At 44.9% G+C, this 57671-nt stretch carries 57 protein-coding genes, 2 rRNA genes, 1 other RNA gene and 1 other annotated feature (2 of these 61 only partly in view); of the genes, 1 reads left to right on the forward strand and 59 read right to left on the reverse strand.

Features of this window, described 5'->3' with window-relative positions; translation table 11 throughout:
- Positions 1 to 4 (reverse strand) — a binding site (T-box leader) (it extends 215 nt beyond the left edge of the window).
- A 57-nt stretch (positions 5 to 61) separates the two neighbouring features.
- The 53 genes from MFMK1_RS15350 to MFMK1_RS15610 form a co-directional block, all read right to left on the reverse strand.
- Positions 62 to 1105, reverse strand: a complete 1044-nt coding sequence (locus tag MFMK1_RS15350; RefSeq protein WP_366922562.1) for an AI-2E family transporter — start codon at positions 1103 to 1105, stop codon at positions 62 to 64.
- A gap of 38 nt (positions 1106 to 1143) precedes the next feature.
- Positions 1144 to 1335: a hypothetical protein gene (locus MFMK1_RS15355; RefSeq protein WP_366922563.1), complete on the reverse strand. Its 192-nt coding sequence runs from the start codon at positions 1333 to 1335 to the stop codon at positions 1144 to 1146.
- 12 nt (positions 1336 to 1347) lie between these two features.
- Positions 1348 to 1509, reverse strand: a complete 162-nt coding sequence (locus tag MFMK1_RS15360; RefSeq protein WP_366922564.1) for a hypothetical protein — start codon at positions 1507 to 1509, stop codon at positions 1348 to 1350.
- 103 nt (positions 1510 to 1612) lie between these two features.
- A complete protein-coding gene (locus MFMK1_RS15365) occupies positions 1613 to 2578 on the reverse strand; it encodes an electron transfer flavoprotein subunit alpha/FixB family protein (protein ID WP_366922565.1) in 966 nt (321 codons plus the stop codon).
- Between the two features lie 61 nt (positions 2579 to 2639).
- Positions 2640 to 3392 (reverse strand): electron transfer flavoprotein subunit beta/FixA family protein, encoded by a 753-nt coding sequence (locus MFMK1_RS15370; protein WP_366922566.1) that lies wholly within the window; start codon positions 3390 to 3392, stop codon positions 2640 to 2642.
- 87 nt (positions 3393 to 3479) lie between these two features.
- Positions 3480 to 4067, reverse strand: a complete 588-nt coding sequence (gene fadR / locus MFMK1_RS15375; protein ID WP_366922567.1) for a fatty acid metabolism transcriptional regulator FadR — start codon at positions 4065 to 4067, stop codon at positions 3480 to 3482.
- A 125-nt stretch (positions 4068 to 4192) separates the two neighbouring features.
- On the reverse strand, positions 4193 to 4972 hold the full coding sequence (gene codY, locus MFMK1_RS15380) for a GTP-sensing pleiotropic transcriptional regulator CodY (RefSeq protein WP_366922568.1): 780 nt from the start codon (positions 4970 to 4972) through the stop codon (positions 4193 to 4195).
- A 29-nt stretch (positions 4973 to 5001) separates the two neighbouring features.
- A complete protein-coding gene (locus MFMK1_RS15385) occupies positions 5002 to 6846 on the reverse strand; it encodes an AMP-dependent synthetase/ligase (RefSeq protein WP_366922569.1) in 1845 nt (614 codons plus the stop codon).
- Between the two features lie 273 nt (positions 6847 to 7119).
- Positions 7120 to 8205, reverse strand: a complete 1086-nt coding sequence (gene mnmA / locus MFMK1_RS15390) for a tRNA 2-thiouridine(34) synthase MnmA (RefSeq protein WP_366922570.1) — start codon at positions 8203 to 8205, stop codon at positions 7120 to 7122.
- A gap of 38 nt (positions 8206 to 8243) precedes the next feature.
- A complete protein-coding gene (nifU, locus tag MFMK1_RS15395; protein ID WP_366922571.1) occupies positions 8244 to 8615 on the reverse strand; it encodes a Fe-S cluster assembly scaffold protein NifU in 372 nt (123 codons plus the stop codon).
- Positions 8605 to 9807 (reverse strand): cysteine desulfurase NifS, encoded by a 1203-nt coding sequence (nifS, locus tag MFMK1_RS15400; RefSeq protein ID WP_366922572.1) that lies wholly within the window; start codon positions 9805 to 9807, stop codon positions 8605 to 8607. The genes nifU and nifS overlap by 11 nt, the downstream gene beginning before the upstream one ends.
- Positions 9808 to 9822: 15 nt before the next feature.
- Positions 9823 to 10275 (reverse strand): RrF2 family transcriptional regulator, encoded by a 453-nt coding sequence (locus MFMK1_RS15405; RefSeq protein WP_366922573.1) that lies wholly within the window; start codon positions 10273 to 10275, stop codon positions 9823 to 9825.
- A gap of 221 nt (positions 10276 to 10496) precedes the next feature.
- Positions 10497 to 11771, reverse strand: coding sequence for a replication-associated recombination protein A (locus tag MFMK1_RS15410; RefSeq protein WP_366922574.1), 1275 nt, complete (start codon positions 11769 to 11771; stop codon positions 10497 to 10499).
- A gap of 30 nt (positions 11772 to 11801) precedes the next feature.
- Entirely contained in the window at positions 11802 to 12830 is a 1029-nt protein-coding gene (ltaE, locus tag MFMK1_RS15415; protein WP_366922575.1) for a low-specificity L-threonine aldolase, read from the reverse strand.
- Positions 12831 to 13042: 212 nt separating this feature from the next.
- Positions 13043 to 13363 (reverse strand): thioredoxin, encoded by a 321-nt coding sequence (gene trxA / locus MFMK1_RS15420; RefSeq protein WP_366922576.1) that lies wholly within the window; start codon positions 13361 to 13363, stop codon positions 13043 to 13045.
- Positions 13364 to 13367: 4 nt separating this feature from the next.
- Positions 13368 to 13655: a metal-sensitive transcriptional regulator gene (locus MFMK1_RS15425; RefSeq protein ID WP_366922577.1), complete on the reverse strand. Its 288-nt coding sequence runs from the start codon at positions 13653 to 13655 to the stop codon at positions 13368 to 13370.
- A 237-nt stretch (positions 13656 to 13892) separates the two neighbouring features.
- Positions 13893 to 14669, reverse strand: a complete 777-nt coding sequence (locus tag MFMK1_RS15430) for a tRNA threonylcarbamoyladenosine dehydratase (protein WP_366922578.1) — start codon at positions 14667 to 14669, stop codon at positions 13893 to 13895.
- A gap of 22 nt (positions 14670 to 14691) precedes the next feature.
- A non-coding RNA gene (ssrS, locus tag MFMK1_RS15435) (6S RNA) lies at positions 14692 to 14872 on the reverse strand.
- A gap of 104 nt (positions 14873 to 14976) precedes the next feature.
- Positions 14977 to 16767 (reverse strand): aspartate--tRNA ligase, encoded by a 1791-nt coding sequence (gene aspS / locus MFMK1_RS15440; protein ID WP_366922579.1) that lies wholly within the window; start codon positions 16765 to 16767, stop codon positions 14977 to 14979.
- The gene (gene hisS, locus MFMK1_RS15445; RefSeq protein ID WP_366922580.1) at positions 16760 to 18040 is read right to left on the reverse strand and encodes a histidine--tRNA ligase; all 1281 of its coding nucleotides are present in this window, start codon (positions 18038 to 18040) and stop codon (positions 16760 to 16762) included. Before hisS ends, aspS begins: the two co-directional genes overlap by 8 nt.
- Positions 18021 to 19508, reverse strand: a complete 1488-nt coding sequence (gene hemZ, locus MFMK1_RS15450) for a coproporphyrinogen dehydrogenase HemZ (protein ID WP_366922581.1) — start codon at positions 19506 to 19508, stop codon at positions 18021 to 18023. Before hemZ ends, hisS begins: the two co-directional genes overlap by 20 nt.
- Before the next feature lie 48 nt (positions 19509 to 19556).
- Positions 19557 to 20180 carry an MBL fold metallo-hydrolase gene (locus tag MFMK1_RS15455; protein ID WP_366922582.1) on the reverse strand — a complete coding sequence of 208 codons (624 nt, stop codon included), beginning with the start codon at positions 20178 to 20180 and terminating at the stop codon, positions 19557 to 19559.
- Positions 20181 to 20199: 19 nt separating this feature from the next.
- On the reverse strand, positions 20200 to 20649 hold the full coding sequence (gene dtd, locus MFMK1_RS15460) for a D-aminoacyl-tRNA deacylase (protein ID WP_366922583.1): 450 nt from the start codon (positions 20647 to 20649) through the stop codon (positions 20200 to 20202).
- Between the two features lie 21 nt (positions 20650 to 20670).
- Positions 20671 to 22836 carry a RelA/SpoT family protein gene (locus MFMK1_RS15465; RefSeq protein WP_366922584.1) on the reverse strand — a complete coding sequence of 722 codons (2166 nt, stop codon included), beginning with the start codon at positions 22834 to 22836 and terminating at the stop codon, positions 20671 to 20673.
- Positions 22837 to 22875: 39 nt separating this feature from the next.
- Complete coding sequence (locus MFMK1_RS15470; protein WP_366922585.1) at positions 22876 to 23388, reverse strand: adenine phosphoribosyltransferase; 513 nt, start codon at positions 23386 to 23388, stop codon at positions 22876 to 22878.
- A 60-nt stretch (positions 23389 to 23448) separates the two neighbouring features.
- Entirely contained in the window at positions 23449 to 26355 is a 2907-nt protein-coding gene (gene recJ / locus MFMK1_RS15475) for a single-stranded-DNA-specific exonuclease RecJ (protein ID WP_366922586.1), read from the reverse strand.
- A 45-nt stretch (positions 26356 to 26400) separates the two neighbouring features.
- Positions 26401 to 26736: a LapA family protein gene (locus MFMK1_RS15480; RefSeq protein ID WP_366924964.1), complete on the reverse strand. Its 336-nt coding sequence runs from the start codon at positions 26734 to 26736 to the stop codon at positions 26401 to 26403.
- 69 nt (positions 26737 to 26805) lie between these two features.
- Entirely contained in the window at positions 26806 to 27714 is a 909-nt protein-coding gene (locus MFMK1_RS15485; RefSeq protein ID WP_428846312.1) for a cation diffusion facilitator family transporter, read from the reverse strand.
- Between the two features lie 155 nt (positions 27715 to 27869).
- Complete coding sequence (gene secF, locus MFMK1_RS15490; protein WP_366922588.1) at positions 27870 to 28727, reverse strand: protein translocase subunit SecF; 858 nt, start codon at positions 28725 to 28727, stop codon at positions 27870 to 27872.
- A gap of 12 nt (positions 28728 to 28739) precedes the next feature.
- A complete protein-coding gene (gene secD / locus MFMK1_RS15495) occupies positions 28740 to 29969 on the reverse strand; it encodes a protein translocase subunit SecD (RefSeq protein ID WP_366922589.1) in 1230 nt (409 codons plus the stop codon).
- A gap of 124 nt (positions 29970 to 30093) precedes the next feature.
- Positions 30094 to 30753, reverse strand: a complete 660-nt coding sequence (locus tag MFMK1_RS15500; protein WP_366922590.1) for an HD domain-containing protein — start codon at positions 30751 to 30753, stop codon at positions 30094 to 30096.
- 626 nt (positions 30754 to 31379) lie between these two features.
- A complete protein-coding gene (locus MFMK1_RS15505; RefSeq protein WP_366922591.1) occupies positions 31380 to 31787 on the reverse strand; it encodes a type II toxin-antitoxin system PemK/MazF family toxin in 408 nt (135 codons plus the stop codon).
- Positions 31788 to 31793: 6 nt separating this feature from the next.
- A complete protein-coding gene (locus tag MFMK1_RS15510; RefSeq protein WP_366922592.1) occupies positions 31794 to 31982 on the reverse strand; it encodes a hypothetical protein in 189 nt (62 codons plus the stop codon).
- Positions 31983 to 32135: 153 nt separating this feature from the next.
- Positions 32136 to 32408, reverse strand: coding sequence for a preprotein translocase subunit YajC (yajC, locus tag MFMK1_RS15515; protein ID WP_366922593.1), 273 nt, complete (start codon positions 32406 to 32408; stop codon positions 32136 to 32138).
- A 69-nt stretch (positions 32409 to 32477) separates the two neighbouring features.
- Positions 32478 to 33596: a tRNA guanosine(34) transglycosylase Tgt gene (tgt, locus tag MFMK1_RS15520; protein ID WP_366922594.1), complete on the reverse strand. Its 1119-nt coding sequence runs from the start codon at positions 33594 to 33596 to the stop codon at positions 32478 to 32480.
- A 29-nt stretch (positions 33597 to 33625) separates the two neighbouring features.
- Positions 33626 to 34648 (reverse strand): tRNA preQ1(34) S-adenosylmethionine ribosyltransferase-isomerase QueA, encoded by a 1023-nt coding sequence (gene queA / locus MFMK1_RS15525; RefSeq protein WP_366922595.1) that lies wholly within the window; start codon positions 34646 to 34648, stop codon positions 33626 to 33628.
- A 10-nt stretch (positions 34649 to 34658) separates the two neighbouring features.
- Positions 34659 to 36098 carry a SpoIID/LytB domain-containing protein gene (locus MFMK1_RS15530; protein ID WP_366922596.1) on the reverse strand — a complete coding sequence of 480 codons (1440 nt, stop codon included), beginning with the start codon at positions 36096 to 36098 and terminating at the stop codon, positions 34659 to 34661.
- 117 nt (positions 36099 to 36215) lie between these two features.
- On the reverse strand, positions 36216 to 37499 hold the full coding sequence (locus MFMK1_RS15535) for an anti-sigma factor domain-containing protein (RefSeq protein ID WP_366922597.1): 1284 nt from the start codon (positions 37497 to 37499) through the stop codon (positions 36216 to 36218).
- Between the two features lie 36 nt (positions 37500 to 37535).
- Positions 37536 to 38246, reverse strand: a complete 711-nt coding sequence (sigI, locus tag MFMK1_RS15540; protein ID WP_366922598.1) for an RNA polymerase sigma-I factor — start codon at positions 38244 to 38246, stop codon at positions 37536 to 37538.
- 80 nt (positions 38247 to 38326) lie between these two features.
- Positions 38327 to 38551 (reverse strand): DUF2905 domain-containing protein, encoded by a 225-nt coding sequence (locus tag MFMK1_RS15545; protein ID WP_366922599.1) that lies wholly within the window; start codon positions 38549 to 38551, stop codon positions 38327 to 38329.
- Positions 38552 to 38567: 16 nt separating this feature from the next.
- A complete protein-coding gene (gene ruvB / locus MFMK1_RS15550; RefSeq protein ID WP_366922600.1) occupies positions 38568 to 39599 on the reverse strand; it encodes a Holliday junction branch migration DNA helicase RuvB in 1032 nt (343 codons plus the stop codon).
- A gap of 11 nt (positions 39600 to 39610) precedes the next feature.
- A complete protein-coding gene (gene ruvA, locus MFMK1_RS15555) occupies positions 39611 to 40216 on the reverse strand; it encodes a Holliday junction branch migration protein RuvA (protein WP_366922601.1) in 606 nt (201 codons plus the stop codon).
- Positions 40213 to 40719, reverse strand: a complete 507-nt coding sequence (ruvC, locus tag MFMK1_RS15560) for a crossover junction endodeoxyribonuclease RuvC (protein ID WP_366922602.1) — start codon at positions 40717 to 40719, stop codon at positions 40213 to 40215. The genes ruvA and ruvC overlap by 4 nt, the downstream gene beginning before the upstream one ends.
- 133 nt (positions 40720 to 40852) lie before the next feature.
- The gene (locus MFMK1_RS15565; protein WP_366922603.1) at positions 40853 to 41437 is read right to left on the reverse strand and encodes a hypothetical protein; all 585 of its coding nucleotides are present in this window, start codon (positions 41435 to 41437) and stop codon (positions 40853 to 40855) included.
- Positions 41438 to 41566: 129 nt separating this feature from the next.
- Complete coding sequence (locus MFMK1_RS15570) at positions 41567 to 42322, reverse strand: YebC/PmpR family DNA-binding transcriptional regulator (protein ID WP_366922604.1); 756 nt, start codon at positions 42320 to 42322, stop codon at positions 41567 to 41569.
- A 154-nt stretch (positions 42323 to 42476) separates the two neighbouring features.
- Positions 42477 to 43193, reverse strand: coding sequence for an NAD(+) synthase (gene nadE, locus MFMK1_RS15575; RefSeq protein ID WP_366922605.1), 717 nt, complete (start codon positions 43191 to 43193; stop codon positions 42477 to 42479).
- Between the two features lie 189 nt (positions 43194 to 43382).
- A complete protein-coding gene (gene cysK / locus MFMK1_RS15580) occupies positions 43383 to 44306 on the reverse strand; it encodes a cysteine synthase A (protein ID WP_366922606.1) in 924 nt (307 codons plus the stop codon).
- 100 nt (positions 44307 to 44406) lie between these two features.
- Positions 44407 to 45162 carry an energy-coupling factor ABC transporter ATP-binding protein gene (locus MFMK1_RS15585; RefSeq protein WP_366922607.1) on the reverse strand — a complete coding sequence of 252 codons (756 nt, stop codon included), beginning with the start codon at positions 45160 to 45162 and terminating at the stop codon, positions 44407 to 44409.
- Between the two features lies 1 nt (position 45163).
- On the reverse strand, positions 45164 to 45976 hold the full coding sequence (cbiQ, locus tag MFMK1_RS15590) for a cobalt ECF transporter T component CbiQ (protein WP_366922608.1): 813 nt from the start codon (positions 45974 to 45976) through the stop codon (positions 45164 to 45166).
- Between the two features lie 57 nt (positions 45977 to 46033).
- Entirely contained in the window at positions 46034 to 47092 is a 1059-nt protein-coding gene (locus MFMK1_RS15595) for an energy-coupling factor ABC transporter permease (protein ID WP_366924965.1), read from the reverse strand.
- 153 nt (positions 47093 to 47245) lie between these two features.
- A complete protein-coding gene (locus tag MFMK1_RS15600; RefSeq protein ID WP_366922609.1) occupies positions 47246 to 47431 on the reverse strand; it encodes a CooT family nickel-binding protein in 186 nt (61 codons plus the stop codon).
- Positions 47432 to 47851 (reverse strand): DUF3842 family protein, encoded by a 420-nt coding sequence (locus MFMK1_RS15605; protein WP_366922610.1) that lies wholly within the window; start codon positions 47849 to 47851, stop codon positions 47432 to 47434. It abuts the gene before it with no gap.
- Positions 47852 to 48098: 247 nt separating this feature from the next.
- Positions 48099 to 49256, reverse strand: coding sequence for a glycerate kinase (locus tag MFMK1_RS15610; protein WP_366922611.1), 1158 nt, complete (start codon positions 49254 to 49256; stop codon positions 48099 to 48101).
- Between the two features lie 279 nt (positions 49257 to 49535).
- Between MFMK1_RS15610 and MFMK1_RS15615 the strand changes: the two genes are divergently transcribed.
- The gene (locus tag MFMK1_RS15615; protein ID WP_366922067.1) at positions 49536 to 51026 is read left to right on the forward strand and encodes a transposase; all 1491 of its coding nucleotides are present in this window, start codon (positions 49536 to 49538) and stop codon (positions 51024 to 51026) included.
- Positions 51027 to 51356: 330 nt separating this feature from the next.
- Here MFMK1_RS15615 and MFMK1_RS15620 read toward each other — a convergent pair whose 3' ends face one another.
- The 6 genes from MFMK1_RS15620 to MFMK1_RS15645 all read right to left on the reverse strand — a co-directional run.
- Entirely contained in the window at positions 51357 to 52343 is a 987-nt protein-coding gene (locus MFMK1_RS15620; protein ID WP_366922612.1) for a radical SAM protein, read from the reverse strand.
- Positions 52340 to 53398 (reverse strand): radical SAM protein, encoded by a 1059-nt coding sequence (locus MFMK1_RS15625; protein WP_366922613.1) that lies wholly within the window; start codon positions 53396 to 53398, stop codon positions 52340 to 52342. The genes MFMK1_RS15620 and MFMK1_RS15625 overlap by 4 nt, the downstream gene beginning before the upstream one ends.
- A 1-nt stretch (position 53399) precedes the next feature.
- Positions 53400 to 54476, reverse strand: coding sequence for an NAD(P)/FAD-dependent oxidoreductase (locus MFMK1_RS15630; protein WP_366922614.1), 1077 nt, complete (start codon positions 54474 to 54476; stop codon positions 53400 to 53402).
- Positions 54473 to 56062, reverse strand: coding sequence for a lipoyl protein ligase domain-containing protein (locus tag MFMK1_RS15635; protein WP_366922615.1), 1590 nt, complete (start codon positions 56060 to 56062; stop codon positions 54473 to 54475). Before MFMK1_RS15635 ends, MFMK1_RS15630 begins: the two co-directional genes overlap by 4 nt.
- 311 nt (positions 56063 to 56373) lie before the next feature.
- Positions 56374 to 56488 (reverse strand): 5S ribosomal RNA (gene rrf / locus MFMK1_RS15640).
- Positions 56489 to 56564: 76 nt separating this feature from the next.
- Positions 56565 to 57671, reverse strand: a 23S ribosomal RNA gene (locus MFMK1_RS15645); it runs 2399 nt beyond the window's last position.

Consider the following 57671-nt stretch of genomic DNA (forward strand, 5'->3'; position numbering starts at 1 on the left):
TATATGTAACAAAATTTGCATTAATTATACAAAAGAGCAGCATTTTTGTCAATTCAAACAATTACCCTGCCGCAGCATTCCAACGATTAAAGAAATAACTTAACAGGATTCTGGATACAGCCGTAACCGGCACCGCCAGGAGCATCCCAACTATACCAAATAATTCTCCACCCGCTAAAAGAACAAAAATTATCACCAATGGATGCAGTCCTAAACTATCCCCGAGAATTTTGGGGGAAATGATATTACTTTCTAACTGCTGTACTATTACCATCACGCCAACTGCATAAAATGCTTGATATTTAGATTGCAATAGAGCAAGGGCCACCGCGGGAACCGCACCAATAATCGGACCGAAATAGGGAATAATATCTGCTATTCCAGCCACGATACCTAACAGCAAAGCAAATTTCATCCTAATTGAGGCTAATCCTAAGGCTGTCAGGGTTCCTACGGTAAAGGCCACCAACAAATGCCCACGGATAAACTTGGTCAGCACCACATCTATTTCATGGAATAAAAAAGCCGCCTCCTCCCGCCACCCTGTGGGCAGCAAGCTAAAGGTATAGCGCCCCAATGTCTCCCAATCCTTTAGCATGTAAAAGGCCAATACCGGCGCAATTATCACACTCAACACCTGCGAAAACAAACCGATAATACTATCCGCCACGGATTGAACTGCAGCAATCAGCATATCTTCCGCGTCGGCAAGTGTTTCGTCAGTGACCTGCTTGATACTCTCAGGAATGTTACTGCGGCTATAGTCACCACGCACTGACCTGAGATATTCCTGTACCTGTTGGGTATAATAAGGAATAGCATCAGCAAACCGGTTTAATTCACGGACGACTTTCGGTACACCGTAGAGAGCCAATATCACAACCACAGTGATTACAGCTGAGTATACAAGAATAATTGCTAACACTCGGGGTACCTTTAAATCCCCAAGTTTTTTTACCACCGGATTTAAAAGATATGCAATCACCAAAGCGATAATAAAAGGCGGCAGGATAGCTCGAATCAGATAAAGCATGTACCCTGCCACCGAAACCACTATTAATATAGCAACGATAAACAATAATCTCTTGGAAATTCGCACCAGCATAGTTTACACCTGCTTACAATGATAAAGCCAGGTTAATCTCATTTTTTCCATAATCCAGAAATGCCATCTGTTACTTCATCCATCAAGTCGTCGCCATCATCCTCCATGCGCCGCATCTTGCTGCGCATCCGGTTGCCCAGTGGTTTCCGGTCCGGACCCATAAACATATTAGTCATCATCCCAAGTATGCTTCCTGTGACCAATCCTTTAAAAAAGCCGCGTTTAAACAATGTACTCACCCCCTAATTACTATATACAGGTGTTTCAGTACCCACTAATGACCCGTCTTCTTCCACCATAAATGTTTCATTTTTATCATTAAATTCTATGAAGCATTCCCAGCAATAAAATTGGTTTACACCAACTTTACCGGTGTTCTTGCTGCCACATCCCGGGCATAACATCGTAAAACCCCTTTCTAAAAAACTTTCTCCTCTATTATGACCTGAAAGGGGATAAAAAATGCGTGCCCCACAATTAAGGCACGCATTAAATTTTTTTTTATTTTTATAAAACCTTTTTAAACTCCTCGGTAAGTACCGGTACAACCTTAAACAAATCATTTACAATGCCGTAATCTGCCATATTAAAGATGTTTGCTTCTTCATCCTTGTTAATGGCGGCAATGTATTTTGAAGAACTCATGCCTGCTAGGTGCTGGATAGCACCGCTGATACCGCAGGCAATATAAAGTGTTGGTGATACGGTCTTTCCTGTCTGTCCCACCTGATACTGATGCTCACGCCATCCGGCGTCTACTGCTGCCCGGGATGCACCTACTGCTGCTCCGAGTACGTCTGCCATCTGTTCCAAAATATCAAAGTTCTCCGGTCCTTTCATGCCCCGACCGCCGCTGACGATGATGTCTGCCTCGGTCAGCAGTACTCTGCCGCCGCTTTGCTGCTTTACTTCTTTTACTTTGGCGCGGATGTCTGCTAGGTCCACATCTACTGTTTCTATGTTGGCGCTTGTTTCAGCTGCTTCGCCGAGGTCTTGGACGTTGGGCCGGAAGGTTGCTACTACCGGTTTGGATAATACTTTGCTCTTAGTGAATGCTTTGCCGGCGTAAATGGGGCGGGTAAATACTAACTGGTCCGCTTCTACTTCTACGGCGGTTATGTCGCTGACCATGCCGGCTCCTGCTTTTTGGGCTACCCGCGGTGCTAGGTCTTTACCAAATGCGGTGTGCCCAAAAAATACTGCATCGGGTTCATTTTCTTCTATCAGCTCACTGATTACTTGACTGTATCCCTCGCTTGAATAGGTGCCTAGCTCTTCGTCTTCTGCTACGTATACTTTTGCTGCTCCGTAGGCTGCCAGGCTATCTGCCAGTCCTTCTATTTCGTCACCTATCAGTACTGCTTCTAATTCTGTTCCCAATTCTTCGGCTAATTCTTGTCCCTTACTCAACATTTCTAAGCTTACTTTCTTTAATTCGCCGTCACGCTGCTCGGCGATTACCCATATAGCCATGTTTCTCCCTCCACTTTTGTTTTGATTTGGTCTTCTGTTGCTTTTTTTATCTTTCTTTATCTTAGATTACTTTGGCTTCTTCTTTTAACAGCCGCACTAATTCTTTCCCGGCTTCTTCGGCTTCGCCTTCGATGATTTTCCCTGCTTCTTTCTTGGGCGGCAGGAATATTTCTAATATTTCTACTTGCTTTTCTACTTCGACTCCCAGCTCTTCGGGTGTTACCTGCTTTAGTTCTTTTTTCTTGGCCTGCATAATGCCTTTCAGGCTGGGGTAGCGGGGTTCGTTTAATCCTTTTTGACAGGTGACTACTGCGGGCAGTGGTGTTTCTACTATTTCACTGCCTCCTTCGATTTCTCGAGTACATTCGGCTTGACCGTCTTTTAGCTCTAATTTGGTTACTACGTTTACCTGGGGCAGGTCTAATTCCTGTGCCAGTCGGGTTGCTACCTGGCCTGAGCCGTCATCGATGGCTACATGGCCGCCTAATATTAGGTCGTATTCCATCCCTGCCACTGCTTTGGCCAGTACTTTCGCTACGGCGTATTCGTCTCCCTGGGGGTTTTTCACCAGCATGGCTTTGTCTGCACCCATCGCTAATGCTTGACGCAGTGCTTCCTGGGCTTGGTCATCTCCTACGCTGATTACTGTTACTTCTCCTCCCTGGGCTTCCTTGATCTTCAGGGCTTCTTCCACGGCAAATTCGTCGTAGGGATTGATGATATGCTTGATCCCCTGGGTTGCGATTTCACCGTCTTTTAGTTCGATCTTTGCTTCGGTGTCGAAGGTTTGCTTAAGACACACTATGATGTTCATTGTTTTGACCTCCTTTGGTTATTTAGTATTTTTAATATATTTAAGTGCCTAGGTGAATGACACATCATTCACCTAGGCACTTAAAAACTATTTAGCAACAATCCCACTACTTAATATCTTCAGTACCGGTTCGACCAAGGATAGCAGTGAATATTCTTTTTGAGATAATACCCAGCACGTAACAACCTCGTCCATCGTACCGAAAATCATTTTTCTTGCTGTCTTGACATCTATCCAGTCATTAAATTGCCCTGTTAGTTTCCCGTTCTCCACTACTTTTTCTATTGCTTCAAAATATTTCTTTAACGGCTGTGAAATGCCCTGGCGAATTTGCGGATCAGATTGACGGAGTTCAATCTGGGTTACCACCGCCAAATCCGCGTCGGCAGCTAGATGTGAAAAATGCCGTCTGACCAGTGTATGCAGCTGTTCAACCGCATCCTCTTGGCTAGAAAGTTCTTGGGACACAGCAGCAATAAATCTACCCATTTTTTCCGTAAACAAGGAGATTAAAATATCCTCCTTATTTTCAAAATAAAGATAGATGGTCCCATCAGCCACACCGGCCTCTTTAGCAATTTTAGTTACCTGCGCCCCATAATATCCGTGTCTGGCAAAGATTTTGACCGCTGCGTCAATGATGGCCTCATATTTCTCTCCCTTACGCTTAGGCATTCCTGCACCTCTTCCCTAAATGCTGCTCCTGGCTCTTTATGACCAATAATTTCTTGTATATCATATTACACCGCCTATTTACTGTCAAGAAATAGGAAATTATCCATAGTTCCTTTGTCTAGGCATCAAGAAACGGGTTTACGCACACCCTGGAGTTTTCCTGAAAGGTATTTGTTAAGTATCCGTATATATGTGCCCTTAACGCCCAATGATCTTGCCTCAAGCACTCCTGCGCTTTCCAATTTCCGTAATGCGTTGACTATTACCGACTGGGTGTAGCCGATTCGATTTGCCACACGAGCAGCCACAAACACACCTTCACCATCTTGCAACTGATTAAGAATATACTGCACTGCCTCATTTTCAGAATGTGACAAACATTGAAAAGCATGTTCAACCGCAGCCTTTTTACGAATTTCTTCTTCAACCAAGTCTGATTGATTGTAAACTATTTCCATACCGATCACCGCTGCACTATACTCTCCCAATATCATGTCTTCCTCATTTTGGGCAGTCGAATATTTAACCAACAACAAGGTTCCCAACCTCCTGACACCAGAAAGTACCGGGGCGATTACCAGAGATCGGTACGAGAGCGAACAGGTAGCCTGTGGTTGAAAAATACAATTATTATCTCGATATACTTTTACACAACTGCTCCTTTCCTGCATCAGCATGGCATTAAAACTGGCAGGCAGCCTCCCCCAACTTGCACTGATACCTTCTTCACAGGAAAAGTCGCTGGCTGCCGCGCCAAGAATGGTCCCATGCTGGTCGGCGAGATAACAATTGGCAGCGGTTACCTCAGAAATCACAGATACCATCCTTGAATAGTTAATACTGCCAAAACCTTTTTCCTGAAGCAGTGTATTCACCCGTCTTGTTTGAGTCAGTAAGTCATGCATACTTTCACCTCTTTAGGTCTTTAGGTCGGCTAACCGGAAACGGTCTTGCCGCCAGATACATTTTCCACGCCCGAACTGACGGAACCAATAACGTCCTGGGGACCGTACATACTATTAAGCAGATGACTATATTTTTTACTGATTACTTTTCGCTTAATCTTTAATGTCGGTGTCAATTCCCCCTCTTCCTGGGTAAGTTCCTGGGTTAATAGACGAAACTTTTTCACCTGCTCAAAATTGGGCAGGTCTTGCTGCAGCTTATCCAAATGCCGCTGTAATTTTTCAATTATTTGTTCATTCTCTACCAATTGTTCAGTGGAAGTATAATCAATGTTCCTTTTCTTCGCATATCGTTCTAAGTTCTCAAAATTAGGTACTATTAAGGCAGCGAGATATTTTCTTTGGTCGCCAAAGACCACTACCTGGCTGATATATTTATCTGACTTTAGCAGGCTTTCGATATTTTGTGGGGCAACATTCTTCCCACCGGAGGTTACAATAATATCTTTTTTTCGATCAGTAATTCTCAGCATTCCCTGCCGGTCTATCTCCCCGATATCACCGGTATAAAACCACCCGTTTTGAAAGCTTTCCGCAGTTTCTTCCGGCCGGCGGAAGTAACCACTGGAAACATTTGGTCCTTGGGCGAGTATCTCACCATCTTCGGCAATCTTAATGCTAACACTGGGCAGCGGCGGCCCTACAGTACCAAACTTAAGTTGGCGGGAATTGTTAACTGAGAGCACCGGAGCTGTCTCAGTCAATCCATATCCCTCATAAATGGTTATCCCCAAGGCATAAAAAAATTCTCCAATTTCCTTAGTGAGTGGTGCTCCCCCTGACACAAAGTAGCGCAGCTTACCACCAACCTGTTGCTGTATTTTTCCAAAAACCAGCGCCTCGGCTGCTTGATGCTTCAGCTTCAACAGCAGACTCTTTTGACTGTCGCTAAATTTATACCGTTGGCCAACTGCCAACGCCCAATCGAACAGTTTACGCTTTAACCATGACCCTTGGCTGACGGACTGTTTTACCGCTACGTACATTTTCTCATAAAGCCTCGGTACGCTGATGACCAGTTCCGGTCGCACCAGCTTTAGTTCTTCGGGAACTGTCTGGAAACTCTCAGCGTATGTAATGCGCACGCCGGCATATAACATCAAATAGTAACCAATGGTTCTTTCAAGCACATGACTTAATGGCAGAAATGACAGACAAGTATCAGTGGGCCTTATATCCATAATCTCGAAACAATCTTCTAAATTCGCAAGAAAGTTTCTATGGGACAGCATTACTCCTTTTGGATCTCCGGTGGTACCAGATGTGTACACCAGTGACATCAAGTCATCTGGCTTTAAAGACTTAGTCCTTTTATCCAGCTCATCGGACCTGGCGTGGTTTTCCTTACCCAATTCCAATAACTCATCAAATGTCATGATATCCTCATCGCTGCTGCCCTGCCAACCATTAATGACCATAATCTTTTTCAGACGGGGCATTTTATGTCTCATGGATATTACTTCCTGTAACTTCTCCTTACAACCCAAAATAATGATTTCCGCTTCGCAATGATTAAATATGTAGCTAATCTGCGTCCCCTTGTTAGTGTGATAAATTGGTACGTTGACGGCGCCTGCGGCAATAATCCCCAGGTCTGCCATGGCCCATTCAGGGCAATTGCCTGACATCAGACAGACTCGGTCCTTTGGCCTAACTCCCAAAGCGATTAATCCCAAGGCCGCATCAGTAACTTTATCCCCCAATTGCTTCCAACTGATGTCACGATATACCCCATCCACTCTTTGAGATAAAGCCGCTTTATCCCCAAACCTTTCTACCCTTTCAAAAAACATATTGACAATGGTCTTACCCATTCATAAGAACCCCCCACCCGCTAATTTCTCGCTCTTCGAAATATTCTCTTAATTAAGGCCAAGCAGTGACTGAATGTTCATTCACTTACCTAAAAAATAATATAAATTGCCCTGAAAGTCAAGTATTTTTTGAAAATTCGCATATGGATAAACTTGTGCTTTCTGGCATTAGCTTGAGAAACTTAACTCCTTTTTGATGGACGTTACAACCAAATACTTTTTCCTAAACATAAAAAAAGACAACTCCCACTTTCGAGAGCTGCTAATTTTTTGTTACCGTAATGGTTTTTCAATAGTTCCGCCACCCATTACCAGATCATCCTGATAATATACAACCGCTTGACCGGGAGTTACTGCTCGCTGAGGTTGTTTAAATTCCACCTTTACTCGGCCTTCTTCCCCGGGAGAGACCAGTGCCGGTACCGGAGGAGCTTTGTAGCGAATTTTTACCTTTACCTCCACCGGGCTTTCCAAGTGGTCAAAAAGAATAAAATTATTTTTATTTGCCGTCAACCCTGGACTAAAGGTTTCTTCATGGCTGCCAACAATAACCGCATTACGCCGTACGTCAATGTCAACTACATAGATGGGTTTTCCCATAGCGAGGCCCAAACCATGACGCTGACCGATGGTATAGTAGGCTATCCCTTGATGCTCACCAATTTTATTGCCCTTGGTGTCCAAAAACGGACCAGGTTTAATCCGTTGACCGACCTTATCCTTCAAAAAATTACGATAGTTGTTATCGGGAACAAAGCAAATCTCCTGGCTTTCCGGTTTGTGAGCAACCACCAACCCCATTTCTTCCGCCATCTGACGAATTTCCGGCTTGGTGAATTCTCCCAGCGGCATCAGTGTACGCGAAAGTTGCTCCTGATTGAAGCCATAAAGCACATAGGTTTGATCTTTATTGCTGTCCTTTGCTTTTGCCAATACATAACGCTGCCTGTCGTCATCAAAGTATATACGGGCATAATGCCCGGTGGCAATCAAGTCCGTGCCTATCGCCAGGGCCTTTTGCAGCAATGCTTCAAACTTAACGTGTTGGTTGCAGGCGATACATGGGTTTGGTGTTCTGCCTGACAAATAGTCTTCGATAAAATAATCAATAACTTTTTCCTTGAAGTAATCCCTAAAGTTCATTACGTAATAGGGAATCCCCAGCTTGTCGGCCACAGACCGGGCGTCATCCACCGCAGACAGCGAACAACATGACCCTTCTATCTCGGGATGCGGTTGATCAGCAGGCCAAATTTGCATGGTTACTCCCACAAGATCGTAGTCGCTTTCTTTTAAGAGAGCAGCGGCAACAGAACTATCCACGCCTCCACTCATGGCCACCAATATTTGTTTTGTCATATGTCCCACCTCAAAAAATCAGGGGGCTTAAAGCCCCCCTAGCTTGCCTGCTTCTGCTTGTAATCTTCAATAGCTTTGTGCAGTGCATCCGCTGCCAAATTTGAACAGTGCATTTTGGCCGGCGGTAATCCATCTAATTCCTCTGCAACATTTTTATTACTTATTTTCAATGCCTCTTCAATAGTTTTCCCTTTCACCATCTCAGTTACCATACTGCTGGTTGCAATTGCTGCTCCGCAGCCAAAAGTTTTAAACTTTACATCGGTAATAATATTATTCTCTACCTTAATGGAAATTTTCATGATATCTCCGCAGGTAGGGTTCCCCACTTCGCCGCTGCCGTCAGCATTATCAAGTTCCCCAACATTGCGCGGGTTGGTGAAATGATCCATTACTTTTTCACTGTACATGCTCATAACACTCCTTCTGCTTGCAAGCTTCCTTGCGTTGATATAAGGGAGACATAGACCGCAGCCGCTCCACTATCTCCGGTAATACTTCCAAAACATAATCAATATCTTCTTGTGTGTTGGAACCGCCCAGTGTCATGCGCAGTGAACCATGAGCAATTTCATGAGAAAGCCCGATGGCTAGCAAGACATGGGACGGGTCCAAAGAGCCTGAAGTACAGGCCGACCCGCTGGATGCGGCTATTCCCTTCATATCCAGACTTAATAATAATGATTCACCTTCAATGAAGCGAAAGCTGATGTTGGCGTTACCGGGAAGACGTTTGGTACGGTGTCCGTTGATACGAATATCAGGAATTCTTTCTTCAATGCCCGTTACCAACTTGTCCCTTAATCCGGAGAGACGCTTCATTTCCCCTTCATAATCCCTAGCCGCTATTTCCGCCGCTTTCCCAAAACCCACAATACCCGGCATATTCTCGGTACCCGGGCGCCGCTTTTTTTCCTGTCCGCCACCCAGTGTAAAGGAAGGTACTTTAACGCCTTTTCTGATATATAAACAACCGGCACCTTTGGGGCCATATATTTTATGAGAGGATGCAGTCAATAAATCAACATTCATCTGCTTGACATCTACGGGTATTTTACCATAGCTTTGTACCGCATCTACATGAAAGATAATTCCCTTTTCTCGGGTTATGGCACCTATTTCCTCCACCGGTTGAATAGTACCGATTTCGTTATTAACATGCATAATGCTGATAAAAGTGGTATCTTCTCTAATAGCTCGCTCCACCTCAGCCACGCTGACCAAACCCTCTTCATCAACCGGCAGGTAAGTGACCTCAAAGCCGTTCTTTTCCAAATGCTTAAAAGCATCTAATACAGCATGATGTTCAACCTGGGAGGTAATGATATGCTTGCCTTTTTTCTCGTTGGCATGAGCACTGCCAATAATGGCCATATTGTCCGCCTCAGTCCCACCGCTGGTAAAAATAATTTCCTTTGGGTCAGCTCCCATCAAAGACGCGACCTTTTCCCGTGCTTCCTCTAGTCCTTTTTTAGCTTCCCTGCCGAAACTGTGAATACTGGAGGGATTACCCCAAACATCAGTTAGGTATTTGTTAATAACGTCAACCACTTCCGGATGTACCGGCGTGGTGGCACTATGATCCAGATATACTTTACGCACTGCTATGACGCCTCCTTAAATGTAATACATGTAATAATCGTTTTCTTGACGCGCCTTTGCCGCATCATCGCACATATCCTGCAGTGTGATAGAATCCAACACTTCAGTAATACTGTCCCGTACTCTTTTCCAGATAGTTTTGGTAATACAGCTCTCCCCCCGGGAACATTCTTCCGGGTCCTCTTCACTGACGCAATCCATGGGGGCGATCGGGCCTTCCAAAACTCTGATAATGTCCCCTACTCTAATTTCTTTCGGTTCCCGGGCCAACAGATACCCGCCCTGGGCACCGCGAATACTTTTGACTAAACCCGCCTTACGCAGTCCCGCGATCAACTGCTCAAGATAGTGCTCAGATATCTCCTGTCGCTCCGCAACGCTCTTCAGCGAGATGGGACCTTCTCCGTAGCGCTGCGACAAGTCAAACATGGCTCTGAGGCCGTATTCTCCTTTGGTGGAAAGCTTCATATCCTCACCTCTTTTGTAAACCCTACTAATTTCCTCGGTATTAATATCATAGCAAATCCCTTATGGTTTTGTCAATGGTAAAACCCGACTCAATCACTCTGATTTATTATTAATTTTCCTTATGCCAACATATTTATACAAGCAAAGCTTATCTGTGGTGTTTGAGCAAGCAGCATTATCAGGATTTCCGTTATTAAAAAGCGATAGAAAAAACGGCCGGGTTAACTTTCTTCACCCTGGCCGTCTGGCTTATAAAATTTTTGCCCCACCAAGTTATCGGGCAAATACTGTTGTTCTACATAATGCCCAGGAAACTGATGTGGGTATTGATAGTCCCTGCCATGACCCAGCACCTTGGCTCCCGAGTAATGACTATCCCGAAGATGTAACGGAACCGGTTGGGCCCGCTGGTCATTCACCGCTAAAAATGCCCTGTCCACAGCTTCAATTACCGAATTGCTTTTGGGTGCCTTGGCAATATAAATAATTGCTTGGGCAATAGGTATCCGTGCCTCTGGCATACCTAGCCATTCCAAAGCATTGGCGGCAGCATGAGCTAAAAGCATGGCTCTTGAGTCCGCTAAACCCACATCTTCTGACGCATGGACAATCAGACGACGAACCAAGAAACGTGGTTCCTCACCAGCTTGCACCGCCCTGGCAAACCAGTAAAGAGCAGCATCAGGGTCACTTCCCCGGAGGGATTTAATAAAAGCGGAGATAACATCATAATGATTATCCCCATCTTTATCATATCTTAATATTCGTTGTTGAATTGATTCGGCGGCAATATCTTCATTGATACGCCGTATCCCTTCTTCGGGCGGCGTAGTAAGCACAGCCAATTCCAGGGCGTTTAAAGCATTGCGGGCATCACCGTTAGCCATCCTAACGAGGTGCTGCAAAGCAGTCTCTTCTAGTTCAACCTGATAGCTACCCAGGCCCCTCTCCTGATTTCCAAGTGCCTGGCGAAGTATTCGTTCCACCTGTTGGTCTGAAAGCTCTTTTAAGGTAAATATCCTTGAACGACTTAAAAGAGGTGAATTAACCTCAAAATATGGGTTCTCCGTAGTGGCACCAATAAGCACCACCGTCCCTTCCTCAACTGCGGGCAGCAGGGCATCTTGCTGCGCTTTATTAAAACGGTGAATTTCATCCAAGAAAAGAATGGTTTTTTTCTGATAATATTTAAGGTTCTCCCTAGCCTCATCAATTACATTACGTAAATCCTTTACACCTGCGGTAACCGCATTCAGACGCACAAACTTAGACTTGGTCATGCCGGAAATAACCATAGCCAGGGTGGTCTTTCCGGTACCCGGCGGTCCATAAAAGATCACTGACGTTAATTGGTCCGCTTCTATAGCTCTACGCAGAAGCTTACCCCGGCCAACGATATGTTCCTGACCGATAAAATCATCCAAACTGCGGGGGCGCATGCGCTGTGCGAGGGGTTCCGCCCTCTTTTTATTGTCAGTGAAATCAAAAAGGTCCATAGGATCACCTTCTTAGTCCAAATATTAGCCTTATTTCCCAACTACCTCAGCGACAATTCCCACGGCTCGTTGAGCGGAGATATCATCAATATCCCAGTGGGTGACAAAACGCAATCTCTTCTTAGTCACCGCATTTACCAATACTCCTGCCTCGGCAAGCTGCTCCACCAAATCATCTGCGTCACCGCCGGGATAGTCAATATCAACCATAAATATATTAGTTAATACTTTATCAATTTCGACAGTCAAACCCGCTATATCATTTATCGCCCGAGCCATATCCTTGGCTCGCTGATGGTCTTCAGCTAAGCGATTGCGTCCTTTTAAAGCTACCAGACCCGCGGCGGCCAGAACCCCTGACTGACGTAAGCCGCCGCCCACCATTTTACGCCATTTTCTCGCCCGGTTTATCCACTCCTCGCTACCCGCCAAAATGGAACCTACCGGTGCACCCAACCCTTTAGATAGGCAGAACTGCACGCTATCTACCTCTTCGGCAATCACTGAAGCATCCACTCCCAGCGCTAGGGCAGCATTAAATATTCTTGCCCCGTCCAAATGAACGGGCAGTCCTTTCTTTCTTGCCCATTCGACTGCTTCTTTCATTCGTTCAACGGGTACCACCGCGCCGCCACCACGATTATGAGTATTCTCAAGACATAAGAGCCCTGGATTAGGAAAGTGAATATTTGCCGGGCGCCAAGCATCCTCCAGAGATTTCGGATGATAAATCCCCCGTTTATTGCTTATCAGCCGAGGAATTAGACCGCCCAAGGCAGCCATACCCCCTACCTCATAAAAATAAATATGGCTTTCCTCATCCAAAAAAACTTCATCGCCGGATTTGCAATGGGTCAAAATGGCCACCAGATTGCCCATGGTACCACTGGGAACAAATAAGGCCGACTCCTTCCCCAAAATCCCCGCTGCCAACTGCTCCAATTCTTTTACTGTCGGGTCTTCCTGGTAAACATCGTCCCCCACCACTGCGTCGGCCATTGCCTGACGCATCTCTTGTGACGGTTTAGTAACCGTATCGCTGCGTAAATCTATTAACATTGAATTCCCTCCAAATCAAAAAGCGCATTAGCTAAGAATATAGAATATTTTTATTTATCCGCATTTCCACTTATAGCGGCATGGTAAGTCTATACATTTAAAAAGGCGGCTAGTTAAACTAACCACCCCAGTATGTCCATTATGCTTCTCTTGACTATGCGATAATCATGCTCAAAGTGCGATTTTACATCTCACGCATATCAGAGCAGTCTTTACACTGATTTCTGCACTGCAGCCAACAATTCTTCCTTAGTTTTATAACCAACCAAACGTTCGGCTTCTTCGCCGCCTTTAAATAAAATCAGTGTAGGTATACTCATAATCCCGTAACGAGCCGGAATATCCCCATACTCGTCCACATTCAATTTGGCCACCTTAAGCTCAGCTTCCATCTCTCCCGCTAATTCCTCTACTACCGGTGCAATCATTTTACAGGGACCGCACCATGCCGCCCAAAAATCCACCAAAACCGACTTATCCGACTGAAGCACCTCTTGTTCAAAGTTTTCAGCGGTAAGCTGTAAAACTGACATTTAATCACCCCTTAGTAAATTTAGCAATCACGTCCACTAATTCTTCAATCATCGCATCTTTCGCTGCCTCGTCATTGTTTTCCAGGGCAGTTACCAAACAGCCCCGAGTATGATGTTCAAAAAGGATTGTTCCTACGCGGTTAGCGGCAGCCCTTACCGCGGCTATTTGAATGAGAATATCGACACAATACTTGTCTTCGTTAACCATCCGTTGAATTCCTTTAACTTGTCCCTCTATTTTCTTCAGCCGACGTAACAAATCATCTTTGGAATGGTGATAGGAACCAGCCATTTGAATCCCCCCCTTATACCCGGTATTGGTATTTACGCTTACGCTTATTATAACATAATTCGTAAAAGCAACTAATTTTTTTACCTATTTTGCTAAATTTTCTGCTTTTAATTACGTGTTCAAAAAGTCCATCGTAGCAGGAGCAAGAAGTTCAAGGCGCGAAGGCTTTTAGACGCGGAGCGTACTGGTGGCGTACGTGAGCAGTCTCAAAGACTGAGCAACGCAGAAATTCGCCGCTCACCTGCGATGGACTTTTTGAACATCCTCTTTTAATAGTTGGTTTACCACCTCTCCGGCCAACAGCATGCCGGAAACGGGGGGAACGAAAGAAATGCTGCCAGGGATCTGTCTTTTTTTCGCACAGGCAGCGTCACCACCGGGGCAGATGCAAAAATCCTTACAGTCGGCCGCCCCTTTATCAGGCCGCATGGGTGTTTCAGGGGAATACACCACTTTTAACCCTGTACTAATTCCTCTTTTGCGCAGTTCTTTACGCATCACTTTGGCCAGAGGGCACACCCGGGTCTCACTTATGTCAGCCACGGTAAGCTCAGCAGCGTTGAGTTTATTACCCGCGCCCATTGCAGATACTATCGGTATCCCTCTCTTAAAAGCCTGTTCAATTAAATCTAACTTAGCGGTAACAGTATCAATTGCATCAATTATATAATCTAAGCTTTCATCAAGCACCTCATCGGCTTGGTCTGGTAAATACCATTTACAAAGAGCATTAACCTGAGCATCCGGATTAATATCCTTTATTCTTTCAGCCATCACTTCCACTTTCGCTCTGCCAACTGTGGAATATAATGCGTGGAGCTGCCGATTTATATTTGTGAGACAGATATCATCGTAATCAACAATGGTAAGTCGGCCAACGCCGGCCCTGACCAATGCCTCAACAGCGTAAGAACCAACTCCTCCCACCCCAAATACGGCGACATGAGCACCAGTCAGCCTGGCAACACCTTGAGGGCCAATAAGCAGTTCGGTACGGGAAAATTTATGTAACAATGTTGAATCCTCCTGAAACAGAATAAACCCCGCATATGCCGTGCCTAAACCAAGGTTTCGAACCTGCTCTCAGCAGGTGGGTGCCCTCCTGAGTGCTTTTTGTGTCCTCCTAAAGAGGCGTACAAGCCACACCCAGAGCCCAAGCTCCCTATGTGTCAGTGTTGGCTCAAAACCACGGTATATCACGCGCATTGCAGGGTGATTATCTGATTTTATGGTACCACACCGCAGCCGAACTTGGCAAGTGGCAATAATTTGGATAATCCTTATCCTCCATATTATTTGGCTGAGTGTAATGCCTTATTCATTATTTTTTGCCTTGATGCCCAGGACGCAGATGGAGCTCTTTAAGCTGTTTATTACTAACAGTAGAGGGCGCCTTGGTCATCATATCGGTAGAGCTTTGGGTTTTAGGAAACGCGATACAATCCCTGATGGTATCCCGGCCGGCCATAAGCATGACCCAACGGTCTAAACCAAAGGCAATACCGCCATGCGGCGGTGTGCCATATTCAAACGCATCCAACAGAAACCCAAATTTTTCTCTCGCTTCTTCTTCACTTAAACCGATGATGCTAAACATCTTCTCTTGAATATCCCGGCGGTGAATACGGATGCTGCCACCGCCTAATTCAACGCCATTTAATACCAAGTCATACGCTTGGGCTCGAACCTGCTCAGGACTGTCGTCAAGCAAGGGCAAATCTTCTTCCAGCGGCGCCGTAAATGGATGGTGCATAGCAACATATCTATCTTCTGCCTCATCATATTCCACCAACGGAAAGTCCATTACCCAAACGAAGTTCAGTTCTTCTTTATCTATTAGGTCAAGCCGTCGTGCCAGTTCTAAACGAATATGCCCTAATGCATCTGCCACCACCGCCGGTTTATCCGCCACGAAAAGTAATAGGTCACCGGGCTCGCCATTTAACCGTTTAACCAGAGCCGCTAGTTGTTCTTCGGTAAAAAATTTGGCTATGGGGGATTTAACTCCTTCGTCTTGCACAATCATCCATGCCAAACCCTTGGCACCGTAGATACCGACAAACTCAGTCAATTCATCAATTTCCCGCCGCGTAAAGCTACCGCAGCCCTTAGCATTGACACCCTTGATCTGACCACCGTTTTTCGCCACAGTGGCGAATACCTTAAAATCTACCTCTCCCGCAATGTCGGTAGCATCCACCAGTTCCATGGCAAACCTTAGATCCGGCTTATCACTACCGTAGCGGTCCATGGCTTCGTGATATGAAAGTCTGGTAAAGGGTATAGAAAGCTCCTTACCCAATACTTCTTTAAAGACCTTCGTTACCAATCCTTCCATGATGTCGATCACTTTATCTTGGTCTATAAAAGACATTTCTATATCCAATTGGGTGAATTCCGGTTGACGATCCGCCCGCAGGTCTTCATCACGAAAACAACGTGCTATCTGAAAATACCGCTCCATTCCCGATACCATTAACAGCTGTTTGAATAACTGCGGTGATTGGGGCAAAGCAAAGAATTCGCCGGGATGCAGCCGACTGGGTACTAAATAATCCCTAGCGCCCTCCGGAGTACTCTTGGTCAGCATAGGAGTCTCCACTTCCAAGAAACCTTTGTCATCAAGGAAGTCCCGCATAGCTTTAGTAGTCTGGTGACGCATAACCATTACCCGCTGCATATCCGGACGCCGTAGATCAAGATAGCGGTACTTAAGACGTACCGCTTCATCCACATCCACATCCTCGGTGATATAGAAAGGCGGTGTCTTCGCCGGGTTTAGAATGCGCAGCTCACTGGTATATACCTCTATCTCCCCGGTGGATAACGATTCGTTTTCCGTACCCGCGGGACGGCGGCGCACTTCGCCTCGCAAAGCCAGCACATATTCGCCGCGAACTGATTCTGCCTTTTCAAAGGAACTCTCATCCACCTCCGGGCTGAAAACCACCTGAACAATTCCGGAACGGTCACGTAAATCTGCAAAGATCAGCCCGCCATGATCGCGGCGTTTATTAACCCAGCCGTTTAATGTCACTATTTCGCCAATATTGGCGGCAGACAATTCCCCGCAATCTATACTTTTTAAAATACCGCTTAACGTCTCAACCATTGTTTTTCCTCCCTGCTGCTTTAGCTGTTACTATCTCAACCACATCTTCCAATGCAATCTCTTCCTGTTCTCCACTGGTCATGTCTTTTAACACGGCCTTATTTTCCTTTAATTCGACTTCACCAATTATCAAGCAGTAATTTGCACCCATCCTGTCTGCCTGCTTCATTTGCGCCTTGACACTGCGTTTCATCACGTCATGGTCGGACCTGACATGGTTGTTACGCAATTGTTCCAATAGTACAAAAGACCTTTGCTTCGCCTTATCATCCATAGTAACTATAAACAAGTCTAATTTAGAGTCATCCGTTGTTACAAGACCCTGCTGTTCCATGGTGGCCAGGATACGTTCTAATCCTTGTCCAAACCCTATCCCCGGGGTGGACGGCCCGCCGCAGTCCTCCATCAAACCGTCATAGCGGCCGCCGCCAGCAATAGAACTCTGAGCGCCGATACCATCTACCACTATCTCGAAGGCTGTATTAGTATAGTAATCGATGCCGCGTACCATGGTTTCATCAACAGCAAAGGGTACCCCCACCAACTGCAGATACTGCTGAACCTGTTCAAAATGCTCGGCACATTCCGGGCACAACATTGAAGTGACAGTAGGTGCTCCAAATATTAGTTCCTGGCATACCGGACTCTTACAATCAAAAATCCTTAAGGGATTTCTTTCCCGCCGTCCCTGACAGGTCTCGCACAAACTATCTTTCTTGGGCTCCAAAAACTCATGTAGTGCCTGCTTATGCTCCATACGGCATTTAGGACAGCCCACACTATTAATGTGCAGTTCCAACCCTTTCAACCCTAACCGTCGATAAAAATCCATCGCAAGAGTGATCACCTCGGCATCGACTACCGGGTCCTTAGAACCAAACACTTCTATCCCAAATTGATGAAACTGCCTAAATCGTCCTGCTTGAGGACGCCCGTAACGAAACATGGGTCCCAGATAATAAAGCTTAGTTGGTTGAGCATCAGCATACATCTTATTCTCTAGAAAGGCCCTTACCGCCGGTGCGGTGCCTTCCGGGCGCAGTGTGAGACTACGATCACCACGGTCGGTGAATGTATACATTTCCTTCTCCACTATATCAGTGGTTTCCCCCACACCCCTTTTAAACAGCTCCGTGTGCTCGAAAATAGGTGTACGGATTTCCTGATAGCCATAATCAGCACATATCTGATGAATGACCGCCTCGACCTTTCGCCACAGCAATGTCTGCAGTGGCAGTTGGTCATTAGTACCTCTAGGCCTGGTGGTTAACATCCTGCATCCCTCCAAGAACAGCGCATTTTTCCGACTTCTCTTTAATTAACATTGCCAATCTATCCAGATAAATGATGATATCCCTCGGGTTATAGGTAGCAGCAAATAACTCACCGCTCTTTACCCACTTTGAACCGCTGCCTACACCCAACCCGATAACGCTTTCCCTTTCTTCCATCATCATTATATTATAGACACATTCTTTTCCCGGCTTGGCATAACCCACATTTTCCAATCGACCAAGGGTATTCTTTTGCCGATATAGGTAATATGGCTGCCAACCCATTGCCAAAAGCCGCTTCCCTGTTAAAGACAGCATCTTTGCCACCGCCTCTTTTTGGGGAAAAGAATATTCTTTAGTTTGCTGCAGCAGCTCAGACGCCCGCTTTAGGGCTAAAGTATGTACCGTAATATTTTCCGGCTCTAATGCCGTCACCCGGCTTACCGTATCTCTGACAATATCAGTAGTCTCACCCGGAAGGCCGACAATCAAATCAGTATTAATTATATCAAAGCCTGTCAAACGTGCCAGTCTATAGACGCGTACAAACTCTTCAGCCGTGTGCAGTCTGCCCATACGAGCTAATGTCTGATTGCACATGGTCTGGGGATTAACACTAATACGATTTATCCCGTAACGTCGAAATAACAAAAGCTTTTCTTCATCTAAAGTATCAGGTCTGCCTGCCTCTATCGTAAACTCCTTGGGCATATCCCCGAAACCCTCCGTCAAAGTCTGCAAAATTTCCTTTAGCTGACCGACAGAAAGTGCGGTCGGCGTGCCCCCGCCAATGTAAATAGTACGCGGCGTCAACCCATAATCTGCCGCCGCCTGGGCTGCCCCGCTAATTTCCCGACAAAGTGACTGCACAAATGGCTCCACCAGATTTTTATATTTATTTATCGCCACCGCGGGAAAGGAACAATAACGGCAGCGGCTGGGGCAAAAGGGAATACCTAGATAAAGGTTAAAGAAACCATCTCCCGCACCCTCTAAGAAGGGCCGCTGTTTAGCCGCGACACCGCAAAGCAGGTCTATTTTTTCTCTGCTCACGGCATAATTGCTCGTTAGTACACTTTGGGCCCGACTGATGTCCCAGCCTAAATCCAACATGCGATGGACAATTTTAGTAGGGCGCACGCCGGTGAGGGTACCCCACGAGCTCGCCTGTTGTCCGGTTACCTTTTCTAGCAGCTGCAGTGTGGCCAAGCGTGCCACCCTCCGGGTCTCATTAGTGCGGTCAGTCTCCCCCACCCACTCCTGCTTTAAAATATGCGTACGAGAGACTTCTTCCAGACGCAAATGACATCTGACCACTGGTCCTTTGTCAGTTCTTTCTGCAGCGATGTGGAATATCACTTCAGCGTCTTCCTTTGCTGATGCCTTCTTATGACCAGGAAAAAATAGATTTAAAAGGTTATTAACGGTTCGTCGCATTTCCACAGTGCCGTCCACATAGACTAACAAAATGAATTCCTCCGCTTGTCTGGCTTATTCGTAAATCTGTTTATCTACTCAGCCCAGAAATGGATTAGATATCCTTTCTTCACCGAGAGTAGATGCAGGACCATGACCGGGCAGCAGCCGAAAATCTCCTTTAAGTGTAAGCAGCTTGTCCTTAATGGAATTAATAATTACTTTATATGAACCACCAGGCAAATCAGTACGGCCGATGGACCCGGCAAAAACCGTGTCCCCAGTAAAAATTACGTCATCTCCTTTGAGACAGATGCCTCCCGGTGTGTGTCCCGGAGTGTGAAGAACAGTTAATTTAACTGTATCGCCAATGGTAATTGTATCGCCATCTTCGAGCAATCGGTCTGCAGCAGGCCCGGATACTTGGAAGGGCATAAAGCCTGAGAGGTTTTTCTGCGAATTAGTAAGATACTCGCCGTCTTCCTTATGTATTAGTAACTGGGCTCCGGTAGCGTCCTTTATTTCCTTATTAGCACCAATGTGGTCGATATGTCCGTGGGTATTAATAATATACTCAACCTGATAGCCGGACTGCTCCAACAAAGCCAGTATCCGTTTACCATCATCACCTGGGTCAATAACCGCCACTTTTTTAGTGTCTGGGCAGCCGGCCAAATAACAATTAGTCCCTATACTACCAACTGCCAATGTCTTTAGAAACATTTGTTAAACCCTCCTGTAATTAGAAATTCTTTTTACTATCCAATAGCAGCGTCACGGGGCCATCATTGGTCAGTTTTACCTCCATGTGAGCCCCAAAACGGCCTACAGCCACATTTATGCCGAATTGCTGCAAACACTCATTAAATACGTGGTATAATTTCTCGCCTTGTGTCGGCAGAGCAGCTCCGGCAAAGCTGGGCCGCCTTCCTTTCCTACAATCCCCGTACAAGGTAAATTGCGAAACAGATAATACCGCCCCACCTACATCCAGCAAAGATAGATTCATTTTTTCCTCTGCATCCGGAAAGATACGCAAGTTTACCATTTTTTTTGCCAGATACACCGCATCCTGCTCGTTATCTTCAGGTCCCACGCCTAAAAGAACCATTAGACCTAAGCCGATCTCGCCGGCCACGTCACCGTTTACTGATACCGATGCACCATTAACCCTTTGTGCCACTGCACGCATACTATCACCCACTTGGTTTGATTAACCCTTTTGATCCTGTTTGGGGGTAATCCTTTTCACTTCCAGCACATCCCTCAAGCGCCTGACTTTCTCCATCAGGTAGTGCAAATGTTCCATACTGCGAATTTCTATCTTTAAATCTACCACCGCCAAATTATTTCTTTTCGCCCTGGCGTGAACAGAGTTAATAACGGTTTTAGTCTCCGCTATCGTGTTCATGATATCCATGGCCAGCCTGGGCCGATCTAATGCCAGTGCTTCTAACTGAACCTGAAAAACCGTCTCTTCTTCATTATCCCATGCCACATCTACCAAACGCTCTTTTTCATTTTGCTGAGCATGGATAATGTTCGGGCAGTCTCCGCGGTGAATAGATACGCCACGGCCGCGAGTGATATAACCGACGATGTCATCACCGGGCAGCGGGTTACAGCAGCGACCCAAACGAACCATTAGGTTCTCCACACCTCTGACCCGTACCCCTTGAGATGCTTTACCATATCCATCCCATGGTTTAACCACTGGTTGTTTTTCTTGGACCTCTTTTAATGGAAATAGCTCTTTTAAATGCCTCAATACCTGCAACGGGGTAATTCCTCCGTCTCCCATGGCCGCGTAAAGGTCGTCAACAGAACCGATGTTATACTTTTTGGCAGCCTCCAATAGATGCTCCGATTTCATCACTTCGCTAATCGGCTGCCCCGCTTTTCTTACCTCCCGCTCTAGCATTTCCTTACCCTTGAGCAGATTCTCCTCTCGTTTTCCCTTCTTAAACCAGGAACGGATGCGGTTTTTGGCCTGAGAAGTTTGGACCAAAGAAAGCCAATCCCTGCTGGGGCCACTGCCTTTGGCCGTCAGTATTTCAACAATGTCGCCAGTCTTCAGTTTGTAGTCTAAGGGAACAATGCGGCCGCTAACCTTGGCACCGATACATTGGTGCCCAACCGCCGTATGCACCCGGTAGGCAAAGTCAATCGGTACTGACCCCGCGGGAAACTCTATTACATCCCCTTTTGGTGTGAAAACATAAACCCGGTCAGAAAAAAGGTCTATTTTAAGTGATTCCATGAACTCCCGAGCGTCGCCTGAATCCTGCTGCCATTCTAGAATTTGTCGCAGCCAACTGAGTTTTTTCTCAAAGTCTTGGTCGCCAGCTTGATTTTCCTTATAGCGCCAGTGGGCAGCAATACCATACTCGGCAGTACTGTGCATTTCCCATGTACGGATTTGTATTTCTACCGGTTCTCCCTGGGGGCCGATAACCGTAGTGTGTAATGATTGGTACATATTAGGCTTAGGCATAGCAATGTAGTCTTTAAAACGTCCCGGAATGGGCTTCCAGAGACTGTGTATCATCCCCAATACGGCATAGCAGTCCCTGATATTATCTACTACAATTCTAATGGCAATTAAGTCGTAAATCTCATTAATATCCTTTTCCTGACGTACCATTTTATTATAGATGCTGTAGAAGTGCTTGGGCCGCCCCTGAATATCCACGGGAATTTCCATTTCCACGGCTTTTTCTTGCAATTTTTCCATAAATGAATTAATAAAGGTTTCGCGGGTCTTTCTTTTCATGGATATTCGCTTGACCAATTGATAATAGCTTTCCGGATGATGATAGCGAAAGGCAAGGTCTTCTAATTCCCACTTAATCTTAAATATCCCCAACCGATGAGCAAGTGGCGCAAATATCTCCAATGTCTCCTCGGCGATTTCCTTCTGTTTGGGAATGGGCTGATGCTTGAGTGTACGCATATTATGCAATCTATCCGCCAGCTTTATTAAAATAACCCTAATGTCCCGAGCCATAGCTAGAAACATTTTACGTAAATTTTCTACTTGCTGCTCCTCCTTGGACTTATAAGCAATCCTGCTTAACTTAGTCACTCCATCGACCAATGCAGCTACTTCCTGGCCAAATTCTGCTTCTAAATCAGCCAACGTGATATCGGTATCCTCCACCACATCATGAAGCAATCCGGCGGCAATTGTTACCTCATCCAACTGCAATTGAGCCAGAATATAAGCAACCTCAATTGGGTGCACTACAAAATTATCGCCAGATTTTCTTTTTTGACCCTTATGCGCAGCTTCAGCATAGCTGTAAGCCTTATTGACAATTTCCAGGTCTGCTTTGGGGTTGTACTCTCTTATGCGCTTAATTATCTGTTTCAGTTCCACCGGTATCACCCCTTCCCCCAGACGTTAAAACATAATATCTTAAAATTTTATCAATGACTTAACCGCGTAATCATGCAACACTTCGCGGCCGGAAAGATAAGTCAGTTCAATCAGAAAAATAACCCCCACTACTTGCGCCCCAGCCTGTTCCACTAAATTTATGCATGTTTCTATAGTGCCGCCGGTTGCTAAAAGGTCATCGGCAATAACCACCTTTTGGCCGGGTTCCAAGGCATCCTTATGTATTTCAAGGGCATCTGTACCATATTCCAGTTTGTACTCTCCCTTTAGCGTTTCACAGGGCAGTTTCCCCTTTTTACGGATCGGTACGAATCCCTTACCCATATGATAAGCTAAAGGCGTGCCAATTACAAAACCCCGGGCCTCCGGACCCACCACTATGTCCGGCTGCATCTCTTCTGCTAACAATGCCAACTGCTCAATGGTCTCGCGCAGAGCCTGGCCATCCTTTAGCAGTGTGGTGATGTCCTTAAATCTAATACCTTCTTTGGGGAAATCAGAAATCACTCTAATTTTATCCTTTAGGTTCACTAACAAACACTCCTCTGCTTAAATATACCCCTATCGCAGTGACAGAACACTGCTGCGACACTACTTCAGCTTGGCTTTATAACACCCATTTATAAAGTCTTCTCTAACCGCATTGAAGGCCATGAATTCCTTTAGCCCCTCACGATACCGCCAGCTGGCTTCCAATTCCTTCTTTTCATTTACCGGCAGCACCTGCCATGATGCGCTGCCACCTGCTATTAATCCTAAGTCACTAAGCACTAACAAAGCAGTGCGTATTAACATCGGAGCAAGAGATTTAGCGGCCATCACTTTCCGCACAATACTGTCCGTCTTGGTTTGCCGTGATTTGTTTTGTAAGTCTTTCAACGTATTATAGACCAGACCGAGCGTTTCTCTAGTAAGAAATAACTGTTCCAAAAGCCGTTGCTGCCGGTCCCAGTCCCTATTAGTAAAACAATAATTGCTTTCACCTCGATAGCAAAGCATGCGCTGCAGGTCCCCAGTGTTAAATGGAGGGTCTAAGAGAATGACATTGATGGGAAAATCGTACAATAGCGGCAAACCATGAGTAGCTACCAATACCTGGTATAATCCCCGGGAAAATCCGGATAAAAGCTGTTTTTTTTCTGCAATACTACACCTTTCGGAGTACACCATCACCTCACCGGCGACCCTGGAATTCAAATTATCCGCGACTTTGTCTGCCTCACTTGGGAGGGCGGTAAATACTATCCCCCGACGCCCGTCTTGAAACATATCTGTTAACGCTGCTTCTTCAGGAAACGGTTTTAATACATCAAACCCTTTTAACTGTAATGAATGGTGTTCAAAAACGTCTTCACTATCGATAATAAAACAATTGTGCTCTCCTGTTTCTATTGTGTCCTTTTCTGCCAAATTAAGTAATACTGTCGCGCTGTTTCCCGGCAAAACCTGTCTATAATGTTTAAACGCTTCCTCCGTCATAAGTACCACCTTGCCGTGATCAGCAGTAGAACCTTGCCAATTAGGCACAGTACCGTCTACTAAAACAGGGTCAATATCCGGGTCAAAAAGCTGCACCGCATTATACAACTGCCGGCATTGACTTGCTAAGGGTGCTACCACTGTAACGGGCTGTTTTTGAGCTAAACGTGCTGCAGTTATCATCGCCATCCAACCAGCAATGGCAGTATCCACCGCAAAAACGCCGGCAGAATGTAAATCCACGTATTCAAAAATATCTTGGCGCAATCGGTTAAATGTATCACCAAAATATTGTCCATACTCATCTGCTGCATCTGACTTACGTACATCCTTGACCTGCAGCTGCAAAGATACCGTGCCGCGCCAATAATTTTTTTCCGGTAGAAAAGCAACGTCTACCTGGGGACTATCAGCAAATTTGTCCGCCTGAATGTTAAAACCAATAGCCGACAATCTCATGCTACCGGACACGAAAGTCATCTTAGCATGTTTTTTGTCCGCCCCCACCTGCTTCCAATCTGCCAACCCAACACCCCGACAGCAAAAGACTGGTCCCGGGTTACCAAAACCGTGAGGTTTAAGCAATTCCAACTGCTCAACCAACCCATGGTTTATCTGCTTCAGTGTAACCTCACCATCCAAGCGCAGGGCTGGCTGCAGCTCTTCCTCCTTCAACCGCTGACATGCCAATCGGTTCAAAGCCTGTCTGAACCCATCAATATTGTCCATGGTAATGGAAAACCCGGCTGCAGCGGCATGTCCACCAAAACCTTCCAGGAATTCACTACATTCCTCCAGCGCCTGATAAATATCAAATCCCTTAATACTTCTTGCTGAAGCCTTGCCCGTCTCTCCTTCCAAAGCAATTAACACTGTTGGCCTATAAAACTTTTCTACCACTCGAGAAGCAACAATACCAACTACACCGGAGTGCCATAAGGGCGAAGCCAAGACAATTACCCGTTCCCGATCAAGGTCCACCTGTTCTTCAATTTGCTGCATAACTTCTTCGAAAATATGCTTTTCAATCGCCTGTCTTTCACCATTTTCGTGATCCAACAGCTGAGCAAGTTCATCTGCCCGCAACGGGATTTCGGTGGTCAGAAGCTCCACACCCAGTGATGCATTGCCTAACCGCCCGATAGCGTTAAGGCGCGGTGCCAGCCCAAAACCCACGTGCCCACTGTTTATTTCCTTTCCTGCTAAACCAGCCACTTCCATCAATGACTGCATACCAGACCTGGTGGAATAAGGGAGCTGCTCTAGGCCGAACTTGGTGATAATACGGTTATCACCAAGTAATGGGACCATATCGGCGACTGTGCCCAAAGTGACTAAATCCAACAGTGTTTCTATGTCCAAAGCTGCCCCGCCTCGACTATGGTACTCTCTTGCTAATGCCCTGGCCAAATAAAAAGCAACCCCTACACCTGCCAGGTCACGACAGTTTTCATTGGCCCCCAGCTTGGGATTAACAACTGCAGCCGCCCGAGGCAGCTGTTTAGGCGGTTGATGGTGGTCAGTAATTACCAGGTCAATGCCCAGCTCTTTTGCCGTATCCGCTTCAACCACTGCACTAATACCGCAATCAACAGTGACGATTAACCCAAATCCTCTTTCCTTAGCCCATTGTACTGACGCGTTGTTCAGCCCATACCCTTCTTCCATCCTGTCAGGGATATAATAATCCACATCAATGCCCACTGACGAAAAAAACGACACCAACAAGGCCGTTCCCGTAATGCCGTCTACATCATAGTCTCCGTAAACTAAGACTTTTTCGCTGCGGTTTAATGCGTCTAAGATAATATCCACCGCCCGGTTCATATCATGAATTACAAGGGGGTCGGATAGCTTGTCCAGCGAAGGATATAAAAATTCCTCCACGTCGTCAATTGCGACAATTCCCCGGTTTATTAAAACCTGAGCAAGCAACGGTGACATATCAAATCGTTCAGTTATTAAGTTTTGCTGTTCCCAGCAACTATCCGCAACCTTCCAGCGTTTGCGTAACTGCACTGTCAATCCCCCTACGTCGCACACTGTTCTTACTGCAACAGTACCTTAACTCTGAATGTCTACTTCCTCCTGGTCTTCCTCATTGGAATGGGGTTTTGACAATGCTTCAAGCTCTTTTTTTAACAGCTGGTTTTCTTCAGTCAGTTGTTTATTCATGACTGTTAATTCCTTGTTAGACCGATATTGGCTGAACTGCTTTACCATACCTAAGAAAAATAAAAACACTGCTCCGATTACACTTGACCCCAGAATTACCAAAACCAAAGAAATCTCTTTAAACTGCCACGCCAAAAAATTAATAGTGACAAGTTCTGTGTTCTGCACGGCAAAGATCGCCACCAGCAGCGCAAAAAGCAAGGCCGAAACCAAATAGAACTGCATCACATCATATCCTCTCCGCTTTTTTGACTAACATTTCTCTCCCAAAGGATAAAACTCCTGCTTACCAACTTAATTTCGGCATTGTTCACCTTCAGGGCACTGGTCACAACCCTTATCGCAGGGCTCAACATGCATTAGCACTTGTGTTTGGGGAAAACGCGCTTCAATATCCTCACCAATATGATTTACCAAATAATTCACATCTTCAACATGAGTACCTGGAGGAACCACTAAATGCAGGTCAATGTGGCGCTGCGAGCCAGCTTTACGACTGCGCAGCTTGTGAAACTCCACGAAATTGCTGGCATGTTCATTGATAATATTCATGATAACCGCTTCTTCTTCTGGGGGAAGACTAACATCCAACAGCGGCATAACAGCTTCCTTGCTCAAGTGCCATGCCTCCTTAAAAATAAACATACTGACTAAAATTGCAGCTATCGAATCCACCCACATTTGCCCGGTCAGCTGTATTAATACTAACCCGGCAAACACGCCAAGCATGGTATATACATCAGTACGCAGATGTAAGGCATCCGCACGCAGTGCGACAGAATCTGTCGTATCAGCCACTTTGAATAGTTTGTCGGAAACCACCCAGTTAACAGCAGCAGACCCGCCCATTACCAGCAGGCCCCAACCCAAACTGGTGATATGTCCGCCGTGCATTAATTTGCTGACTGCCTCATAGATAATCCAAATTGCCGCAACAAATATGAGCATGCCTTCTATGGTTCCGGAAATATTTTCTATCTTACCGTGGCCATATCTATGCATTTCATCCGGTGGTTTTTGAGATTCCCGTACCGAAAAGTATGCAATTAAGGCTGCTACCAAATCTATGGATGAATGAATAGCTTCAGAAATAATGCTTACCGAACCGGTCACTATCCCTGCCATCAGCTTTACAAACACCAACAAACTGTTGGAAATTATGGACAGACGCGCGGCCTTAACTCGTTCATCCAAATAAAACACCCCCTGGAACTTTATCCCCACCGTGTTTTACATACCCCTCAAAACCCCGCTACTTTAATATATATGCAGGTAACAAAAATGTGGAACCTCGCATTACCTGAAGTCCCACATTGTGTTATTTACTTTTCTTAAGGTGTTCGGTTCCCGATATATCCTTACTTCTTAGCCAAAGTGCGGTGGAAATCAATCCATAACGGGCTGGCTGTGAAGATGGATGAATAGGTACCGGAGACACTACCAATCAGCAATGCTAAAGAAAAACCTTTGGTAGTTTCACCCCCGAACAGCAGTAATGATACCAATACCATGATTACAACTAAAGAAGTATTGATGGAACGAGCCAATGTCTGGGAAATACTCAGGTTAACTACCCGAGGCAATTCCTCTTTCTTCTTAATACGAAGATTTTCCCTGATACGGTCAAAAATCACGATAGTATCATTAATTGAATAACCGATTATCGTTAATATAGCGGCCACAAAAGCGCTGTCCACCGGGAACTGAAAAATTGAAAATATACCCATGGTGACGAAGACATCATGCAGCAAGGCAAGAATCGCAGCTATTGCAAACCAAAACTCGAAACGAATAGTAATATAAATTACCATCAAAACTGAAGCAATCACTAATGCCAGCACCGCATTACGTGTTAACTCCTGGCCAATAACCGCGCCTACCTTTTCGTTTCGCAGTACCTCTAGGTTTCCCAGCCCATCCTGAAACGCCTCAATCACTTTTGCGTTTTCATCCTCTGTCAGTACCTTAGTTCTGATAATGAATTGATTGTCCTCAGCCGGTTGAACCGGGCTCTGGCTCAAATCAAATTGTCCCAGCGAGTCTCTTATCTGTTCCACAGATACATCTTTTTCAAACTTCACCTGCATTAGGTTACCACCGGTAAAATCGATTCCCAAGTTAAGTCCTTGGACAAAAAAGGATATTATACCGGGAACGATAATCAGAAGCGACAGCAAATACCATAGTTTTCTTTTGCCTATGAAATCAAATAACATTATTCTCCCCCCCTACGCGCCATACATCTTAGTGTTTTTAACCAGCCTGGTATCTGCCAATAGACGCAGTAAAAAGCGTGTAAAGGTAATGGCAGTGAACATGCTGGCTAAAATACCAATGCCCAAAGTAACCGCAAATCCGCGGATTGGGCCGGTGCCATAATAGAATAACACTGCCGCAGCCAGCAAAGTAGTAGTATTAGCATCAAAAATGGTCCAGAATGCCCGACCAAAACCCGCTTCAATTGCGGCACGAATGGTTTTTCCATTCTTTAATTCTTCCTTAAGTCGTTCGTAAATAATAATATTGGCATCCACAGCAAAAGCAATAGATAAAAGCAGCCCGGCAATTCCCGGCAGCGTCAGGACAGCGTTAATAGAGGCAAGACCGCCCATTACTATAATGGCATAAACCAACAACGAGAAAGCCGCTACAAGTCCCGGAACGCGATAATAGAGAATAATAAATAAAACAATTGCAATTAATGAGTAAAGGATTGCGTTGACACTACGATTAAGAGAATTAGCACCTAATGTAGGTCCTACAGTACGCTTTTCCATAATTTCCACATTCACCGGCAGCGCACCGCCGCGTAATAGCGCAGCAATATTACTTGCCTCTTCAAAGTTACGGTTTCCGGTAATCACAGCAGTTCCACTGGGAATAGCCTCATTAACATTTGGATTAGTCAATAGGTCTTCATCAAGATAAATCGCGATAGCCCTTCTTGGGTCATTATTCTGGTAATTCTGTACCAACCGGCTGGTTACATCACCAAATTTTTTGGCTCCCTCCGAGTTAAATTGAAGTTGAATCTCCGCTTGACCGTTGGAATTATTAATAACCGCCTTGGCATCTTTTAGATCTTTACCAGTTAAAACAGTTTTCCCATCACTCGTTTTAAACTGAAGCATGGCGGTTTTACCAATTAAATCAACTGCCTGCTCCGGGTCTTCGACACCAGCCACTTCCACAATTAAGCGATCGTTTCCTGACACTTGGATAACAGGCTCACTCACACCTAATTCGTCTACCCGTTCTCGCATAACAGTTTTTAACTGCTGCATGTCTTCATCCGTTATTGCCGTCTTTTCTTTTACTGCCTTAAGTACTACGTGTACTCCTCCTTGAAGGTCCAAACCAAGATTAACAGCGTTCATGATTGGATTATAGAGGAGGACGCCAACAACCAGCACTAAGACTATGACGAAGGCTAATTTCATCAGTTTCCCCGAGTTCATCTTCACTTCTCCTCCTTGTGAATGAGCTAACAAAATAACAAAACACCATACTTAAATATTATAAACCTCTTGTAAGAAGCTTGTCAATTAAGGTTACCTCCGGTCGCTTTACCAATATTTGCGCTTATAACAACCGGGCCTCATTGATAACCAAACCAAAATGGCAATCCAGAAATGCCGCTGCTCTCCGGCACATCACCATACGGCTGAGAAATATTTCGAAGTATTCCATGATGGTGCTTATCTCCAAATCAATGGTAAGTTCCATAGTGATTTTCTTTTGTTCTGCTGAAACCCGTAAAAAAGAATGTTCTACGGCGTAATTTACACGGTCATGAATATCAAAGGTTGCGAAGTCCCGGTTGCGCACTCGGGATCGATGCACATCAGACTTATCTGCTAAAATCAGCACCGCAGCCACCTCATTAACTGCATGTCCATACTGCTCTTCATGATTACCGATAGCCGATATAACCGAAGCAATCTCCTCCGGCGGCATCTCGTACTGCTTCAGGATTGAATACGCCATCACTGCTCCGGACTGACCGTGGTCATAGCGGCTGATAACATTACCAATATCATGCATATAACCGGCAATGCCCGCCAATTCGACCAGGCGAGCATCAAAATTCAGTTTCTCCAAAATGTTTTGTGACACGTTGGACACCAAGTTCACATGACGATAGCTATGTTCGGTGAAACCCATGGCACCAAGATACTCATTCCCTTTGCGTATATATGTATCAATTTCGGTATCCCTTTTTATCATCTCCAAAGTAACCACACTTTTCCTCCTCATCCTGCTGATATATTGGTTTTGAACAAAAGCATTTCATGCCTTCGGCCTCAAAAGGTAATGCTTTTGCACCCAAGGGCATTAAGATCGACTAGGCAACAAGTTGCCAAGTCTCTCTATATTCTTACCCAGGGAACCCCTGGGTGCTGCGCACCCGGCCGCCTCACCGACTCGGCGGCGCTCGTACCTTGGCGTCACTTATTCGTGACGCCACTCGCCCTAGGTCGCTTCGCTGTGACCCTCCTGCATTTAACATAAGGGGGCATGCCCCCTTAATAACCCCCATGTATAGGAAATTATCCACAACCCATAATTTCCTATACATACGACAAAAACTTCTTCTTAAGACAGCTCAATTCCTCTTTTAGCGCTTACCTATTTTACTATTTTACCCTACATCCCAAATTATGTACTGCTTAATAGCAAAACTATTAGAGTATGTGCAAAAATTCCACCAGGCAGGCCCAGAAGACTTGCCAGCTTGCTGGGAGCACTTGTGCAGGGCAGCACCCCTTAATAACCCCCATGTATAGGAAATTATCCACAACCCATAATTTCCTATACATCAACAAATAAGCCACGCTGCGAAAATTCTTCGCAGTGTGGCTGTATAATTATCTGTGCCTCATACGGTCTTCAATTTCTTGCAAAGCACTTAATCCCAAGCTAATTTCTAACGCTTCGTTAACTTCGCGGCGCAGCTTCGGGGTAATAAATCCGCGATAATTATCGCCGGCAAAACGCGCCTTGTCCAGCGTACGGATCTGCGAAAATAAAGCCACATAATCCCTTTCCAGCCCAGTCTCCTTCCCACCAGCTATAAGAATACCAAAGAGAACCCGTCGAGCTTCCTTTTCCGGTGTAAGCGGCACCACAATAACTGAACTACACAGTCGGTTCCCAATATCATTTTGTACAACCAATACCGGTCTTTCCAGACGCCTGTATTCTTGGTCAACACCCAATTCGATACGGTAAATATCCCCCCGGCGAATAGACCATTGTTCATGGGAAACATTCATGTAAGCTCACTCCCGACCAGTATCTTCGAACTTTAGCAGTAAACGATTTTCTTCCGCCAGCACCAGGGAGTCTCCTTCCAAAACCCAAGGAATAGCAAGATCATCATCTGCCGCCGACTGTGCCTCCAGGCCCTTTTTACTGTAGTTTTCGCTTTCACGAATTTTTTTGCTAAACATTTTCTTAATTATATTCACGCCTCCGCCCTCCCTGCTGATGCCATATTTATAAAACTTAGACATAGGTAAGGGCTTTTCCTCTCACGATTGATGTCACTTTCTGGGAGGTTTGCTCAAAACAAAAAAAATAACGACCCTTAAGCCGCTATTTCTTTAAAATTTGTTTATCTTCTAGTTATCGCTCGCCACATAAGCAATGGACTTTTTGTCAAATTTTACTTCAACCTTATCCGCTATTCGTAAAACGATGGTATCATCATCCATCTTAATAAGTTTCCCATGAAGGCCGCCCACTGTAACAACCTTATCGTTTATTTCCAATTTTCCCAGCATTTCTTGACGTTTTTTCTGTTGTTTCTGCTGTGGCCTGATCATAAGAAAATATAGTATGGCAATGAACAATCCAAAATATGCTACCGTACCGCCTATACCTTGAAGATTCAATTTTTTCACCCCTTTCAACCCTATTTTATGTACAAAACCATTATCCATGCTCATTCTACATTAAAGACGCTAACCCTTCTGTTCACCGTTATATTGTCGCATGAAATTGTCTTTAAACTGCAAAAATCTTTCCTCAGTAATAGCCTGGCGCACTTTGGACATTAAATCCAGTAAAAAGTGGAGATTATGGATGGTGGTTAATCTAAATCCCAATATTTCATTGGCTTTAATCAAATGGCGGATGTACGCCCGGGAAAAATTGCTGCAGGCGTAGCAGTTACAATCCGGGTCAAGCGGTTGAAAATCTCGAGCATAAGCCGCATTTCTCACCACCAGTTTCCCCTGACTGGTCATTACAGTGCCGTTGCGGGCAATTCTGGTGGGTAGGACACAATCAAACATATCCACTCCTTTGGCTACCCCTTCCAGCAATGCGTCCGGCGTTCCTACACCCATTAAATAACGTGGTTTTTCCCTGGGAAGCATCGGCGTAGTATAATCCAACACCTCGTACATCAAGGGTTTTGGCTCTCCCACACTTAAACCGCCAATGGCATAACCGGGAAAATCCATCTTCACCAAAGCCTCGGTACTGCTTTCCCGCAAATCCCGGTAAACACCGCCTTGAACAATTCCAAATAAAACCTGATAGTCATGATTATGAAAATCGAGGCAGCGCTGTGCCCATCTCGTAGTTCTGTCTACGGCTTTTCTAACTTCTTCACGTTCGCAAGGATACGGAGGACATTGATCGAAGGTCATAGCAATATCTGAGCCCAATGCCATTTGTACCTCAGTGGCATGTTCGGGACTAAAGAAATGTTTCGACCCATCTATATGGGACCGAAATTCAACTCCGTCCTCGGTAATTTTCCGCAAATCCCCCAAACTAAATACCTGAAAACCGCCACTATCTGTCAGGATAGGCTTTTCCCAATTCATAAATTTATGTAACCCGCCAGCATCATGAATTAAGCCATGGCCAGGCCGCAAATAAAGATGATATGTATTGCTAAGAATTATTTGGGCGCCTATTTCGTCTAATTCCCTTGGGGACATTGCCTTTACTGTTGCCAGGGTTCCCACCGGCATAAAAATCGGTGTTTGAATGGTACCGTGGGCGGTGGTTATTGTTCCGAGCCTGGCACTACAATCAGCAGCTTCCTTATGTAATTTAAATTCAAACATACTCTACCCCCAGGTCACAATAACTCTCTTTAAACAATCAGCATAGCATCACCAAAACTAAAAAATCGATATTTTTTAGTTACCGCGTGATTATACGCGGCCAAAACTTTTTCCCGCCCCGCAAAAGCCGAAACTAGCATCAGCAGGGTGGACCGGGGCAGGTGAAAGTTTGTAATTAAACCATCCACTATTTGAAAATCATAGCCCGGATAAATGAATATATCAGTCCAGCCCGATGATGAAACAAGCTTCCCCTTTGGAGCGGCTGTTTCTAAGGTCCGTACAACAGTGGTCCCCACCGCAAATACTTTATTTCCCTGCTCCCGGGCTCTATTTATTGAATTGACCGTCGGGACATCGATACGATAATATTCCGCATGCATATGGTGCTCCGCAACATTTTCCGCTGAAACCGGCCTGAATGTACCCAGGCCCACATGCAGCAGCACCGATACGACTTTAATACCCTTTTCCTTTATTCTTGCCAGGAGTTGGGGAGTAAAATGCAGCCCTGCCGTGGGCGCTGCCGCTGACCCCTCTTCCCGAGCATAGGCGGTTTGATAGCGTTCGGGGTCACCTAAACTTTCCCTGATGTATGGAGGAAGCGGCATTTCACCCAGCCGGCTTAAAATCTCTTGAAAGATACCTTCATAATGAAAGCGAATCACCCGCCCGCCGGCAGATGTTATATCCAGCACTTCCCCGGTCATCATCCCATCGCCAAAAATAAGTACTTCACCGGGCCGCGCCTTTTTTCCTGGCTTCACCAGTGTTTCCCAACTATCTTCTTCAATCTGTTTAAGCAGCAGCACCTCGATCTTTGCCCCGGTATGCTGTCTTATACCAAACAAGCGCGCAGGAATAACCCGAGTGTCATTTACCACAAGTACATCACCCGGGCTTAAGTAATCCACGATATGGGAAAAGTGCTCGTCTGTCACTCTATCGCTATGCCGGTCTAATACCAGCAGCCGCGAGGCATCCCTCGGCATTACGGGATGCTGGGCAATCAATTGTTCCGGAAGATTGTATTCAAAATCAGAAACTCGCATCTCTATCTCCTTAATAAATCGTCTCGATAGACAAATTGCCGTTATCCAATCCCTGATTATAATAGTGTTGGATAATTTTATCATATTTATACCCATCTTTTGCCATACCCCGGGCACCCCACTGACTCATGCCCAGGCCATGACCATAGCCATTGCCTTCTATAACGACTTTGCTGAATTTTTTAGGGATTTGCCGGTTCGCCGACCTGCTCTGCAAAAAGACATCTTTCTCCCCCTTGTTGACCAATGTTGTCCTGCCATCATATCCTGCGGAATAGCTACCGTCAAGACTGTTTATCCGCCCCTGGTCACCCCTGCCATTGAGTACGGTAACCGTAGAATCGAAGCTAATATTAAACAGCGTACTTCTCAATCCCAACAGGGTACGAATCCCATCTCTGTAGACGCTGGCCTGCCCTTGGTCCCCAATTAAAGTAAGTTCAGTCACCCTGCCCGAGGCGGTGTCTTTATCCCCATTACGGTCTATTCGGGACAGCTTGATATCTGAAATACTGCCTACATTAATTAAATTTAAAGAATCGTTATTCTCGGCCTTCTTGTTCCAACGGGAGACCTGTGAATATAGCTCTTCCCGTGTTATGCCTTTCTGCCAACTATAGGACACACTTGGCCAACCGTTTGTTTGGTTTTCATACTGGGCAGCATAAATATCGTAAGGTGATGGCACTGCTTTTAAATATGGCAGTGGTTCCACCCAAACATTTTCACTACTTTCAGTGTATCCACCGGCATTGGAATGAAAAAAGGCGCGAATGACTTTACCATCATAGACAACTATTTGGCCCCTTGTAGCATCCACAGCCGCCACTACCCGGTCGCCGTTTGCCTGGGTTTCTGCATTGTAACCGCGGTAAACCTGAGTACCCGTATCAATACCAACATCAAAACTCCCCAGAGAATTTTTTAGGGACATTGCGTACGAACGGGAAACCACTGCTTGAGCTTTCAATGCCTCTAGCGGTGCACTATTTCCCATTTCCTGTCCTACCACTCCATAGAGATATTGTTCCATGGGCAGTACATTTATTGGCATAACACCGTCAGCGCGGTTTTCAACAATCAAATCGCCACGGTATTTAGTACCGTTGTATGTGTATAGGTGCAGTCCTTCGTCCACAGCCCGCAAAATAACGGGGCCATCAAAGGGCAGTTTCTGCTCCCTGCCGTTTAGAGCAACTTTAAGATTAGGTCCGCTTTTAATTATACTCCATAATTGCCCAGGCTTGGGCTGAACTATCGGTAGATTGGTTGCGCTATCCATTAAGGCATAAGCACCAGTTTCCACCCTGAATTCAATCCGAGGAGCTATTCCAGAAAGTCCTACCCGAATCAAATTATCACTCTTTTCTGCCCAAACGTTTGCGGGCGGAGGTAAAAAGGGAGCTGCCATCATTACTAAAAGTATGAAAACAATTTTTGCATATCGCATCTTATCCACCTCAACGCTATAATCTCGTGCTGCACTTCCTTTTCTTAATTCCACTCGCTTTATTTCGACTTACCTTATTTCGACAAAAAAAGAAAGAGTCCTTTCGGACCCAGTCTATTAATCGTTACCTCTTTTTTTAGGGGTATCGTCCTTACCATTACGCTTATCTTTTTCAACTTTATTACTATACTTAAATGAATTTTCTAACGGAACTTCTTTCTTCAGTAATCTTGACCTCATCTTCATAATACGGTCCTGAAAATTCCATTTTTTCATTAGCATTTCAATATCCGTGTCATCCTTAGCCTTTGACTTACGACTATTGTTGTCGAATTTACTTTTGTCATCACTGCCGTTCACTGTCTTCTTTCCCTTTGTTTCTGTTTTATCCGGTGTCTTCTCAGTATTGTCATTTTCTTTCCATTCTGGATCTGATTTGCCTGCCCTGCCACTATAGCCTTCATCGTCACCCTCTTCACGCAAAGAATTAGCTGAAGGCGGCTGATGTTTTTCACCCTTGCCAGGCAACGGTCCTTCCTGCCCTTTTCCCCCTTCGTCATTGTTAGAATTGTCCGCACGCTGTCTTTCGTTATGTTTGGATTTCTTTACATTATCTTTAAATTCGCGTTTGAACTGCTTCTTTTGAAAGCGAACATCTTTTTCCGCCTTATTGATAACCTGACCGGGTATTCCATCTGCCTCTTTAATAGCTTTGATAATGCTACTAGTTTTCAGATTTTCTACAGACACTTCTAAGCCCTGCTCCCGCGCTTCCATGAGTATAGCATATTTCCCCGCTGACAATCCCATGGATTTTGCTTCCTCGCGCAGCTCACTTCCCACTGATACAGTGCTAACGGTAGTCTCTTTAGGAAGGTTATTGTACGCCGTATTTCTTAACCGCGATGCCAGTTTAAGGCGTTCCTTGGCTTCACCTTGAATAGGGTTGACACTAAAAACTACCGTATTATCACCAGTATCTAAGTACCCCATTTCCCTGGCTTTTCTTAATAAGACCGCCACCGCGTTATCTACCGGCAGCCGCTTTACCTCTGCCGCCGCGACAAGACGTGCCCCATCGTTATTAAGCGGGTTCACCTCGGTTACCGTCCCCCGAGAAGATACAGCTAACTCCACACTGGGGTTAATATCCATGGATATATAAGCATAAACATTACCAGCCGGTTGGAACAAAACTCCTCCTGCCATACCGGCAAGAACAATGATTAATAATACTGCCGCTGACAACCAGTAGGGTGTTCTCGTGGTGGGTACAGGCAAAACAACTTCATCTCCGATGGCAATCCCAGTCATTTGATATTCCTTAAATTCCCCTTCCGGAGTAAGAACTGTTGCCTTATTACCATTAACAGCCATAACAAGACCCTTTTTTGTACCCATCGTTAACCTCCCTCTCAGTCTCAATAATTTTTGATTCTAAAGTACCTTTTTTATATATTCTTTCAAATAGTAAAAATCACTTGTCAAAATGATAACCGCAGCTATTATGTATTTTCGCTGACGTTCCAAGGTTTTACGACTGACCTTGGCCCGTGTCGAAAGTTCCTTTAATGGCAAGCTTTTATAAGAATAAAGGTGCTTACGCATATGCTCATTTCTCGCAATAGCAACAGCAACCTCCATCGCTCTTTGCCGAGCAGTTTCATGCTTTGGCGATGCTTTAACCAAGTCATCAAATTTAATGTCAAATGAACTGAGCGTTTGCGTGAACCTTTCAATCTCCTCACGGCGCTCAATCTTTTCCACATCCGCATCGTACTGAGCAGCGGCCGCAACAAATTCGGCGCTGCCGAGAACATTGCCGGGGCCATCATCTATCTGGGAAAAAGGAATGCTCACTCTTTTTTTTTCACTACGATAAAAATCTATCAAGCGTCTTCTAATTACTGTTTGGGCAAAACCAATAAATGAACACCCCTTGCTTTCATCAAAGCTATCTATCGCTTCATTAAATGCTATAAGTGCAATACTTGCCTCATCATCTTCTCCCATATTAATAAACCGTCCAGAAACTTGAGCGGCTGCTTTTAAAATAAACGGACGGTATTTTTCAATTAACTGATTTCGGCATTTCTTATCCCCTTTTTTTGCCTGCATCAGCAAGAAGTAAAATTCCTTTTCCGACAACCCCTCTCACCTCAATCCGTGTCATATTATTCGACTTATTATAAAAAATTCTGGGGGTGTTAAAAGAGCTAAAAAAAATATTACCTGCGAAAAAGCAGGTTAAGAAGAATGGTAAGAATGATACTGATAAGTATGCCGCTCACCAGCGGAAAATAAAATGTGAAATTACCTTTGCGAATGTAAATATCTCCGGGCAGTTTCCCTAAAGGCAGCAATTTACCGCCGAAAATAAGTATCAAACCAATAATACTGATTATGATTCCCAAGCCCAGCAGCATTTTCCCTATTGCCGACATTTCCGGCATGTTTGGTCCCTCCAGACTAGAACTCCAAACTTTTTTGTTCCGTTTTCTCCTTATCGCGGCCAAAATAACTATATGTCCTGTTTGTGGCAATACGACCCCTGGGAGTTCTGCTTATGAAACCCTGCTGCAGTAAAAATGGCTCGTATACGTCTTCCACCGTTCCCGCTTCCTCCCCGATGGTAGCAGCTAACGTTTCTACCCCCACCGGTCCGCCGTCAAAGTTGTCAATTATCGCCAGCAGCATTTTCCTATCCACGCTGTCTAATCCCATGTCATCCACTTCCAGCATCTTCAATGCATCCTGGGCCACTGCTAAGGTAACCTTACCCTGCGCCCGCACCTGGGCGAAGTCACGTACCCGCTTAAGCAGTCTGTTTGCTACCCGTGGCGTGCCACGAGAACGGCGGGCGACTTCCATGGCAGCATCGGGTTCAACCTCAATATCCAAAACAGCAGCAGTCCGGGTGACAATCTCCGCCAAGTCGTTATTATCATAAAATTCAAGTTTGCTAATTATACCAAACCGATCCCGCAAAGGGGATGTCAACAGTCCCGCCCTTGTAGTTGCCCCTACCAAAGTAAAGGAGGGTACATCCAACCGGATAGAACGAGCACTAGGCCCCTTGCCTATGACGATATCCAAACAAAAATCTTCCATAGCCGGATAAAGCACTTCTTCTACGGTGCGATTAAGCCGATGAATTTCATCAATAAACAAGACATCCCCCGTATCTAAGTTGGTAAGGATGGCTGCCAAATCACCGGGGCGTTCAATTGCCGGTCCTGATGTAATACGTATTTGCACATCCATTTCGTTTGCAATAATATTTGCCAGGGTAGTTTTACCCAGTCCCGGAGGCCCGTACAGTAGTACATGGTCTAGGGAATCCCCTCTTTTTTTCGCTGCTTCTATAAAAATAGACATAGTTTCCTTGGCTTTACCCTGACCAATATATTCGTTCAAACTGCGGGGTCGCAGCCCCTGTTCTTCAATATCCTCATCTCTAGGCGCCGGGGATATTATCCTCTCGTCATTATTATAATCCATCCTTCACCCTCCTAAACGGATGCCATTTGCTTAAGTACCAACTTAATAACATGTTCTACCTTGGCGGTCCCATCAAATTCTTTAGTTACCCTGTTAAGGACGGGTAATACTTCACTGCTAGAATAGCCCAATGCCTCCAGCGCAGCAAGCACTTCCCCGAAAATACCGGCACCGCCCATCCCTCCCGCTGGAGAAGCAAACGACGCTAGGCCGCTTTCCTTTGCCAACTTATCTTTTAATTCGATTATCAATCGTTGGGCAGTTTTTTTACCCACCCCCGGCACCTTCGTGATGGCCGCTACATCTTCACCCACCACAGCGTGGGTGAAACGTTCCGCTCCCAAAGCAGATAACACCGCCATTGCGCCTTTGGGGCCGATGCCGGAAACATTCAAAATCATTTTAAAGAGACTTAACTCCTGGATATCCAAAAAACCGAACAACTGAGTCCCATCCTCTTTAAGCACAAAATGGGTGTGCAGTTCCACTGCTGCACCAATACGGCAGCGTTCAAGGCAGCCACCGGGTACATATATTTGGTACCCTAATCCTGTTGTTTCTACAACCAGATTATCCACATTAATCTGTCTGACAACGCCCTTTATAAAAGCAATCATTTTTTCTCTCCCTTTAGGACAGTTTTTTCCAATAGTCGATAAGAATGTGCATGGCAAATGGCAATGGCAAGAGCATCTGCCACATCGTCAGGCTTGGGTATGGTACGAAGGTTTAAAAAGGTTTTAACCATTTGTTGTATTTGACTTTTCTCAGCGCGCCCGTAACCTGCCACAGACTGTTTCACCTGAAGCGGAGTATACTCAAACACAGGGATTCCCCTATCCGCCGCGGCCAACACCAACACACCTCTGGCTTGCCCAACAGCAAGGGCCGTGCGGGTATTTTTATTAAAAAACAGTTGCTCCACAGCATAAGCATCGGGCGGGTATTGATCCAGAATTCCTTTAATATCATTGTATATTTGACATAAACGTTTATCCAAGAAAAGTTTCGAAGACGTGCGGATACAACCGTAGTCTATAACCTTGAATTTGTTGCCGCTGTATGTAATTATGCCGTACCCGGTAATAGCAGTACCCGGGTCAATACCCATAATAATCATCGATACCCTCCCTCAAGGTAATTTCGACAAAGGGTACCGGTATCCTGCCCCGGGGAAATAGTAGCGATCAAAATGCTTTAAAAATAGGTAAGGACCCCGCATATCAAACGGGGTCCCTACCTGATTATTTCTCTTAAAAATATTCTCCTAATGAATACTCATCCAGGGAATCTAAAGTCTCTTTTAGTTTCTTAACATTTTGGAAATCAAGCTCGCCGCGCTCAACCTGCTCCTGCCAGTCGATAGGCAGATTAGCGACCGGTATATCGGTTACTTCGATGATATGTGAATTCACTCCAACCGGACCTTTGAAAACAGCTACAAATTCCCCCACAGCTCCTAGATGTGTCTTATTTTCGTCTTCGGGGCAGAACCCTTCTTGATACTTAGTGATACTAATCTGGTCTCCGTCTTTGTTGACGACCCATCCCTGCTCCCGCGGAAGCAAATCTTTTACTTTCGTTATACTAAGGCCTTCAATATCCATACCCGTCGGCAGACTGCCTAGCACGGTATGCCCACACGCCAGATAATTATAACTAACCGCAACCCCATCGCTGTCCGAAATTTCCAGCTGTGCTACCGGTTTTTGCATTGCGGATGGCAGCGGAAAAGGCAGTCTCTCTAAATTATCGTTTATAGCCAGATAGACCAGAGCAAAGCTTATTAGAGCAGTAATAGCAAAAACAATAACCACATGATAATATTTACGCAGCATGGCAAGTCCTCCCACTTACAAATGCGCATTAGCTACAATACACATTTTAAATAATTATGCCCAAATAGTGGAATTACTATACCTGCCACGATCACCTAAAAAAACCGTGCTCTAAAGCGTGGCCGTGTTTTACAGACTGATTTTTTCCATTAAGTTATCGTCAATATCAAAATTAGCATAGGCATTTTGCACATCATCATGATCTTCCAATATCTCCATTAACTTAAGGAGCTTTTCACCGTCATTCTCATCAGTTACTTTAATAGTGTTGCTCGGTATCATGGTAACCTCCGCCTCGCTGATGCTGAATCCTTGCCCGTCCAGCTGTTCCTTTACCTGGTCTAGGCTTTCGGGGCTGGTGGTGATTTCAACCGTATCCTCTTCAACGAAGACATCCTCTGCCCCACATTCAATAGCTACCAGCATTATCTCCTCACCGTCCATCTCTTCCGTCATATCCACAGTAATGTACCCCTTGCGCTCAAACATCCAAGCCACGCAGCCGCTCTCACCAAGGTTGCCGCCATGTTTGGCAAAAAGATGACGAATTTCCGCAGCAGTACGGTTCCGGTTATCAGTGGCCACATCCATTAAAACAGCCACCCCGGCAGGCCCATATCCTTCGTAATTAATCTCTTCGTAAACTACCCCTTCTATTTCTCCCGTACCTTTTTTTATGGCCCTTTCAATATTGTCATTGGGCATGTTAGCTTCTTTAGCCTTCTGAATTGCCGCTTTAAGACGAGCATTGGCCTCGACATCGCCTCCACCCTGTTTCGCCGCTACAGTTAATTCTTTTGCAATCCGTGTAAAAACCTTTCCTTTTTTCGCGTCCATTCGCGCTTTTTTATGCTTAATATTCGCCCATTTTGAATGACCAGACATATCTATCATCTCCTCAACATTTGGAATAAAAATTAAACGATCGTGAAAGCATAATCGGCCACACCGTGTAATAACTTGACAAAATGGTGTCAGGCACCTTTTTGTCAAGTTATTACTAACACTTCGGCCAAAATCGGCCGCTGTCCACTGTCAACTAGAACTCCGGTACCGGGGGCATATGGCGTTTATGCTCACTGCTTTGGTGTAACCGCCTTGTCACTTCCTTAACCTTGTCTGACCCTTCTCCGGAAATAATGTACTTATCTAACTGCTCATAACTAATCTCCAACTCATCTTCATCTGTCTGCCCCTCCCACAAACCGGCAGTCGGTGGTCTGGTAATAATTCTTTCAGGAACACCAAGCAACTTGGCAAGGTCCCGGACTTGGCTCTTTAATAATCCTCCAATTGGCTCCATATCTACCCCTCCGTCACCATATTTGGTGAAATAACCGGTAAATATCTCACTGCGGTTACCGGTACCGGCGACCAGATAGTTGTGTCTGGCCGCGTAATAATAAAGAGTAGTCATGCGAAGTCGAGGTTTGATATTGGCCTTAGCCAATCTGGTAGTATCGTCAGTATTTAAAGCCGCCAACAGCGTCTGGTAAGTAGTGCTGAGGTCTGTCTCGACAAATTTGATACCCAAAGATTCAGCCAGTTCCCTTGCCAGTCCGGCATCAGCAGGATCGCTTTGACAGGGCATAATTACCCCCAAATTATTGTCCGGAAAAGCCAATTGACACAATGCCGCTACCACCGCTGAATCAATACCGCCTGAAATACCGATTACAGTACCGTCGGCTCCGGCAGCAGAAACTTTTTCTTGTATCCAGGCAACTAGCTGCCCTTTCATTTGTAATAAATCCACGAATTTACCCCCTTTTATTTCATATTTCCGCTAGCGTAACTGCAACGTTAATTTATTGAAATTATATACTTTTGACTGAAATTTAACAACCCTGAGCAGCAGTCCCTGTAAGTAAAAGGCATCGAAAAAGGAACTGCGACTTTAAAACTAAGCCGCAGTTCCCCCTCCTGATATATCTAAAAGTTACTCCTATTCGTCAGCTAGTTTAAATAACTCCGTGGTTAAATAACGTTCGCCTGTATCCGGTGCAATTGCTAAGACTTTCTTACCTTGCCCCATCGTTACCGCTACCTGAATTGCGGCCCATACGGCTGCGCCGCTTGATATACCCACCAAAATGCCCTCTTCCTTTGCCAAACGACGGGCAATTTCCATGGCATCTTCATTGGTAACCTGAACAATTTCATCCACCTGCTCTTGATCCATCACAACGGGAATAAAACCGGCACCAATTCCTTGAATTTTGTGGGGACCGGCACTGCCACCGGATAAAACCGGCGAATCCTTTGGTTCCACAGCAATAATCTTAATGTGTTTTATTTCTTCTTTTAATACTTGACCTGCCCCGGTTACGGTACCCCCGGTTCCTACGCCGGCAACGAATGCGTCTAAGTCGGGAAGTTGCTCAATTACTTCTAGTGCCGTAGTCTTTTGGTGAATTTCGGGGTTCGCTGGATTTTCAAATTGTTGGGGCAAAAAATAGCAATTTTCTTCGGCTAATTGAGTGGCCTTGGCAACTGCGCCTTTCATTCCTTCGCTCCCTGGGGTTAGCACAAATTCAGCACCATATGCGGCCATCAATTTACGGCGTTCAATACTCATAGTATCAGGCATAACCACGAGTAGACGGTAGCCCTTTGCGGCCGCAACCATTGCCAATCCTATGCCGGTATTACCGCTGGTTGGTTCCACAATGGTGGTTCCAGGTTTTAATCTTCCATCCTTTTCCGCTGCTTCAATCATATTTATGCTAATCCTATCTTTAACACTACCCCCGGGATTGAAAGATTCTAACTTTACATAAACCTCAGCGGCATTGTCCGGCGTTAACTTATTAAGTTTAACTACCGGCGTCCGTCCAATAAGATCAGCTATGTTATTAACCACACGCATAATAAGCGCCTCCATTTCCTAGTATTCTTATTTGTTTTACCAGGATTATATCAAAAGACTTTTCGTCTGTCAATCCAACTGTTTTAGTATCCTTTTCAAGTTATCCTTTTATACTGCAGACTGGACATCCCTGCAGGGCTAAAGGAATCTCTAGGCCGCACTCTTCCATTAATTCTGCATTACTGAGCAACTTTTTGGTAAGACCATCGGCTTTTACCTTTCCGTCTTTTAAGACGATGGTCCTTTCACAAAGGTCAAACACCATATCCATGTCATGAGATGTAATTATCTTGGTATGCGAAAAATTGCTAAGAAGTTTTATCAGACGGCGTCTCGATCTAGGGTCAAGGGCAGATGTCGGTTCATCCATGACTAGAATATCAGGATTCATTGCGAGCACTGCAGCAATAGCGGCTGCCCGTTTTTCCCCGCCAGACAGCTTATACGGCGGCCTGTCCTTCAAATGTTTGATGCCAACAGTATCTAATGAACTGTTTACCCTTTTCTCAACTTCTTCTTCAGGCAGCCCATAGTTACGCGGGCCAAAGGCTATATCATCGTGAACAGTGGTCATAAACAGCTGATCATCAGGATTTTGAAACACCATACCTACCCTTTGCCGTATTAGTGGCAGTGTTTTCTTGATTACCGGGACATTGCCAATGCTGACTTCGCCTTCAGCCGGAAACAAAACTCCAACAAGGTGCATCAACAGCGTCGACTTACCAGCACCATTGGCACCAACAATGCCCACCGATTCTCCATGGGTTATTTCAAAACGCACACCGTTTAAAGCTTGCCTTCCATCAGGATATTGATATTTTAAATCATTTATATGAATAATATGATGACTCATTTTATCTCCCCACCCCCATTATTAATGAACCTAACAAGGCCGGCACGTCATAACTTCTTACTAATACAAAATAAAAGCTCCACCCGACTACATAAAGAATATCAACCGCAGCTATTCTCTGCTCCTTGCCGACATAATACGCCCCCGTAAATCCACGGCAGCACATAGAATGGTAGATGTGTTGAGCCCTTTCCAACGTACGGAAAAGCAACTGCCCGATTAACGGTCCCCACTCTTTGTATTTAACACCCTTACCACCAAAGGAACGCAGGGAATGGGCCCGCATCACCCGTATGACCTCCTCTATTAGCACGGAAATGTATCTGTATGTGAGCAGCAGCTGCATGATAAATAATTTAGGTATCCTAAGCATTTGCAGTGCTGAAGCAATTCGGGTCATCCCCGTGGTAGCAATTAAAATCAGTGCAGCCAATATAGTGAAGAATCCCTTGGTCAGCAGCGATAAAAAAGATATCCACCCTCCCGAAATCTGCAGCCAGGGTAAAATAATCATTGGGGCCTTATCAAGCAGCGGATTAAATATCCCAATACCAATTATCAATGGTGACACTAATAACGCCCTCTGCAAAACGGGGACTAATGGGATATCCGCCAAGGTCAACAAAATAACCGGATAAAAAATAAGCGGTAACAACGCGGCAAGCTCGTATTTACCGAAAGACACGGTCACAATCACATAGACCCCTGTAGTCAGCACCTTAATAAGAGGGTGTATATGATGAATAGCTGTTCCCCTTTCCGCCAGCTCGTCAAGCAGCCGAATGTTATATAATGATTTGGTCATGTCCGGCATAACACATCAGATCCCTTCATAAAACTAATGATAGCACTATTTTTCTCCATATTCGAGTTAGAGGTTTTTATTGGTCATCTTTATCTTTTTAATGAAATAGATAACAAAACCCATTAAGCCGGCTAATAATAAAATCATTATACCGCCAAGCAGACCGGGCACCCCCGTTTCGGTCTCCGGTTTTTGGTTTAACTGTCCACTCCCCTGCTTTGCAGTCGTCGCCCCATGTCCATCCTGTTTTTTTACACTGTAGTCCGGAAATATTGCTGTCTTTTCCTGTATAGCTGCCAACACTTGATAAATTCCACCCTGAGCTTCAAATCCTTCTTTTCCTGAAGCTTTGAAAATGGACCACTCCAACCCGTCAGGATGGGTAGAGGCAAAGCCCGATAAGATGCCCGCGGTTATTAGGGTAATGACCGCAATGATTAAGATTACTTTCTTAATTGAAACAACGCCTAGTTTTTTTCCCGCCGCGGCTTTTTCAATGATTTCAGGGCGTTCTCTCCATATATAGCTGACCACGGCAAAAGTAACAAGCCCTTCTACTATTCCAATAGCAAGGTGAATGGGCTGCATTAACATTAGAAATGTATCAAACGGCAACTCTGCTTTACCCGAGAAAACCGTTTGCAGAACCACACTAAGTGAACCCAACTGAAGTCCTATAACTGCAGACAGTACTGCCCCGGTAAATAGACGTCGTACCGAGTATCCCTTTCGGATAATTAATTTATAAATCAGCGGATAGGCAATAAAACAGGTGTAGAAACCGAGATTAAAAATATTACTTCCCAACGCAAGCAAGCCGCCATCCGCAAAAAATAATGCTTGTATGGTAAGAATGGCACCTAAAGTAAGATATCCTGCATAGGGCCCCAGTAAGATAGCCAGCAGCATGCCCCCTCCCAAGTGTCCACTGGAACCGGTAGCGGGAATGGCAAAATTAATCATTTGGGCAGCAAATACAAAAGCACCCATAACCCCCATTAAAGGGATTTTTTTCTCATCTAAATTATCTTGAACCTTTTTTATCGAATAAGCTCCTACCCCTGCAGCAGCTGCCCACATGGTAACACCCACAGCCGGCGAAATCAGTGCATCCGCCATATGCATCATAAATCCCTCCCGCGAAGATTAGTGAAGGTTTACAGTAAATGTAAAAACCACCAAAGCTAATACACCACTTCTGTAGTGTCTCAGCCTTCGTGGCTGTGTTGATGGTTGTTAGTTATAATACGACAAACCTCCGTGTAATCGGATTATAAGCTATTCTTCCAAAATAATTTTGTGATCCACCAGTTCCATTTCTTTAATCTTGGCTTTAATAAACTTACGCTGGCCAAAGATATTCTCTAGCATGAAGCCCCCTTCATGAGGGACTAACTTATCAATTTTTTCCATCAACAATTCTTCCTTGCCGTTTTTTAGCAGATAAGCATTTGCTTCACACATTTATTTCTCCCCCTCAATTAGCTGCTTAAGTCTTTTAACTGCTGCTTCTATCTGATGCGGCAGCGGTTCATCCGCCACACTGACAATTTCCAACCTAGACCTGTTAATGGGCAGCAAAATTTTAGTGGCCTGGGACTCACCAATCGATTGAGACATCTTAGGAGTTAGCTCTCCCAGCATGGCGTTGGCCGCAAGAATCGCCACCGAGCCCATAATTACATCAACTTTTGGCGCAGTATAACAAATAGCATTCTCACCGGTGGCACCTTCATTGGCACCCGCTTTTAGCATTTGTGCAGTTGCCAAGGCATTAGTGCCCAAGGCTATTATCTCCACCCGGTGCACGAAGCTGCTGCGAATCTTTTCAACAATGTGTTTACCGATACCGCCGCCTTGCCCATCAATAACCGCAATTCTCATGATTTGCTCCTTATCTAACAAACATAGTAAGCAACTTATACTTTCTGGTTAATTAAACAAACCATGAGGATGCCCGGCTCCCTGCCGCAACGACCTTCATGGTCCAAGTAACAAATGCAATATTAAAACCTCAACATTTTGCAATCTTCCTGATTGCTCTTGCTTTGATTTTATAACAAATAACCATACAATTCAAGCTAGTCTAATAAATTTATCACAATAAAACATTCTATTCTCTAAAGATAAGTTATTTGCATTCGTTATTATTTAAATTAAGCAGCGCCGTAGTTAATCCCCCTATTTGAGCACCCGTATATATTAGCAATTCCCGGGCAGTGTTCATGCTCTCCAAGCTGGTGATGGGACCTTTACAAATAGAGAATACTGCATCTATTCCCAACACCGGCGCCTCTTTCCACATATCTACACTTCCGGCCACAACAACTACAGGGATGTTTTTTTGTTTGGCCCTGGATGCCAATCCGGCAGCTACCTTTCCCGATGCTGTCTGAGCATCGAACCTTCCTTCACCGGTGACAACCAAATCTACCTTTTCTAATACGCGATTTATCTCTAGCGTGTCCATGACCAGTTCTATTCCCTTTACCAATTGGGCATTAGTAAATGCTATTAATCCAGCGCCCAGACCCCCGGCAGCGCCGGCCCCAGGAACTTCAGCCACATCCTGGCCAAGCTCTGATCTAATCACCTCGGCCCAATGGCGTAAATTAATATCAAGAGATTCAACCAACTCAGGTTCCGCACCTTTTTGAGGAGCATAAATATAGGCTGCTCCTCGCTGCCCGAACAACGGATTGTTCACGTCACAGGCCACCTTGATCTTAGTGTTCTTTAACCCGGGGTGCAGGTTCGATATATCAATGTTGACTGCTTTAGATAATTCTCTGCCGCCATAGCCTAATTCATGCCCATCTAAGTCCCGCACAGATACTCCTAAGGCCTGAGCCATACCCAGACCACCGTCATTGGTGGCACTGCCGCCGATGCCAACGATAATTTCCTGACACCCCTTGTTTATGGCCTCGGCAATTAGCTGCCCTGTACCAAAAGTGGTAGTGACCGCCGGATTTCTCGATGCTTCAGGAACCAACATTAAGCCAGAAGCTGACGCCATTTCTATCACTGCCGTAGTATTATCTCCCAAAATGGCCCATTGCGCCATAATAGTGTCCCCCAACGGACCAATTACTTCCGTTTTTAACTTACGCCCACCGGTGGCACTAACCAATGCATCAACAGTCCCTTCACCACCATCAGCCATCGGCATTGCCAAAACATTAATATCGGGATATTGAGATAATCCCGAAGCTATAGCTTCAGCCACATCAACTGCCGCTAAACAATCCTTAAAAGAATCGGGTGCTACAAGAATGGTCAGTTTCAAAAATGTTCACCCCCACTATAGTATAGTAGTTTCTCGGAAAGTCTCAAGTCAGTTATACCGGGTTACAACAAGCTGGTAATAACTGGTTCACCCCCACTCAACCCAACAACTTCACATAGCAAAAATAAGCGGCATAGCAAGATATGATGAGGTATTGTGACACAATTATCTGTATTTCTAAAAAAACAGTCTAAATGCTACTTGACAAACGTAATTTCGTCCCACAATCGAGATAGAGGTAATTTTTTCCTCTAATCGACTAATGTTGGAGGCGATTTTTTGTTAGGTTATTGGCGTACACATGTCGAGTACCAGGATTGGCTGAAATCTGAACTTGTTTCTTTAACGGTGACGCATGAAGCTAATATTCGTTTTTATGCTCCGCTCATTGAGAAGGTCTATATATTTAACCTTGACCCGGTTAAAAAGGTCATTGCTAAGCTTTATTCTCCTCTGGGAAGACCAGCTAAAAATCAACCTGAACTTCTTAGGGCTTTGGTGGTAATGCTTCATTGCCAGATTCATGACCCTACTAAGTTTGTTGATAAGTTGAGGGCTTCTCCTGTTCTTAGGGCCATTTGCGGGTTTGAAAAGGGCGAAACCCCTGGTGTTGGTACTTTTTATGACTTGTTGGAACGTTTATGGCTTCTAGATAATCCGCAAAAGGCTATCCGAAAACCAAAATCCAAAGGGAGAAAACGTCCTAAGTCTGGGAAAAAGTTACCTGCTAAGCATCCTGGTATTGTTAAAAGATTAGTTGATAGGGCTCTTAAAGGGCAGGTCATTGAGAAAAGGCCAGAAAGTATCTTGCAGAAAATTTTAAAAGAGTGTGCCGTTTTACCATCATCCAAGTTAGGTCTTCTTGGTAATCCCAACAAACTGGCTATTGCCGGTGACGGAGCCCCACTCCTTACCGGTGCCACTCCCTACGGTAAAAGAATCTGTGATTGCCCCTCTAAAGGCATTTACCGCTGCAAGTGCAAACGTGTCTTTACTGACCCGGATGCTAATTGGGGTTGGGATAGTTACCATGACCAATGGTTTTACGGTCACACCCTGTACTCTATTACTTCAGCGGATAGTAAAAATGACCTGCCGCTTTATCTGCGTTTGGTACAGGGGTCTAGAAATGATAGTGTTACTTTTGTTGTTTCTTGGGCTGAATTGCTTCACCTCTATCCTGATTTTAAGTTTTCTAAAGCCCTTTTGGATGCTGCTCATGATGTTTATGATATTTACCGTCTGCTGCATGCTAATGAAACCGAACCTTTTATTGACCTTAACAATAGGGCTAAAGGAAACAATACATTTCCTGGGCCTATTAACGTTGATGAAAATGGTGTCCCTATCTGCCTTGAAGGTTTACCGATGCTTAACTGGGGTTTTAGCAACGATAGATGCCGCATTAAGTGGCGCTGCCCTCATCACAAGGATAGTAGCAAGTGTTCTAAAAAACATGAATGTTCTCCTAGTGCGTACGGCCGGGTGGTTTACACTAAACCCATTTGGGATTTGCGTCTTTTTACGCCAACTCCTCGTAACTCTAAGGCATGGAAACATGTTTATGCTAGACGAACTACCGTAGAGCGCACCTTTAAACGTATACTTGTCGATTACAAAATTGAGTTGGCTAATGCTCGGACTAAAAAACGTTGGTTTTGGCAGGCAACTTTGGCGGCCATTAATCAACACTTGGATGCTCAAGTTGCTGTTGTTAAACCAAATATTTTAGAAAAGATTGGCTTAGAAACCTTCTCTAAATCGGCTTAAACCTACACTCTTAATTTCATCCTACCCTAGTTATTGGCTGGTCTATTAACTCTAAGGACACCGGCTTAGTTTTCTATTGCCTTTTTTCCACCAAGCTAACCTTCTTTGCTTACCTTTGCTATGTGAAGTTGTCAAAGAGCTATCTTCTTGGGAAAACCTTTTCTTGTTCCCGATTTATTTACCTAGTTTCCGAGATGCTACGTATAATAAAATAAAATCAGTTTACAAACACATTACAACAAAAAAGATCCCACAACATTGCAAATGGTATATAGTGCCATTATCTAACCGGTTGCAATATCATGTGTCTCCGTCTTTAGCCAACTAGTCCTACAGCAGGCTGCAACATAAAGGACTAAAGTATGAATGTAAGTTTCTATCCTTAGCCAAGGATACAGTTTCATCAGCAGGATAGGCTATTGCGTTAACACCTGCATTAAGAGCAAGTCTTTCAATAATTTCTTTATGCTTAGGCGGCTTGGCACATCCTAACATTATTTTAGCCTTAGGGCTTAAAATACGGGCAAGTGCTATTATTTTTCCCACCTCACCTAACTGTGGAGGTTCTATGCTGGACATAGGTGTATTAGGCAGTGGGTTTAATACTACAAGGACAATTGTCTGAGCATTGGAGTTGGTCACTTGATATAACGCCTCCAATTCACCTAAAACGCGGCCATAATCCAATCCAATGACAATATGCGGTGCAATGTTTAATCCTGCCTCAACCATTATCCTTAACGCATTTCCAAAATACTCCGGAGTCTTATCTAAATGATAAACTTTTTGAGCCGTCTTTCTATCTCCAATCACGTCAGTTAATACCTGATCCACTTCACATTCTTTTAAAATACGTGCAGTTTCTTCTGAAATCAATCCTGTATGGACAATTACCTTTAGGCCCATCCGCTTCAATTCCTTAATCCCAGAAGCCACATATTTTAGTGGAACCTCACCGTTAGCGTCTGCTCCTCCACTAATCAGCATGCCTTTACAGCCTTTTTTTACGAAGCTTTCACCCAAACTGATTAACTCATTTGAGCTTTCTGCCGAGTGCATGGATTTTAAAAGATTACCCTTGCAGTGTTCACAGCGCAAGGCACATTTGTCCCCCGTAACGGAAACATTAATAAATGTATTACTATCGTTTTTGTAATTCTCTATTTCATAATATTTTGGACTTGGTGCCGCAAAGGCAATAGTGTTCACATGATATTTTACCCTGGTCTTCCATGCCTTTTCCATTAAATCCTCTAAAGAATTTTGATAGTCAGCATTTAACTTATCACGTGATACCATTATTTTATGTGAACTCATTTTACGCCCCGCCATAGCTGTTTTCTTATTAAGATTAAATCCTTACTGGTTGGCATAAAAGGAAAATTTCTAATAGGCCGAGATGGGCGCTCGTTACCGTAAGGCCTATTGCACGCCACTTTGCCGTCTTTTCCGGCACAACCAGAAGTCATAAAGGCTTCTCCATCCTCAAGAAATCGTTCCAAATTTTGCCCAAAATCGGTTAACTGTCCATCCTTACTAAACTGCATATTATCCGCCTGACCCAAGTGGTTGTTGATTATATACCTGGCCAGTTGAATGCGGCGGTAGTGTCCCAAATCCGGCTGAGGCCAGTTCTCCATCTTACTCCCTGCTTCGGGGAAAAAACTAAATAAGTGTGTTGTGGCACCTAAATCATGTGCTCTTTGGATGGTATTTACCATTTCCTTCTCCGTTTCCCCCAATCCTACGACTAAGTGCACACCCGCTTTGTAACGCCCAAATACAGTTACTGACTCTGCTACAGCATCCCAAAATCTCCTCCAGCGATGGGGGCCCGATACCTTTTCACCACGTAATTTATCAAACAGTTCGTTGGTAGCTGCGTCTACAGCTATTCCGCACATATCGGCGCCAGCTTCCTTTATCCTGCCTAAATCCCCTTTTTCCATTACTGTAGGAGAAACCAGCGTACTTATCAATAGATCGGTTTCTTCTCTAAACCGGTTGATTATTGAGATACTATCCTCTACAGCCTTTTTATGGGTTATCATTCCTACACAAACCCGCTGCAGATTATGTTGTTTTCCATTTACAGCATCAATTATTTCATCCACCGCATAGGTAGGCCAGCTGACACGAATAAAGGTTTTACTTTCACTGATATTCCTGCTCCTTGCTAGACCGCAATAACTGCAGTCTGCGGCACATTTATTATCGTACGTTACTAACAGATTAAGACCTTTTAGGGTGGCGTTGCGATAAAATAATCCCCTCTCAAATCCTAAAGTTAAACCTGCTGCCAAGCTGGTTTGTGCGTAATGCGGACTTTGCAATTTTCCATTATCAATTATGTTAGCTGTTACGTTACTCACCTTAAAAACCCCTTTCTTGTTTCTTTAATCCATATCCCGGAAAAGCAACCCATGTTTTTTTGATAACCCCTGTAAGAGTATCTAAATCATTGCTCCAATTTGCTTCCTGGTATTTTCTATTTGCCACGGCCAACCTTAAACTATTGCCAAAAAGGTCCTCCACATCTTCCTTATAAGTATTAAGGCAGCTATAGTCCCCGGCAGCCAGCGCATCGGCAGCAGCAGCACCTGCCATCTTGCCGCTAATCACAGCGTTACTGATACCGGCACCTGTGATAGGATGAGTTAGCCCTGCAGCATCACCGACTAACAGCATATTATCTTTTACCAAGTGTTTCACTAGACCACCCACAGGTATTTGGCCACCTGTATAGCTTAACGGTGATTCAATATTAAAAAGGCGAATTAACTCCTGCCAGCCTTTCCTAACCGAATCACCTCCTTGGTTAATCATTCCCAACCCCACATTGGCAGTATTTCCTTTGGGAAAGAACCAGGCATAGCCGCCATAAATTAGATGGTGAAAAAACACTTGGGTATTTAATTGTTCCTGTTTAAGCACCACTTCAGCTTGCAAGGCATTAACCATGGGAGGCTTTTTAGCACCTATAGCCTTTCTCACAATTGAATTGGGACCATCGGCACCAATAATTACTTTAGTTTTAAAGACTACGGTTCTATTACCTCGAAAAGCAACCACTTCATTATTGTTGGTTTTCAGGGCTTTGGTACCGATATATAAAACAGCGCCTGCTTTAACTGCTTGTGCAGCTAATTGTTTGTCAAACAGGAATCGGTGAACAACATATCCGGGGGCAGAGGTAACCTCCCTGCTTTCATCCGGCAAATAGGTCTCCATATGCTCTATTTTTTGGGCTATTGAACAAGCTGGTATATCACAGTAGCTATTTAAAAAACGTGGAATAAACTCAGCACACCTGACAGGTATTCCGATACGTTTTCTTTTTTCTAAAAGAGCTGTTGAAAAACCGCGATCTGCCAGCTCCTTGGCCGCTGAAGCCCCCGCCGGACCAGCACCAATAACAACCGCATCGTACTGTTTTATAGACGCTCTCATTGGCCACCACCAATTTCATTATTATCAAGCATTCCTGCCTTTAAATCAACAATTTGTTTTAGCAAATCCAACTTTAACTCTGTCTGATTTTCAAACCTGCCCTCTTTTGCCTCCTTTTCTTTACCCAAGTCGTAGCAAGTAGAATTTTCTACATCCACCAGCACCCCGGGCAGGCCAATACGTTCAAAATCATCCTTATGTTTGGCATAAAAAGCATCACAACAAGTTCCTACAAAAGATGGAACTCCTTCTTTTTTAAGATTAGTAAGAGTTTCCTCCAACATTTCGTAATTTTGAATAGTAACAGGCCGCAAACCATAATCGAAGGCAAGTTTAAAAGCAGGGCCGACGGTACATCTGCCGCACTGAACGCATCCCTCCTTGAAGCGATAATTGCAGCTTGTTTTTTTTGCACAATAAGGCAACAGCAGCACAGTTGCGTTATTAACCTGCTCAAACTGTCCCCCCACTGTATAAACAGAATTAATGTCCTCCATTCTAATTCCGTAATTTAGTAAGTCTTTCTTTTTAACAGCATCCCATATGGCAATGCCAAAATCTTTGGGCGTCAGGCCAGGAATGTTCACTCGTTTTTCTACAAAAAATCTTTTAATGATCGCTAATATTTGATTGAAATCAGCCGGGACATCCCGCAGTAAATTTTCTAGATCAAAAATAGAGTTTTTCGGGTAGACAAAAAAGTCCCCGGTGATTAAAATGGCCTGAATTCTTTCTGTATACCCGTCTAAGATAACAGAAGTTCTAATAAGACCACCTTCATTTTTGTATAGGGATTTTAGTTCCTGACGCTGTCTACGTGAGCGGCGAATGTTATCTACCCATTGTGAAGAAAGAAACTTAGGCAGAGTCTTAATAAGAAGCTCCTCCTCTTTTTGTAACAAAGGCCCTTCTGTAAATGTAACACCCAATTCATGAGCAAATCCCTGGACAATAGCCGCCTTTATATCCCTAACAGCCGGAACATAGCCCAATTCCCATTTAAGGCAGGTAACTCTTTCTTTTACTGACTCTATTTCTTTATCCTTTAATTTTTCAGTGGGTATTCTTAGAGCTCTTAGCATTGTATCAACATCAAAATCCACTAAAAGAGTTCCCTGGAATAAAAAGGCGTTATCCAATTCAGTTCCCCCAGTACCGGAAATCTTTCGATGATTAATTTCAATGTCATTCCTATATCTAAATTTAGCCTGCAGCCCAAATTGACTCAACGCAAATATTACTGCGTTGCAGAGTTTCTTATATAATTCTTCAATGTCTGTAGGGATAGCGGGATGATTCTTATTAGCAAATATTTCCCAACCCAGCTGGGTTTCATCCCAATAAAGTCCCCCGCCGCCAGTAATACGTCGATTAATATCGATGCCATTATCTCTGCAGTACTCAATCCTGATTTCCTGCTCTACACTTTGGTGATAACCGACTAAAGTACAATGTGGGCTAAACTGTAAAAACCTAAGGGTATTAGGTGCCCAACCCCTCCCCTTAGCTGTTAATACCACTTCATCCAATGCCATATTCTCTGCAGCAGTTCTTACTCCAGTATCAAGCAAACGCCAATTTTCCATTTCAAGCACCCCTCGCCTATTATACTATATTTTATATTCACATTAAACATTGTTAGCATAAAAAATGGATGCCTATTAAATGGCACCCATTCTAAAAAAAATATAGACTTTTAAGCAGCGTTAATATCCACAACCTTCGAACTTCCTAGTTTCTTCCTCTTGATTGTAGCATTTAACCGGGTTCGTTCCAATCCTGCATCGTCGCGAAAGGCCCAATCACTATTACCTTCCCGTTCATGGACTCCACCTTAGAGATAGCGGCCATGCCTCGCAAACAAAAAAAGAGCCAAAAAGGCTCTTAAAAATTAAATTTGTGGCAACGGCCTACTCTCCCGGGGCAAAAGCCCGAGTACCATCGGCGCTGGAGGACTTAACTTCCGTGTTCGGAATGGGAACGGGTGTGTCCCCTCCGCTATGGTCACCACAAACTTGTAAACTTGTATAAAAAGTTCTCTCAAAACAGCACAGTAAAGGAAGGATCCAAACCTAAGGATGTGAATGTGAGGTCAAACCCTCGACCTATTAGTACCAGTCAGCTAAAGATATCACTATCTGTACACTCCTGGCCTATCAACCTGATCATCTTTCAGGGGTCTTACTGGATTAACTCCATGGGAAACCTCATCTTGAGGGGGGCTTCGTGCTTAGATGCTTTCAGCGCTTATCCCTGCCAGACTTAGCTACCCAGCTATGCCGTTGGCACGACAACTGGTACACCATCGGTCTGTCCATCCCGGTCCTCTCGTACTAGGGACAGCTCCTCTCAAGTTTCCTGCGCCTGCGACGGATAGGGACCGAACTGTCTCACGACGTTCTGAACCCAGCTCGCGTACCGCTTTAATGGGCGAACAGCCCAACCCTTGGGACCTACTTCAGCCCCAGGATGCGATGAGCCGACATCGAGGTGCCAAACCTCCCCGTCGATATGGACTCTTGGGGGAGATAAGCCTGTTATCCCCGGGGTAGCTTTTATCCGTTGAGCGACGGCCCTTCCACTCGGTACCGCCGGATCACTAAGCCCGACTTTCGTCCCTGCTCGAGATGTCTCTCTCGCAGTCAAGCTCGTTTCTGCCTTTACACTCTTCGAATGATTTCCAACCATTCTGAACGAACCTTTGGGCGCCTCCGTTACTCTTTGGGAGGCGACCGCCCCAGTCAAACTGCCCACCTGACACTGTCCCCACACCAGTTTATGGTGCCAGGTTAGAATTCCAACACATCAAGGGTGGTATCCCACCAGCGACTCCAGATACACTGGCGCATATCCTTCTAAGTCTCCCACCTATCCTGTACATCATGTGCCAAAACCCAATATCAGGTTACAGTAAAGCTCCACGGGGTCTTTCCGTCCTGTCGCAGGTAACCGGCATCTTTACCGGTACTACAATTTCACCGAGTCCCTCGTTGAGACAGCGTCCAGATCGTTACGCCTTTCGTGCGGGTCGGAACTTACCCGACAAGGAATTTCGCTACCTTAGGACCGTTATAGTTACGGCCGCCGTTTACCGGGGCTTCAGCTCAGTGCTTCGCCCAAGGGCTAACACGTCCCCTTAACCTTCCGGCACCGGGCAGGCGTCAGCATCTATACTTCAGCTTTCGCTTTAGCAGA

The sequence above is a fragment of the Metallumcola ferriviriculae genome, assembly GCF_035573695.1.
Taxonomy (GTDB): Bacteria; Bacillota; JADQBR01; order JADQBR01; family JADQBR01; genus Metallumcola; species Metallumcola ferriviriculae.

Excerpts from the sequence above, each read along its gene's own strand:
- MFMK1_RS15600 (WP_366922609.1), bottom strand. The coding sequence starts at position 47,431 with ATGTGTGAAGCAAATGCTTATCTGCTAAAAAACGGCAAGGAAGAATTG.
- MFMK1_RS15630 (WP_366922614.1), bottom strand. The coding sequence starts at position 54,476 with ATGAGAGCGTCTATAAAACAGTACGATGCGGTTGTTATTGGTGCTGGT.
- MFMK1_RS15385 (WP_366922569.1), bottom strand. The coding sequence starts at position 6,846 with ATGGGTAAGACCATTGTCAATATGTTTTTTGAAAGGGTAGAAAGGTTT.
- MFMK1_RS15365 (WP_366922565.1), bottom strand. The coding sequence starts at position 2,578 with ATGGCTATATGGGTAATCGCCGAGCAGCGTGACGGCGAATTAAAGAAA.
- tgt (WP_366922594.1), bottom strand. The coding sequence starts at position 33,596 with ATGTTTGAATTTAAATTACATAAGGAAGCTGCTGATTGTAGTGCCAGG.
- secF (WP_366922588.1), bottom strand. The coding sequence starts at position 28,727 with ATGTTATTTGATTTCATAGGCAAAAGAAAACTATGGTATTTGCTGTCG.
- MFMK1_RS15565 (WP_366922603.1), bottom strand. The coding sequence starts at position 41,437 with ATGCTGCGTAAATATTATCATGTGGTTATTGTTTTTGCTATTACTGCT.
- MFMK1_RS15530 (WP_366922596.1), bottom strand. The coding sequence starts at position 36,098 with ATGCGATATGCAAAAATTGTTTTCATACTTTTAGTAATGATGGCAGCT.
- aspS (WP_366922579.1), bottom strand. The coding sequence starts at position 16,767 with ATGGTTGAGACGTTAAGCGGTATTTTAAAAAGTATAGATTGCGGGGAA.
- MFMK1_RS15410 (WP_366922574.1), bottom strand. The coding sequence starts at position 11,771 with ATGGACCTTTTTGATTTCACTGACAATAAAAAGAGGGCGGAACCCCTC.
- codY (WP_366922568.1), bottom strand. The coding sequence starts at position 4,972 with ATGCATGACTTACTGACTCAAACAAGACGGGTGAATACACTGCTTCAG.
- dtd (WP_366922583.1), bottom strand. The coding sequence starts at position 20,649 with ATGCGTGCAGTGGCACAAAGGGTTAATGGTGCATCGGTATCAGTAAAC.
- trxA (WP_366922576.1), bottom strand. The coding sequence starts at position 13,363 with ATGTCAGTTTTACAGCTTACCGCTGAAAACTTTGAACAAGAGGTGCTT.
- MFMK1_RS15570 (WP_366922604.1), bottom strand. The coding sequence starts at position 42,322 with ATGTCTGGTCATTCAAAATGGGCGAATATTAAGCATAAAAAAGCGCGA.
- ruvC (WP_366922602.1), bottom strand. The coding sequence starts at position 40,719 with ATGATTATTATGGGTATTGACCCGGGTACTGCTATTACCGGGTACGGC.
- cbiQ (WP_366922608.1), bottom strand. The coding sequence starts at position 45,976 with ATGCCGGACATGACCAAATCATTATATAACATTCGGCTGCTTGACGAG.
- MFMK1_RS15370 (WP_366922566.1), bottom strand. The coding sequence starts at position 3,392 with ATGAACATCATAGTGTGTCTTAAGCAAACCTTCGACACCGAAGCAAAG.
- MFMK1_RS15425 (WP_366922577.1), bottom strand. The coding sequence starts at position 13,655 with ATGGCTGGTTCCTATCACCATTCCAAAGATGATTTGTTACGTCGGCTG.
- MFMK1_RS15455 (WP_366922582.1), bottom strand. The coding sequence starts at position 20,180 with ATGTTTCTAAAGACATTGGCAGTTGGTAGTATAGGGACTAATTGTTAT.
- MFMK1_RS15585 (WP_366922607.1), bottom strand. The coding sequence starts at position 45,162 with ATGAGTCATCATATTATTCATATAAATGATTTAAAATATCAATATCCT.
- nifU (WP_366922571.1), bottom strand. The coding sequence starts at position 8,615 with ATGTACAGTGAAAAAGTAATGGATCATTTCACCAACCCGCGCAATGTT.
- ruvB (WP_366922600.1), bottom strand. The coding sequence starts at position 39,599 with ATGGATTATAATAATGACGAGAGGATAATATCCCCGGCGCCTAGAGAT.
- queA (WP_366922595.1), bottom strand. The coding sequence starts at position 34,648 with ATGCGAGTTTCTGATTTTGAATACAATCTTCCGGAACAATTGATTGCC.
- MFMK1_RS15480 (WP_366924964.1), bottom strand. The coding sequence starts at position 26,736 with ATGCAGTTCTATTTGGTTTCGGCCTTGCTTTTTGCGCTGCTGGTGGCG.
- MFMK1_RS15595 (WP_366924965.1), bottom strand. The coding sequence starts at position 47,092 with ATGCATATGGCGGATGCACTGATTTCGCCGGCTGTGGGTGTTACCATG.
- MFMK1_RS15350 (WP_366922562.1), bottom strand. The coding sequence starts at position 1,105 with ATGCTGGTGCGAATTTCCAAGAGATTATTGTTTATCGTTGCTATATTA.
- hisS (WP_366922580.1), bottom strand. The coding sequence starts at position 18,040 with ATGTTAACCACCAGGCCTAGAGGTACTAATGACCAACTGCCACTGCAG.
- ltaE (WP_366922575.1), bottom strand. The coding sequence starts at position 12,830 with ATGTTAATAGATTTACGCAGCGATACGGTTACTAAACCGTCACAAGAG.
- MFMK1_RS15635 (WP_366922615.1), bottom strand. The coding sequence starts at position 56,062 with ATGGAAAATTGGCGTTTGCTTGATACTGGAGTAAGAACTGCTGCAGAG.
- MFMK1_RS15360 (WP_366922564.1), bottom strand. The coding sequence starts at position 1,509 with ATGTTATGCCCGGGATGTGGCAGCAAGAACACCGGTAAAGTTGGTGTA.
- MFMK1_RS15535 (WP_366922597.1), bottom strand. The coding sequence starts at position 37,499 with ATGGGTACAAAAAAGGGTCTTGTTATGGCTGTTAATGGTAATAAGGCA.
- ruvA (WP_366922601.1), bottom strand. The coding sequence starts at position 40,216 with ATGATTGCTTTTATAAAGGGCGTTGTCAGACAGATTAATGTGGATAAT.
- mnmA (WP_366922570.1), bottom strand. The coding sequence starts at position 8,205 with ATGACAAAACAAATATTGGTGGCCATGAGTGGAGGCGTGGATAGTTCT.
- MFMK1_RS15605 (WP_366922610.1), bottom strand. The coding sequence starts at position 47,851 with ATGAGAATTGCGGTTATTGATGGGCAAGGCGGCGGTATCGGTAAACAC.
- secD (WP_366922589.1), bottom strand. The coding sequence starts at position 29,969 with ATGAACTCGGGGAAACTGATGAAATTAGCCTTCGTCATAGTCTTAGTG.
- MFMK1_RS15545 (WP_366922599.1), bottom strand. The coding sequence starts at position 38,551 with ATGCCGGAAATGTCGGCAATAGGGAAAATGCTGCTGGGCTTGGGAATC.
- MFMK1_RS15505 (WP_366922591.1), bottom strand. The coding sequence starts at position 31,787 with ATGAATGTTTCCCATGAACAATGGTCTATTCGCCGGGGGGATATTTAC.
- cysK (WP_366922606.1), bottom strand. The coding sequence starts at position 44,306 with ATGCGTGTGGTTAATAACATAGCTGATCTTATTGGACGGACGCCGGTA.
- MFMK1_RS15405 (WP_366922573.1), bottom strand. The coding sequence starts at position 10,275 with ATGAAGCTTTCCACCAAAGGAGAATACGGCCTCAGAGCCATGTTTGAC.
- fadR (WP_366922567.1), bottom strand. The coding sequence starts at position 4,067 with ATGCCTAAGCGTAAGGGAGAGAAATATGAGGCCATCATTGACGCAGCG.
- MFMK1_RS15620 (WP_366922612.1), bottom strand. The coding sequence starts at position 52,343 with ATGAGTTCACATAAAATAATGGTATCACGTGATAAGTTAAATGCTGAC.